The organism is Streptomyces sp. NPDC104381, from assembly GCF_055583745.1.
Genome location: NZ_JBVJNK010000012.1, coordinates 57,398 through 113,341, shown reverse-complemented (window position 1 = coordinate 113,341; position 55,944 = coordinate 57,398). Strand labels below are relative to the sequence as shown.

Annotated in this window: 53 protein-coding genes, 4 tRNA genes, 1 other RNA gene and 1 riboswitch; of the genes, 27 read left to right on the top strand and 31 right to left on the bottom strand. The window is 72.2% G+C overall.

The window, feature by feature from the left end; all coding sequences use genetic code 11:
• The first annotated feature begins 474 nt into the window (after window positions 1-474).
• Window positions 475-567, top strand: a complete 93-nt coding sequence (locus tag ACZ607_RS33295; protein WP_351527697.1) for a putative leader peptide — start codon at window positions 475-477, stop codon at window positions 565-567.
• Between the two features lie 218 nt (window positions 568-785).
• Window positions 786-2,243: a sulfatase family protein gene (locus ACZ607_RS33290; protein ID WP_469741274.1), complete on the top strand. Its 1,458-nt coding sequence runs from the start codon at window positions 786-788 to the stop codon at window positions 2,241-2,243.
• A 56-nt stretch (window positions 2,244-2,299) separates the two neighbouring features.
• On the opposite strand, the gene ACZ607_RS33285 is transcribed toward ACZ607_RS33290, so the two are convergent.
• The 7 genes from ACZ607_RS33285 to purS form a co-directional block, all read right to left on the bottom strand.
• On the bottom strand, window positions 2,300-3,148 hold the full coding sequence (locus tag ACZ607_RS33285) for an META domain-containing protein (protein ID WP_469741272.1): 849 nt from the start codon (window positions 3,146-3,148) through the stop codon (window positions 2,300-2,302).
• Window positions 3,149-3,187: 39 nt separating this feature from the next.
• Entirely contained in the window at window positions 3,188-3,988 is an 801-nt protein-coding gene (locus tag ACZ607_RS33280) for a maleylpyruvate isomerase family mycothiol-dependent enzyme (protein WP_469741270.1), read from the bottom strand.
• 139 nt (window positions 3,989-4,127) lie between these two features.
• Window positions 4,128-5,006, bottom strand: coding sequence for a M23 family metallopeptidase (locus tag ACZ607_RS33275; protein ID WP_469741267.1), 879 nt, complete (start codon window positions 5,004-5,006; stop codon window positions 4,128-4,130).
• Between the two features lie 41 nt (window positions 5,007-5,047).
• Complete coding sequence (locus ACZ607_RS33270) at window positions 5,048-5,575, bottom strand: ArsR/SmtB family transcription factor (RefSeq protein ID WP_469741265.1); 528 nt, start codon at window positions 5,573-5,575, stop codon at window positions 5,048-5,050.
• 104 nt (window positions 5,576-5,679) lie between these two features.
• Window positions 5,680-7,929 (bottom strand): phosphoribosylformylglycinamidine synthase subunit PurL, encoded by a 2,250-nt coding sequence (gene purL, locus ACZ607_RS33265; protein ID WP_469741261.1) that lies wholly within the window; start codon window positions 7,927-7,929, stop codon window positions 5,680-5,682.
• Window positions 7,926-8,606 carry a phosphoribosylformylglycinamidine synthase subunit PurQ gene (gene purQ, locus ACZ607_RS33260; protein ID WP_469741258.1) on the bottom strand — a complete coding sequence of 227 codons (681 nt, stop codon included), beginning with the start codon at window positions 8,604-8,606 and terminating at the stop codon, window positions 7,926-7,928. The genes purL and purQ overlap by 4 nt, the downstream gene beginning before the upstream one ends.
• A complete protein-coding gene (gene purS, locus ACZ607_RS33255; protein WP_099173088.1) occupies window positions 8,603-8,854 on the bottom strand; it encodes a phosphoribosylformylglycinamidine synthase subunit PurS in 252 nt (83 codons plus the stop codon). Before purS ends, purQ begins: the two co-directional genes overlap by 4 nt.
• Before the next feature lie 384 nt (window positions 8,855-9,238).
• On the opposite strand from purS, the gene ACZ607_RS33250 reads away from it, so the two are divergent.
• The 6 genes from ACZ607_RS33250 to ACZ607_RS33225 all read left to right on the top strand — a co-directional run bounded on the left by ACZ607_RS33250 (window position 9,239) and on the right by ACZ607_RS33225 (window position 12,214).
• A complete protein-coding gene (locus tag ACZ607_RS33250; RefSeq protein ID WP_406147249.1) occupies window positions 9,239-9,574 on the top strand; it encodes a histone-like nucleoid-structuring protein Lsr2 in 336 nt (111 codons plus the stop codon).
• A 152-nt stretch (window positions 9,575-9,726) separates the two neighbouring features.
• Window positions 9,727-9,798: transfer RNA gene (locus ACZ607_RS33245), tRNA-Gly, on the top strand.
• A 79-nt stretch (window positions 9,799-9,877) separates the two neighbouring features.
• Window positions 9,878-9,950 (top strand) — tRNA-Gly (locus ACZ607_RS33240).
• Window positions 9,951-10,167: 217 nt separating this feature from the next.
• Entirely contained in the window at window positions 10,168-11,442 is a 1,275-nt protein-coding gene (locus ACZ607_RS33235; RefSeq protein ID WP_469741254.1) for a sensor histidine kinase, read from the top strand.
• A complete protein-coding gene (locus ACZ607_RS33230) occupies window positions 11,439-12,116 on the top strand; it encodes a response regulator (RefSeq protein ID WP_469741252.1) in 678 nt (225 codons plus the stop codon). Before ACZ607_RS33235 ends, ACZ607_RS33230 begins: the two co-directional genes overlap by 4 nt.
• Before the next feature lie 22 nt (window positions 12,117-12,138).
• Window positions 12,139-12,214 (top strand) — tRNA-Gly (locus ACZ607_RS33225).
• A 41-nt stretch (window positions 12,215-12,255) separates the two neighbouring features.
• On the opposite strand, the gene ACZ607_RS33220 is transcribed toward ACZ607_RS33225, so the two are convergent.
• From ACZ607_RS33220 to ffs, 6 genes are all read right to left on the bottom strand, one after another.
• On the bottom strand, window positions 12,256-13,182 hold the full coding sequence (locus ACZ607_RS33220; protein ID WP_469741250.1) for a phosphoribosylaminoimidazolesuccinocarboxamide synthase: 927 nt from the start codon (window positions 13,180-13,182) through the stop codon (window positions 12,256-12,258).
• A 115-nt stretch (window positions 13,183-13,297) separates the two neighbouring features.
• Window positions 13,298-14,761 (bottom strand): N,N-dimethylformamidase beta subunit family domain-containing protein, encoded by a 1,464-nt coding sequence (locus tag ACZ607_RS33215; protein WP_469741248.1) that lies wholly within the window; start codon window positions 14,759-14,761, stop codon window positions 13,298-13,300.
• Between the two features lie 216 nt (window positions 14,762-14,977).
• Complete coding sequence (locus ACZ607_RS33210; RefSeq protein ID WP_469741245.1) at window positions 14,978-16,684, bottom strand: M48 family metalloprotease; 1,707 nt, start codon at window positions 16,682-16,684, stop codon at window positions 14,978-14,980.
• Between the two features lie 322 nt (window positions 16,685-17,006).
• The gene (purD, locus tag ACZ607_RS33205) at window positions 17,007-18,260 is read right to left on the bottom strand and encodes a phosphoribosylamine--glycine ligase (protein WP_469741243.1); all 1,254 of its coding nucleotides are present in this window, start codon (window positions 18,258-18,260) and stop codon (window positions 17,007-17,009) included.
• A gap of 249 nt (window positions 18,261-18,509) precedes the next feature.
• Entirely contained in the window at window positions 18,510-20,762 is a 2,253-nt protein-coding gene (locus ACZ607_RS33200; protein ID WP_469741241.1) for a DNA polymerase III subunit gamma and tau, read from the bottom strand.
• An 80-nt stretch (window positions 20,763-20,842) separates the two neighbouring features.
• Window positions 20,843-20,937: signal recognition particle sRNA small type (ffs, locus tag ACZ607_RS33195), an RNA gene on the bottom strand.
• Between the two features lie 133 nt (window positions 20,938-21,070).
• Between ffs and ACZ607_RS33190 the strand changes: the two genes are divergently transcribed.
• A tRNA-Ser gene (locus ACZ607_RS33190) sits at window positions 21,071-21,158 on the top strand.
• A 120-nt stretch (window positions 21,159-21,278) separates the two neighbouring features.
• Here ACZ607_RS33190 and ACZ607_RS33185 read toward each other — a convergent pair.
• The 8 genes from ACZ607_RS33185 to ACZ607_RS33150 all read right to left on the bottom strand — a co-directional run bounded on the left by ACZ607_RS33185 (window position 21,279) and on the right by ACZ607_RS33150 (window position 26,845).
• Window positions 21,279-21,683, bottom strand: coding sequence for an NUDIX hydrolase (locus tag ACZ607_RS33185; protein ID WP_469741238.1), 405 nt, complete (start codon window positions 21,681-21,683; stop codon window positions 21,279-21,281).
• A gap of 51 nt (window positions 21,684-21,734) precedes the next feature.
• The gene (locus ACZ607_RS33180; protein ID WP_469741236.1) at window positions 21,735-22,649 is read right to left on the bottom strand and encodes an FAD-dependent oxidoreductase; all 915 of its coding nucleotides are present in this window, start codon (window positions 22,647-22,649) and stop codon (window positions 21,735-21,737) included.
• A 4-nt stretch (window positions 22,650-22,653) separates the two neighbouring features.
• On the bottom strand, window positions 22,654-23,223 hold the full coding sequence (locus tag ACZ607_RS33175; protein ID WP_469741233.1) for a cysteine hydrolase family protein: 570 nt from the start codon (window positions 23,221-23,223) through the stop codon (window positions 22,654-22,656).
• 22 nt (window positions 23,224-23,245) lie between these two features.
• The gene (locus tag ACZ607_RS33170) at window positions 23,246-23,761 is read right to left on the bottom strand and encodes a hypothetical protein (protein WP_469741229.1); all 516 of its coding nucleotides are present in this window, start codon (window positions 23,759-23,761) and stop codon (window positions 23,246-23,248) included.
• 213 nt (window positions 23,762-23,974) lie between these two features.
• Complete coding sequence (locus tag ACZ607_RS33165; protein WP_469741227.1) at window positions 23,975-24,769, bottom strand: WbqC family protein; 795 nt, start codon at window positions 24,767-24,769, stop codon at window positions 23,975-23,977.
• Window positions 24,711-25,379: a YdcF family protein gene (locus ACZ607_RS33160; protein ID WP_469741225.1), complete on the bottom strand. Its 669-nt coding sequence runs from the start codon at window positions 25,377-25,379 to the stop codon at window positions 24,711-24,713. Before ACZ607_RS33160 ends, ACZ607_RS33165 begins: the two co-directional genes overlap by 59 nt.
• A gap of 14 nt (window positions 25,380-25,393) precedes the next feature.
• A complete protein-coding gene (locus ACZ607_RS33155) occupies window positions 25,394-26,494 on the bottom strand; it encodes a helix-turn-helix domain-containing protein (protein WP_469741223.1) in 1,101 nt (366 codons plus the stop codon).
• A 3-nt stretch (window positions 26,495-26,497) separates the two neighbouring features.
• Window positions 26,498-26,845 carry a hypothetical protein gene (locus ACZ607_RS33150; RefSeq protein WP_469741221.1) on the bottom strand — a complete coding sequence of 116 codons (348 nt, stop codon included), beginning with the start codon at window positions 26,843-26,845 and terminating at the stop codon, window positions 26,498-26,500.
• A 228-nt stretch (window positions 26,846-27,073) separates the two neighbouring features.
• On the opposite strand from ACZ607_RS33150, the gene ACZ607_RS33145 reads away from it, so the two are divergent.
• From ACZ607_RS33145 to ACZ607_RS33125, 5 genes are all read left to right on the top strand, one after another.
• Complete coding sequence (locus tag ACZ607_RS33145) at window positions 27,074-27,487, top strand: ATP-binding protein (RefSeq protein ID WP_469741219.1); 414 nt, start codon at window positions 27,074-27,076, stop codon at window positions 27,485-27,487.
• A 790-nt stretch (window positions 27,488-28,277) separates the two neighbouring features.
• Window positions 28,278-29,024 (top strand): IPT/TIG domain-containing protein, encoded by a 747-nt coding sequence (locus ACZ607_RS33140; RefSeq protein WP_469741216.1) that lies wholly within the window; start codon window positions 28,278-28,280, stop codon window positions 29,022-29,024.
• A gap of 211 nt (window positions 29,025-29,235) precedes the next feature.
• Window positions 29,236-30,252, top strand: a complete 1,017-nt coding sequence (locus tag ACZ607_RS33135; protein WP_469741213.1) for an IPT/TIG domain-containing protein — start codon at window positions 29,236-29,238, stop codon at window positions 30,250-30,252.
• Between the two features lie 229 nt (window positions 30,253-30,481).
• The gene (locus ACZ607_RS33130) at window positions 30,482-30,994 is read left to right on the top strand and encodes an Ig-like domain-containing protein (protein WP_469741210.1); all 513 of its coding nucleotides are present in this window, start codon (window positions 30,482-30,484) and stop codon (window positions 30,992-30,994) included.
• Between the two features lie 433 nt (window positions 30,995-31,427).
• Complete coding sequence (locus ACZ607_RS33125; protein ID WP_469741207.1) at window positions 31,428-32,204, top strand: SDR family NAD(P)-dependent oxidoreductase; 777 nt, start codon at window positions 31,428-31,430, stop codon at window positions 32,202-32,204.
• A gap of 100 nt (window positions 32,205-32,304) precedes the next feature.
• Here the strand turns inward: ACZ607_RS33125 and ACZ607_RS33120 are convergent, their stop codons facing one another.
• A complete protein-coding gene (locus tag ACZ607_RS33120; protein ID WP_469741205.1) occupies window positions 32,305-32,790 on the bottom strand; it encodes a DUF4234 domain-containing protein in 486 nt (161 codons plus the stop codon).
• 194 nt (window positions 32,791-32,984) lie between these two features.
• On the opposite strand from ACZ607_RS33120, the gene ACZ607_RS33115 reads away from it, so the two are divergent.
• Both ACZ607_RS33115 and ACZ607_RS33110 read left to right on the top strand, forming a co-directional pair.
• Entirely contained in the window at window positions 32,985-33,629 is a 645-nt protein-coding gene (locus tag ACZ607_RS33115; protein ID WP_469741203.1) for a dihydrofolate reductase family protein, read from the top strand.
• A gap of 226 nt (window positions 33,630-33,855) precedes the next feature.
• Window positions 33,856-35,001, top strand: coding sequence for a hypothetical protein (locus ACZ607_RS33110; RefSeq protein ID WP_469741201.1), 1,146 nt, complete (start codon window positions 33,856-33,858; stop codon window positions 34,999-35,001).
• 45 nt (window positions 35,002-35,046) lie between these two features.
• Here ACZ607_RS33110 and ACZ607_RS33105 read toward each other — a convergent pair whose 3' ends face one another.
• The 4 genes from ACZ607_RS33105 to ACZ607_RS33090 all read right to left on the bottom strand — a co-directional run bounded on the left by ACZ607_RS33105 (window position 35,047) and on the right by ACZ607_RS33090 (window position 37,691).
• Entirely contained in the window at window positions 35,047-35,457 is a 411-nt protein-coding gene (locus ACZ607_RS33105; protein ID WP_469741198.1) for a VOC family protein, read from the bottom strand.
• Window positions 35,458-35,467: 10 nt separating this feature from the next.
• A complete protein-coding gene (locus tag ACZ607_RS33100; RefSeq protein WP_469741196.1) occupies window positions 35,468-35,911 on the bottom strand; it encodes a helix-turn-helix transcriptional regulator in 444 nt (147 codons plus the stop codon).
• An 89-nt stretch (window positions 35,912-36,000) separates the two neighbouring features.
• Window positions 36,001-36,615 (bottom strand): glyoxalase, encoded by a 615-nt coding sequence (locus ACZ607_RS33095; RefSeq protein WP_469741194.1) that lies wholly within the window; start codon window positions 36,613-36,615, stop codon window positions 36,001-36,003.
• A 158-nt stretch (window positions 36,616-36,773) separates the two neighbouring features.
• Entirely contained in the window at window positions 36,774-37,691 is a 918-nt protein-coding gene (locus ACZ607_RS33090; protein WP_469741192.1) for an SDR family oxidoreductase, read from the bottom strand.
• A 116-nt stretch (window positions 37,692-37,807) separates the two neighbouring features.
• On the opposite strand from ACZ607_RS33090, the gene ACZ607_RS33085 reads away from it, so the two are divergent.
• Window positions 37,808-38,380: a TetR/AcrR family transcriptional regulator gene (locus ACZ607_RS33085; protein WP_469741190.1), complete on the top strand. Its 573-nt coding sequence runs from the start codon at window positions 37,808-37,810 to the stop codon at window positions 38,378-38,380.
• A gap of 85 nt (window positions 38,381-38,465) precedes the next feature.
• On the opposite strand, the gene ACZ607_RS33080 is transcribed toward ACZ607_RS33085, so the two are convergent.
• Window positions 38,466-39,215, bottom strand: coding sequence for an IclR family transcriptional regulator (locus tag ACZ607_RS33080; RefSeq protein ID WP_469741188.1), 750 nt, complete (start codon window positions 39,213-39,215; stop codon window positions 38,466-38,468).
• Between the two features lie 144 nt (window positions 39,216-39,359).
• Window positions 39,360-42,959: a cobaltochelatase subunit CobN gene (gene cobN / locus ACZ607_RS33075; protein WP_469741186.1), complete on the bottom strand. Its 3,600-nt coding sequence runs from the start codon at window positions 42,957-42,959 to the stop codon at window positions 39,360-39,362.
• Between the two features lie 55 nt (window positions 42,960-43,014).
• Window positions 43,015-43,090: riboswitch (cobalamin riboswitch) on the bottom strand.
• 159 nt (window positions 43,091-43,249) lie between these two features.
• Here cobN and cobG point away from each other — a divergent pair.
• The 4 genes from cobG (at window position 43,250) to ACZ607_RS33055 (ending at window position 47,358) form a co-directional block, all read left to right on the top strand.
• Window positions 43,250-44,548, top strand: a complete 1,299-nt coding sequence (cobG, locus tag ACZ607_RS33070) for a precorrin-3B synthase (protein ID WP_469741184.1) — start codon at window positions 43,250-43,252, stop codon at window positions 44,546-44,548.
• 67 nt (window positions 44,549-44,615) lie between these two features.
• On the top strand, window positions 44,616-45,242 hold the full coding sequence (locus ACZ607_RS33065) for a precorrin-8X methylmutase (protein ID WP_469741181.1): 627 nt from the start codon (window positions 44,616-44,618) through the stop codon (window positions 45,240-45,242).
• Complete coding sequence (locus tag ACZ607_RS33060) at window positions 45,239-46,762, top strand: precorrin-2 C(20)-methyltransferase (protein WP_469741179.1); 1,524 nt, start codon at window positions 45,239-45,241, stop codon at window positions 46,760-46,762. The genes ACZ607_RS33065 and ACZ607_RS33060 overlap by 4 nt, the downstream gene beginning before the upstream one ends.
• Window positions 46,763-46,842: 80 nt before the next feature.
• A complete protein-coding gene (locus ACZ607_RS33055) occupies window positions 46,843-47,358 on the top strand; it encodes a DinB family protein (protein ID WP_469741177.1) in 516 nt (171 codons plus the stop codon).
• 30 nt (window positions 47,359-47,388) lie between these two features.
• Here the strand turns inward: ACZ607_RS33055 and ACZ607_RS33050 are convergent, their stop codons facing one another.
• A complete protein-coding gene (locus tag ACZ607_RS33050; RefSeq protein WP_469741175.1) occupies window positions 47,389-48,138 on the bottom strand; it encodes a cobalt-precorrin-6A reductase in 750 nt (249 codons plus the stop codon).
• A gap of 40 nt (window positions 48,139-48,178) precedes the next feature.
• Here ACZ607_RS33050 and ACZ607_RS33045 point away from each other — a divergent pair, with 40 nt between their 5' ends.
• Entirely contained in the window at window positions 48,179-49,297 is a 1,119-nt protein-coding gene (locus ACZ607_RS33045; protein WP_469741173.1) for a cobalt-precorrin-5B (C(1))-methyltransferase, read from the top strand.
• 31 nt (window positions 49,298-49,328) lie between these two features.
• On the opposite strand, the gene cobM is transcribed toward ACZ607_RS33045, so the two are convergent.
• Window positions 49,329-50,078 (bottom strand): precorrin-4 C(11)-methyltransferase, encoded by a 750-nt coding sequence (gene cobM, locus ACZ607_RS33040; protein ID WP_469741171.1) that lies wholly within the window; start codon window positions 50,076-50,078, stop codon window positions 49,329-49,331.
• The gene (gene cbiE / locus ACZ607_RS33035) at window positions 50,075-51,346 is read right to left on the bottom strand and encodes a precorrin-6y C5,15-methyltransferase (decarboxylating) subunit CbiE (RefSeq protein WP_469741169.1); all 1,272 of its coding nucleotides are present in this window, start codon (window positions 51,344-51,346) and stop codon (window positions 50,075-50,077) included. Before cbiE ends, cobM begins: the two co-directional genes overlap by 4 nt.
• A 185-nt stretch (window positions 51,347-51,531) precedes the next feature.
• On the opposite strand from cbiE, the gene ACZ607_RS33030 reads away from it, so the two are divergent.
• The 5 genes from ACZ607_RS33030 to ACZ607_RS33010 all read left to right on the top strand — a co-directional run bounded on the left by ACZ607_RS33030 (window position 51,532) and on the right by ACZ607_RS33010 (window position 55,915).
• Window positions 51,532-51,957 carry a YciI family protein gene (locus ACZ607_RS33030; RefSeq protein WP_469741166.1) on the top strand — a complete coding sequence of 142 codons (426 nt, stop codon included), beginning with the start codon at window positions 51,532-51,534 and terminating at the stop codon, window positions 51,955-51,957.
• An 11-nt stretch (window positions 51,958-51,968) separates the two neighbouring features.
• On the top strand, window positions 51,969-53,225 hold the full coding sequence (locus tag ACZ607_RS33025) for an RNA polymerase sigma factor (protein WP_469741163.1): 1,257 nt from the start codon (window positions 51,969-51,971) through the stop codon (window positions 53,223-53,225).
• A 65-nt stretch (window positions 53,226-53,290) separates the two neighbouring features.
• Complete coding sequence (locus tag ACZ607_RS33020; RefSeq protein ID WP_469741162.1) at window positions 53,291-53,899, top strand: HhH-GPD-type base excision DNA repair protein; 609 nt, start codon at window positions 53,291-53,293, stop codon at window positions 53,897-53,899.
• Window positions 53,900-53,960: 61 nt separating this feature from the next.
• A complete protein-coding gene (locus ACZ607_RS33015) occupies window positions 53,961-55,481 on the top strand; it encodes a M28 family metallopeptidase (RefSeq protein WP_469741161.1) in 1,521 nt (506 codons plus the stop codon).
• A gap of 137 nt (window positions 55,482-55,618) precedes the next feature.
• The gene (locus ACZ607_RS33010; RefSeq protein WP_365924426.1) at window positions 55,619-55,915 is read left to right on the top strand and encodes a type II toxin-antitoxin system VapB family antitoxin; all 297 of its coding nucleotides are present in this window, start codon (window positions 55,619-55,621) and stop codon (window positions 55,913-55,915) included.
• Window positions 55,916-55,944 lie beyond the last annotated feature (29 nt).

The window sequence follows — 55,944 nt, the reverse complement described above, 5'->3', positions numbered from 1 at the left end:
GATCGACCACCGGTCCGAATTGGGTGACCGCCCCACCCCGGCTGCGGGCAGGGCCGTGAACGGCCTCGCACGGGAGCCGGAGCCGGAGCCGGACGGTCACTCCGGGTGATCGCGACCCTGCCCGGGATCCGTCCCCCGAGGGCCCGGGGAGCGGCTGACGCCCGGGATGGAGGGCGGTTACCGGGCGGTCGGCCGGTCCGGCCGTTCCGCGCCCCGGCCACCCCTGTCGTGGCGTTCGGTGAGTCGCGGGGCCCGGCCGGGCAAGCCCTGGCCGAACGCCCGTTTCGTGGCGAGCCTCACACCGCGCGGTCTCGCTCTGCGGGCCGATGGTCGCCCCACGACGGCCCGCGCTCGTCCGGCACCGGCGGGTCCGGACCACCCGGCCCCCCGCACACCCCGGGACATATGGGACGACCGTCCGCAGTGCGAGACCGCCGTTGACAGGCTCATGGCTCGTTGGCAGGCTCCCTCCCCATGCAGCCCCTCGGTGATCACTCGGTCACGCTCGTGGAGCGCCGCCACGTCGATCTGGGACGCGTCGCGAGCGCCATCTGTCGCTGCGCCTGAGCCTGCCGCGCCCCGGGCCCCTCTCGTGGGGCACCCGCCCCGGAGACGGAGCTTCCGCCCGGACTCCGGCCCTCGCGCACGCTTCTCCGCTCTTCTCCTTCACTGCCCCGCCCTGTCCGGATGCGTCCGGCCACGCACCCTTTCGGCGGGGTTCATCGCGCCCGCCCCCTCGCGCCCCGCCGTCCCCACCGGCGCCCGAGGCCCGCCCTGGAGACCCCATGACCTCTCGCCATACGCATACAAGTTCGAATGAACGGGCCGGCTCGCCGCTGAGCCGACGCGCCTTCACCACCGCCGTGGGCGCGACCGCCGCCGCCGTCGGGATACAGACCGCCGTCCCCGCGACCGCCGCCGCGGGGACGGCCTCCGAGGACGCGCGGGAACGCCCCTTCCGCGCCGCCCGCGGCACACACGCACGGCGCCCCAACATCCTGTTCATCCTCGGCGACGACCTCGGCTGGGCGGACCTCTCCTCGTACGGCGCCCCGCACATCAGGACCCCCCACCTGGACCGGCTCGGGCGGGAGGGCGTGCGCTTCACGGACGCCTACTCCGGGTCCGCGACCTGCTCCCCCACCCGGTTCAGCCTCTACACGGGCCGCTACCCGGGGCGTACGAAGGGCGGGCTCGCCGAACCCATCGCCGACCGGTCCGTCGGGCTGGAGCCCACCCACCCGACGCTGGCGTCCCTGCTGCGCGGAGCGGGCTACTCGACCGCGCTGATCGGCAAGTGGCACTGCGGCTATCTGCCGGACTACAGCCCGACCAGGTCGGGCTGGGACGAGTTCTTCGGCAACTTCGGCGGCGCCCTGGAGTACTACTCGAAGCTGGGTCTGGCCGGCGAGTACGACCTGTACGAGGGCGACGCCGAGTACAAGGACCTGCGCTACTACACCCGGGTCCTGACCGAGCGCGCGAGCGAGTACGTCCAGCGGGACCACGACAAGCCGTGGCTGCTCAATCTGAACTTCACCACCCCGCACTGGCCGTGGATCGCCGACGGCGACACCGAAGCCTCCGCCGAGATCGTGCGCCGGATCAAGGCCGGCGACCGCAGCGCCCTCTGGAACGCCGACGGCGGCTCGGTCGAGAAGTACACGCAGATGGTCGAGGACCTGGACCGCTCGGTCGGCGAGGTCCTGAAGGCGCTGAAGCGGTCGGGCCAGGAGAAGGACACCCTGGTCTTCTTCGCCAGCGACAACGGCGGCGAGCGCTTCTCCTACAACTGGCCGCTGTCCGGCAACAAGAGCTCGCTCCAGGAGGGCGGCATCCGCGTGCCCTCGGTGCTGCGCTGGCCCGCCCGGATCGACGCCCACCAGGTCAGCGATCTCCCGGTGTTCTCGCCCGACTGGACGGCGACCCTGCTGGAGCTCGGCGGGGCGCGGCCGGACCCCGCCCACCCGCTGGACGGCGTCAGCCTCGCGGGCTATCTGCTGCGCGACGAGGTGCCGAAGGAGCGCGACCTGTTCTGGCGGGTGCGCGGGGAGCGGGCGCTGCGGCGCGGCGACTGGAAGTACTACCGGGGCGCGAGCGGTACCGACCAGCTGTTCAACCTGGCCGACGACCAGCGCGAACAGGCCGACCGCGCGGCGGCCGAGCCGGAGCGGCTGGCGGCGCTGCGGGCGTCGTGGGAGAAGACGGACGCCGGTCTGCTCCCGTATCCGAACGCCTCCTGAGGCATCATCCGGAATCCCCACGGGCCGCCCGGCTCCCCACGGGCCGCCCCGGCCGGTCAGTCCTTGGCCGCCGGGGCGGTCGCGTTCAGGCCCTTGCCGCTCTTCGCCTCGATCGACAGCGAGCGGTGATCGATCCCGTACGTCGTGCTCCCGTCCAGTACGGCGAGCAGCGCGCGCTCCAGCTCCATCTCGGGGCCCGCGCACATCTTCCTGGTGGAGGCGAGCGGACCGAAGGTGAGCGTGGAGCCGGAGGCCGTCGCCTTGCCGTGGAAGGAGTTGCAGCCGAGGTTCCCCTCCACCGAGCCGTCCTTGCCGAAGGTGAGACGTGCCTTCTTCTCCGTACCGGCGGGCAGGGAGGCGGCGACATCGCCGGACACGAGCCCGGTGACCGTCCAGGTGGTGCCGGTGAGCGGGGCCGGGGGTTCGGAGGTGAGGGCGATGGAGTCGCCGCTCGCCGAGGTCAGGGTCAGTGTCTTCCTGTCGTCGCCGCTGCCCGCCACCGCGGCCTTGAGCTCGCCGCTGAAGGCGCGGCCCATCTCCTTCTCGAACTGCTGGACATCCTCCTCGCACCCCATCTCGGTGGTCGTGCCCCGCCCGACGGTGACCGTGTCGCCCTCGACGCGGGCCTCGGCGGTGAAGTGGTTGCAGCCGAGATTGCCGGTGGCCTTCCCCTCGGGGCCGATCTCGACGTGGGCGCCGGCCGGTGCGGCGGTCTTCTTCCCGTCGACGGTCAGGGAGGACACGTTCCAGTGGACACCGGTCACCGATGCTCCGGTCCGTACGGTGCCGCTGCCGTCCCCGGAGTCACCGGAGCCCCCGGAACTCGTCTCCGTACCGCAGGAGGCGAGGGCGAAGGTCGCCACGACGGCGAGGGCGCTGACTGTCGTCCTACGTTGTGTACGCATGGCGTTGGGACGGACCGGGAGCCCGATCCGGTTCCACCCTCAGCCCATCAGGGGCAGCAGCGGGGCCAGATCAGCCCGTTCCCCACTGGCGCTGACCTGCGCCGCTTCGAGCGCATCCGCCCAGCTCGTCCGTCCGGTGGCCAGCCGGATCCAGGTGAGCGGGTCCGTCTCCACGACGTTGGGCGGCGTGCCCCGGGTGTGCTTGGGACCGCCGATGCACTGGACGACCGCGAAGGGCGGGACGCGCACCTCGACCGAGCCGCCGGGCGCCCGGTCCGCGAGCGCGTCGGCGAGCAGCCGGGTGCAGGCGGCGAGCGCCTGCCGGTCGTACGGGATGTCGAGACCGGCCGCCCGGTTCAGATCGTCGGTGTGGGCGACCAGTTCGACGGTGCGGGTCACCAGGAAGTCGCCCAGCCGCATCGTGCCCGCCCGGGTCGCCACCAGCCGGTCGGCGGCGTCGGCGGGCACCAGCTCGGTGAACCGGGCGGCCGTCTCCTCGTACAGCGCGTCGAGGTCGGGTCTGGCCGCTGCCAGCTCCCGGGTGTGGTCGGCGATCCCCCGGGCGTTCCCCGCGGTGGAGAACGGCCACTCCAGCAGGGAGATCTCCGGCTTCGGTCCGCCGGGCGGCGCCGGGAGCTCCATGGCCCGGGCGGCGCGCTCCAGGGCCATCGTCAGATGCGCCGCGAGATCCCGCACGCTCCACTCCCCCGGCCCGGGCAGGGCGAGCTGCTCGGGCGTCAACGCGCGGACGGCGGAGTGCACGTGGGCGAACTGCGCCAGGACCGCGGTCCTGGTCCGGGAGACGTCGTAGGCACGGGGGCGCTTCTTGGCCGGTGGCATGGAGCCGAGACTAACCGGCGGGTCCGACAGTCCCCCGGCGGCCGGGACGACGGCTGCCCTGGCCGCGACCGGCCGCGCCCTGCCCCGGCCAGGACCCGCCGCGCCCGGTCGGACGCTTCAGCCGGGACCCGTGGCCCGCTCAGCCGGGACGCACAGACCCCTCGGCCGTGAACGTCTCGCCGTTGGCCGGTACGCCGAGGCCCCGCCAGCGGAACGGGATCCCGCGGGCCCGGTCGAGGTCCGGGTGGTCCATCAGCTGGAAGTGCACATGCGGCTCGGTGGAGTTCCCCGAGTTCCCGCAGCGGCCGATCAGCTGCCCCGCCCGGACCGTTTCGCCGGCGCGCACCTGGAGGGAGCCGCGCCGGATGTGGGCGTACGCCGCGTACGTACCGTCGCCGAGGTCGAGCACGACGCGGTTGCCGAAGACCCGGTGGGCACCCGCCAGCCCACGCAACTCGCCCTCGGCGAGGAGAAGGTAGGCGAGCCCCAGCAGGGAGTTCCTGCTCAGGTGGTCGCGCTGGGTGTCGTCGGCCGTGACGACCTTCGCGTCCGCGACCGCGACCAGGGGCGCACCGAAGGCGGGGAAGGCCTCGGGGCGTCGGCTCAGGGGCCACAGCCAGGCGAAGGCGGGGCGCTCGGCCGCCCCTTCAGTCCCTTCGGCCCCCGCGGCCCCCGCGATCCCTTCCGGCCCTTCCGGCCCTTCCGCCACGATGTCGATGGCATACGTCTGTCCGTAGGTATGGACGCCATGGCTCGGGACCCGGTCGGCCGGGCTGTTGATCGCGGACCACCGCCCCGTCACCGGCGGCAGCACCTCGACGGCGTCCCGCCGCGCGGCCCTGACGTCCCGGCTCGCGAGCCGGCCTCCCGCGATGCCCGCCACCCAGGCGAGCACCAGCGGGAGGAAGACCAGCCACGACGGGAAGGGGTACTCGACGAGGAGCCCGGTGACGACGAGCGCGAAGAAGACCAGGACGAACACCCGGGTGAGCAACGCGGGCAACCTGCGTACGGACATGTGAACTCCCCCTGCTGTCGTGGGCTCTCTCGTCGTGTCTCTCAGGGCCGGGCGGCCGTGAGCACCACCAGGAGCGGCACCACCCGGGCTCCGGGCACCTCGTACCGCCCGCGTCCCGTCGTGTGCAGCCAGCCCGCGCCGGTCAGCAGGCGCAGATGGTGGTAGATCTGGCCGGTCGTGCCCGTCTCGTCCAGCTCGGCCAGCTCCGCCGCCGTACGCCGGCCGGCGAGGATCTCGCGGAGCAGCCGCAGCCGCACCGGGTGGCCGAGCGCCGCCAGGGGTTCGGCGGCCTCCGCCCAGTCGGGGCGGTCCTCCTCCGTGCTCCCCAGGAGCCCCACGGTGAGTGCGCCGTACTGCCACTCGTACCGCTCACCGGCCGGCAGCGTCACCGCGCCCGTGAACAGCACCCCGCCGTCGGCGGCGGGCTCCCCGACCTGGCCGAGCTGTTCCTTCAGCCCGTCCAGCGCCCAGAAGTCCCCGACGCCCAGCTCCGGCGTCGCGCTCTCGGCGGCCGACTCCAGCACGGCGAGGCGCCGCTCCAGTTCGGCGACGCGCTCCTCGAGCTCCATGACATCCACCTTACGTAATTACGTAATATCAATCAACAGGTCGTGCGGGAACGACGGAGCCCCCGTCCGGTCGACCCGGACGGGGGCTTCGGTACAGGCAGAACCTAAGCGAACAGACCCTCCAGGGTCCCCTCGTGCGCCGTGCGCAGCTCGCTCAGCGGAATGCTGAACTCGCCCTGGATCTCGATCTCTTCGCCGTCCACGACACCGATCCGGGTGACGGGCAGACCCCGCGCCCCGCACATGTCGTTGAAGCGGAGCTCCTCGCTGCGCGGAATCGAGACCACCGCGCGGCCCGCCGACTCCGAGAACAGGAAGGTGAACGCGTCCAGGCCCTCCGGGACGACCAGCCGGGCACCCTTCCCGCCGCGCAGGCAGGACTCGGTGACCGCCTGGATCAGACCGCCGTCGGACAGGTCGTGCGCCGCGTCGATCATGCCGTCGCGCGAGGCCGAGACGAGGACCTCGCCGAGCAGCTTCTCGCGGCCCAGGTCGACCTCGGGCGGCATCCCGCCGAGGTGCTGGTGGATGACCTCGGACCAGGCCGAGCCGCCGAACTCCTCGCGGGTGTCGCCCAGGAGGTACAGCAGCTGGCCCTCCTCGGCGAAGGCGACCGGCGTGCGCCGGGTGACATCGTCGATCACACCGAGGACGGCCACGACCGGCGTCGGGTGGATCGCCGTCTCACCGGTCTGGTTGTACAGCGACACGTTGCCGCCGGTGACCGGGGTGCCCAGCGCCAGGCAGCCGTCCGCGAGACCGCGGGTGGCCTCGGCGAACTGCCACATGACGTCCGGGTCCTCGGGCGAACCGAAGTTCAGGCAGTCCGAGATGGCGAGCGGCTTGGCACCGGAGGCGGCGACGTTGCGGTAGGACTCCGCGAGCGCCAGCTGCGCGCCGGTGTACGGGTCGAGCTTGGCGTACCGGCCGTTGCCGTCGGTCGCCATGGCCACGCCCAGGTTCGACTCCTCGTCGATCCGGACCATGCCGGCGTCCTCGGGCATCGCCAGCACGGTGTTGCCCTGCACGAAGCGGTCGTACTGGTCGGTGATCCAGGACTTGGAGGCCTGGTTCGGGGAGCCGACCAGCTTGAGGACCTGCTCACGCAGCTCCGCGCCGTTCGCCGGGCGGGCCAGCTTGCCGGCGTCGTCGGCCTGGAGCGCGTCCTGCCAGGACGGACGGGCGAACGGCCGGTGGTACGTCGGGCCCTCGTGCGCGACGGACCGCGGCGGTACGTCCACGATCTGCTCGCCGTGCCAGAAGATCTCCAGCTGCGAGCCCTCGGTCACCTCACCGATGACGGTGGCGATGACGTCCCACTTCTCGCAGATCTCCATGAAGCGGTCCACGTGCTGCGGCTCGACGATCGCGCACATGCGCTCCTGCGACTCGCTCATGAGGATTTCCTCGGGCGAGAGGGAGGAGTCGCGCAGCGGCACGGTGTCCAGCTCGACGCGCATCCCGCCGGAGCCCGCGGAGGCCAGCTCGCTCGTGGCGCAGGAGAGCCCGGCGCCGCCGAGGTCCTGGATGCCCGCGACGAGCTTCTCCTTGAAGATCTCCAGGGTGCACTCGATGAGGAGCTTCTCCTGGAACGGGTCGCCGACCTGGACGGCGGGCCGCTTGGCGGGCTTGGTGTCGTCGAAGGTCTCCGAGGCCAGCACGGAGACGCCGCCGATGCCGTCGCCGCCGGTGCGGGCGCCGTAGAGGATCACCTTGTTGCCGGGGCCGGAGGCCTGGGCGAGGTGGATGTCCTCGTGCTTCATCACGCCGATGCAGCCGGCGTTGACGAGCGGGTTGCCCTGGTAGCAGGCGTCGAAGACGACCTCGCCGCCGATGTTCGGCAGGCCCAGGCAGTTCCCGTAGCCGCCGATGCCCGCGACGATGCCCGGCAGGACGCGACGGGTGTCGGGGTGGTCGGCCGCACCGAAGCGCAGCGGGTCGACGACCGCGATCGGGCGGGCACCCATGGCCAGGATGTCGCGGACGATGCCGCCGACGCCGGTGGCCGCGCCCTGGTAGGGCTCGATGTACGAGGGGTGGTTGTGCGACTCGACCTTGAAGGTGACCGCGTAACCCTGACCGACGTCGACCACACCGGCGTTCTCGCCGATGCCGACGAGCATGGCGTCGTTCTCCGGGACCTTCTCGCCGAACTGCTTGAGGTGGACCTTGCTGCTCTTGTACGAGCAGTGCTCGGACCACATCACGGAGTACATGGCGAGCTCGGCGCCGGTGGGACGGCGGCCCAGGATCTCGCGGATCCGGGCGTACTCGTCCTCCTTGAGGCCGAGTTCCTTCCAGGGCTGTCCGGCGTCCGGGGTTTCGGCCGCGTGCTTGACCGTGTCGAGGCTCATGCGGTGACCAGCTTCTTGATGATCGAGGTGAAGAAACCCAGGCCGTCGGTGCGACCGGTGCCGATCAGCGGCTCGACGGCGTGCTCCGGGTGCGGCATCAGACCGACGATGTTGCCCGCGGCGTTGGTGATGCCGGCGATGTCGCGCAGCGAGCCGTTCGGGTTGACGTCGGCGTAACGGAACGCGACGCGGCCCTCGGCCTCCAGCTCGTCGAGCGTACGCTCGTCGGCGGTGTACCGGCCGTCCACGTTCTTCAGCGGTACGGAGATCTCCTGGCCCGCCGAGTAGTCCGAGGTCCAGGCGGTCTCCGCGTTCTCCACCCGCAGCTTCTGGTCGCGGCAGATGAAGTGGAGGTGGTTGTTGCGCAGCATCGCGCCGGGCAGCAGGTGTGCCTCGGTCAGGATCTGGAAGCCGTTGCAGATGCCGAGGACCGGCAGACCGGCCTTCGCCTGCTCGATGACGGTCTCCATCACCGGCGAGAAACGCGAGATGGCGCCGGCGCGCAGATAGTCGCCGTAACTGAATCCGCCCGCCAGGATGACCGCGTCGACCTGGTGGAGGTCCTTGTCGCGGTGCCAGAGGGATACGGGCTCCGCGCCCGCGATCCGCACGGCCCGCAGGCTGTCCTGGTCGTCGAGCGTGCCGGGAAAAGTGACGACTCCGATACGGGTGGTCACTTCTCCTCCTCCACCTTGACGGTGAAGTCCTCGATGACGGTGTTGGCGAGGAAGGTCTCGGCGATCTCGTTAATACGGGCGAGGGCGGCATCGTCGACCGGCCCCTCGACCTCGAGCTCGAAACGCTTTCCCTGACGAACGTCCGCGATTCCGTCGAAGCCGAGACGGGGCAGTGCGCGCTGCACAGCCTGTCCCTGCGGGTCGAGGATCTCCGGCTTGAGCATGACGTCGACTACGACGCGTGCCACTGGCACTCCCGGTGGTGTGGTGCGGCTGTGTCTCCGAGGGGTTCCCCAGATCCCCGCGGGTCCACTCAGCGTACCTGGCCAGAAATTCTACGCGGGTAGATATGATGCGGACCGGATCACGGCGAGATATCGGAGGCGACAACCGCCGGGGAAAATCCTGGAAAAAATCTTCACCCGGATTGCACGTGGGTACACCGAGGCAACACGCGGATGTAATTGGCCGGGCTTCACAATGCGCCTCCCACCGCTGTACAAATGAATACCGGGGAAAGCACGATTGACCCGGAACAGTCGACAGCCGTCGATCCGTATCCGCCCAGCCGCCGGAAGGCCGGCATCAGCGCATGTCAGGCGCGACGATGCCGCAGGAAAGGACCGATATCCGTGGCTCAGCGCGTCGTGGTTACGCTCTCGGACGACATCGACGGGGGAGAAGCGGCGGAAACGGTCACCTTCGCCCTGGACGGGAAGTCGTACGAGATCGACCTCAATCCCGCCAATGCAAAGAAACTGCGTAAGTCGCTGGCCCCGTACGTGGCGGCAGGCCGAAAGCAGACAAATACCGGCAAGCGCGGCAAGGCCCCCGTGGCGTACCACCACACGTCACTCGCCCCCGACCCCGCGGCCGTGCGCGCCTGGGCCCGCTCGCACCGGATGGAGGTGCCGGCCCGCGGCCGGATCCCCAAGAAGGTCTACGAGGCGTTCAACGCGGCCAGTTGAGGCCGGCGCCCGGAATGTTCCCTTCCGGTTCGGCGTCCTCCGACCGCCCGAGCGACATCGCGGGGAGCCGACTTGCACAACACCCCTGCAGGTCGGCTAGAGTCTGGAGCACGCCGAAGGGCAAGGCCGAAAAGCCGGGTCCGACGCAGCGTGCGGGTGTAGTTCAGTAGTAGAACATCCCCCTTCCAGGGGGAAGGCGCAGTGTGCAATTCCTGTCACCCGCTCTGCATCGCCTTACCGGATCACTCAGTGGATCAGGTAGAGTGGTGAGCGCTCCACCGGTGAAAGCCGAGTGGCAGCAATGCGGACGTAGCTCAGTTGGTAGAGCGCAACCTTGCCAAGGTTGAGGTCGCCAGTTCGAACCTGGTCGTCCGCTCTTGATTCAAAGGCCCCGGTCGATTTCGACCGGGGCCTTTGGCGTTTCCGGATATCGCCGCATGACGTTTGTCATGCGGCAGTGATGACAGGGCGCACTGCCCGTGATCGCGTTCCGGAGGAAGCCTTGAGTCAGTGCGGCTTCGAGTCACCAGGGGGAGACAACCGTGTGGGTCCGGTCACAGATGCGCAGGTGGCAGGGGCGCGAGGCATTCGCCATGATCGATCTCTACACGCGAGGGGCGCTGCACTTCCTGATCTGGGGCATGGTCCTCTGCGTCACGCTCCTCCCGATGACCCGCCCCGTGCGGCACTCGGGCGCGCCCGCCGCCCTGATCGTCGGCACGGTCCTCGCCGCGCTCGCCCAGGGCGTCTGCGCGACCCGGCTGGTCGGCCGGGCACTCGACGGCTACCTGGCCCGCACGGCCGTCCCACGGTGGCCGACCGCTCTCGCGGCTGCCCTCCTCCTCGCGAACGCGACGGGCCTGCTGGTCCTCGGCGGGTACACGGGCACCGGGACGTTCCCCGAGCTGCGACTGGCCCTGGGCGCGGTGGCGTGGCCGTTCCTGGCGCCGTTCGTCCTGGCCGTACCGGTGTGGGCGTCCAGTATGTGCGTCGTGGCGGTCGCCGCCGGCCTGAGCGGCGGCACCCTGCTCGCCGGGGGCACCTGGACGTTCGCCCTCACCACCCTGGCCGGGACGGGTCTGGGCGGTCTGCTGGTCTCCAGCACCGTACGGCTCTCCGCCTGGACGCTCCGGATCATCCAGAAGCTCCGCGACGCCCAGGACGTGGAGACGCGGCTGGCGGTCGCCGAGGAGCGGCTGAGGTTCGGGCGGGACATGCATGACGTGCTGGGCCGGAACCTCGCGGTGATCGCGCTGAAGAGCGAGCTCGCGGTCGAGCTGGCCCAGCGCGGTAAACCCTCGGCCACGGACCAGATGGTCGAGGTCCAGCGCATCGCGCGCGCCTCCCAGCAGGAGGTCCGGGACGTCGTACGGGGCTACCGGGAGGCCGACCTCCGTACGGAACTGCTGGGCGCCCAGGGAGTCCTGCGGGCGGCAGGCATCGAGTGCGCCGTCCACGGCGACGGCGGGCCGCTCCCCGCCCCGGTGCAGTCGGCGCTCGCCTGGGCGGTGCGCGAGGCGGCCACCAACGTGCTGCGGCACGGTGACCCGCAGCGGTGCGACATCCGCCTGGAGACCGCGCCCGACGGGGTCCGGCTGGTCGTGGAGAACGACGGGGTGGCGCCGGACAAGGCCGTTGCCCCCGGCGGCGGTTCGGGGCTCCACGGGCTCCGGGAACGGCTGGCCGCGGTCGGCGGTTCACTGGAGGCGGGGCCCGCGGACGGCGGACGGTTCACGCTGACCGCGGCCGTGCCACTGCCCTCACCACCGGATACGGCACCCGGCCCGGCCACCTCCCCCGGGACGACGGAACCTGGACCGGAGACCACCTCCCGGAAGTCCGCACCCTCCCCGCTGGAGAAGAGATGACACCCGCACCGGACGCACCGGACGCGCCTGACGCACCTGAGGCGCCTGTGGCGCCTGTGGCGCCGCACCCGGTCCGGGTCCTGCTCGCCGACGACGAGCACCTGATCCGGGGCGCGCTGGCCGCGCTGCTCGCGCTGGAGGACGACATCGTCCTGGTCGCGGAGGCGGCGACCGGCCCTGAGGCGCTCGCCATGGCCCTGGCCCACCGGCCCGATGTCGCCGTCCTGGACCTGGAGATGCCGGGCGCCGACGGTGTGAAGGTCGCCACATCGCTGCGGGCCGCGCTGCCGGAGTGCCGGACCATGATCGTGACGAGCCACGGCCGTCCGGGGAACCTGAAAAGGGCGCTGGAGGCGGGCGTCCGCGCCTTCGTCCCCAAGACGGTCAGCGCCCGGCGGCTGGCCGAGATCATCCGTACCGTCCACGCGGGAAACCGTTACGTGGACCCGGAGTTGGCGGCCGACGCGATCTCCGCCGGGGACTCCCCCCTGACCGCGCGGGAGGCGGAGGTGCTGGAACTGGCCGCGGACGGGGCGCCGGTCGCGGAGATCGCGGAGCGGGCATCGCTGTCACAGGGCACCGTGCGCAACTATCTGTCGGCGGCCGTCTCCAAGCTCGGGGCGGAGAACCGTCATGCGGCAGTGCGTCTCGCACGGCAGCGAGGTTGGGTATAGTGAGCATCGCGCTTCGGCGCTCGCGGACGTAGCTCAGTTGGTAGAGCGCAACCTTGCCAAGGTTGAGGTCGCCAGTTCGAACCTGGTCGTCCGCTCCACACAGGAAGGCCCCGGTCATCGTGACCGGGGCCTTCTGCTGTCACATCTCCTGAGGCGGCCAGCTCAGGCCGGTCAGAAGCTCGTACGCGTCGAGGTACTTGGCCCGGGTCGCGTCGACGATCTCCTGCGGCAGCGGCGGGGGCGGCTGCTCGCCGTGCCGGTCCCAGCCGGAGGCCGCCGAGGTCAGCCAGTCGCGCACGTACTGCTTGTCGTACGACGGCTGTGCCTTGCCGGGCTCCCAGCTCTCGGCCGGCCAGAACCGCGAGGAGTCGGGCGTCAGCACCTCGTCCGCGAGGATCAGCTCCTCGCCGCCGTCCTCGGCCGGCGCGAAGCCGAACTCGAACTTCGTGTCGGCGAGGATGATCCCGCGCTCACGCGCGATGTCCCGGGCCCGGCCGTAGACGTCCAGCGTCGTCCGGCGCAGCAGGGCCGCCGTCTCGGGGCCGACCTCGCGGGCGACCTCCTCGTACGACACGTTCTCGTCGTGATCGCCGACCGCGGCCTTGGTGGCGGGGGTGAAGATCGGCCCCGGGAGCTCGGAGCCGTCGACGAGGCCCTCGGGCAGACCGAGCCCGCAGACCGTCCGGGTCGCGTCGTACTCGGTCAGGCCGGAGCCCGTCAGATAGCCGCGCGCCACGCACTCGACCTGGACCATCCGCAGCGAGCGGCAGATCAGGGTCCGGCCGGCCCAGTCGGCGGGCGCCCCGGCGGGGAGCTCCGCCGACAGCACATGGTTGGGGACGAGATCGGCGAGCTGGTCGAACCACCACAGCGAGAGCTGGGTGAGCACACGGCCCTTGTCCGGGATCTCGGTGGGAAGGACCCAGTCGTACGCGGAGATACGGTCGCTGGCGACCATCACGAGGTCACCCGCCTCGTTCCGGTACAGGTCGCGCACCTTGCCGGTGTGCAGGTGGGTGAGCCCCGGCACCTGCACGGGCTCGGGCTTTTCTACGAAACCGGACACGCTGCCTCCGCGTAGGTTGATCCAGGAGTCGTTCCGATTGTCCCGCATGCGGAGGATCGACGCCGCCAGGGGTCGCCCCGTGGACACGGCCGTGCTCGCGGGCCCGGCCCGTCCCTCAGTCCCGCTTGCAGATCCGGTCGAGCAGATTGGCCGTGGCCCGCTGGATCCGGGCGTCGACATGGCCCGGGCGGTCCAGGGCCGGGGACCAGGCGAAGGTGCCCGAGGCGAAGACGAGCGCGCCCGACGGGGCGCGGTACAGCGAGGTCTCCTGGTGCCGGGTCGCCCCGTCGCCGTCCGCGTACGGGGAATGCGCGAGCAGCATGCGGCTCTCGTGCTCGGGCAGCGCCGTGCGCGGGAAGTAGCGGTCGGCCTCACCGGCGACCAGCCCGTCGATCTCGTCGCCCTCGGCCGCCCCGGTGGCCTCCCAGAGCCAGTGGCTCGCGTTGCGCACGACCAGCGGGTGCGGATCGGGGACCCGGCCCGCGTACTGGATGCCGAGGAGCTGCTGCTCGGGGCGGTCGACCTCTCGCCACAGCGCGGACTTCCCCGGGCCCCGGCGCTTGCGGCAGGTGAGCAGGCGGTCGGGGACGCCGGAAGGGGACGGACCGAGGCCGACCTGCCAGTACATGGTGTTGGCCGAGAGGAAGACGAGCGAGGTGCCGATGTCCCTCGCCCGCTCGGCGGTACGGCGCATCGGCACCGACCAGTACTCGTCGTGCCCCGGGAAGACCAGGCCCCGGTAGCGGCTGGGGTCGACGCGGCCGGCGTGCAGGTCGCGGGCGTCGGCGTACGCGAGGTCGTAGCCGTAGCGCTCGGCCCAGCGGATGAAGTCGTAGGCGTGGCCGACGTGCAGCGGGAGCCCCGCGCCCGCGTAGGGGCGGTCGAAGGAGATGGTGACGGCGGCGTCCTCCTCGCCCAGCAGCCGGCCCTGCTCGTCCCAGGCGTGGTAGAGGCTCGCGCCGGTGCGGCCGTCCTCCGGATAGAGGTTGTACGCCTGCCAGGTGACGTCGGGCAGCAGGAGCAGCAGGTCCGCCGGGTGGTCGTCGCGGACCGTGAAGGGGACGTGCGAGCGGTGGCCGTCGGCGGTGGTCAGCACGGCGACGTACGCGCCGACCGACCAGTAGCTGGGGATCTGCAGCCGCCAGGAGAGCCACCAGTGGTGGCAGGAGACCGTCCGCTCCGCGGCCATCGGGGCCGGCTGGACGATGCCGGAGAGGCGCGGGCTGGTGGTGATCTTGGCGGCGCCGTCGCCCGCGTAATGCCCGATGCGGTAGACGTCGACGGAGAACTGCTGGGGCGGGTCCACGGTGATGTGGAAGTCGATCGCCTCGCCGGGGGCCGCCGCCCCCGGGGACACGAACCCCTTGATCTGCTGGTGCACGTCGTCCGCCGTACGCGTGCCGCCGCCGCTCCCGCCGCGGCCGAGCTCGGGATCGGCGTACCAGGGGACGACCTGGCCGGTGTCGTCGAAGTAGTTCTCACTGCCGCGCAGCCAGGGCAGCGGGCCCTGCCCGAAGGGGTCGCTCACGGCATGCGCGAGGGCACCCGATTCCCATCGCCGGATCTGCTCCGCCCCCATACCGCGCCCCTCCCTCGTCCCCCGACATGTCTGCCGCACCCGTGCAGGCGCCTCCCCCAGCACATCACATAACGCACGCACTCCGTTACCGTTCGTCGCGATTCGGGGCGATGGCGGCGCCGGTTCCCGGCCCTCAGGGGGATATTAGGGGCATTTCGCCACCTAACTGGACGGACGGACGTTCAACTCGCGCGGCCGCCGGCTCCTGGGCACCGCTCAGCCCAGGCGTACGGGTTTGTCGGTGCGCACGCCCACCGACGTGAGCCAGGAGCGCAGCGGCTCCGCGTCCCCCTCCTCGACCAGGCTGAGCACCGGCGCGCCGAGGTCGGACCTGCGCCCGCCGTCGACCAGCAGCGCGGGCCCGTCGAGCCAGTCGAGCCCGGGCGCGGCTCCGGCGGTGTCCACGGCGGCGCAGCAGACCATGGCCACGACGTGGTCGGCGAGCAGCTCCGTGCCCGTACGGGGCGGCTGGAGGGGGAAGAGCGGGAGCGGGACGGGCCCCCAGAGGTCGAGGGGGTCGGTGCCGGCGTCCGACGGGGCGCCTTCGGTACGGGGGCCGGGGGCCGCCTTCTCCTCGTCGCGGGCGACGGCCGCGCCGATCCCGGCCGCGAGGGCCTCGCTGTCGGCGCCGGGGGCGGCGAGGTGGTCGATCACACGCGCCAGCGTGGGCACCGGGGCCCCGCCGGGCGCCGTCGGGGCCGGGCCCCCCACGGTGACGCTGCCGGCCACCCCCATGGCGTCGAGCACCCGGTGCAGTCGGGCCGCCTCCGTACGCCACTTACGGTCCACGACCTCTTCCGGATACTGCTGCCAGTCGACCGGCGACCAGCCGGGTCCCGCCTCCGCCGGGCCGCCGTGGAAGAGCCGGGCGGCGAGCAGCGAGGCCGCCTCGTCGGCGGCGCCGGGCTCCTCGATGAGGTCGCAGGCGGGGCGCTCCCCCAGCCGCGAGGTGAAGCCCTCGGCCAGCCGGTCGCGCCGCGAGAGCTCCGTGAGCGCGGAGACCACACCGGCGTCGAGCCGCGAGGGCCAGCGCCCCATCCGCCAGGCGGGCAACGCGACCCGGGTCAGCAGCCGGTCCCATCCCGCGTAGGCCAGGCCGACCTGCTCCTGGGCGACGATCCGCAGCCCGTAGTCCACCTCCTGGGCGCGGCCCGACGCGGCGGCGGCGACGCAGCGCTCCATCTCGGCGGCGTGACCGCGACAGCCGCGCAGCAGCACCTTGGCGATCCACCCCACGAAGGCCGCGGGGATCCTGCGGACGCGCCCCTGGCCGGGCACGGCGGCATCGGCGACCGCCGCGTCCAGGCCGCGGACGAAGCGGCGGGCGGCGGCTATGTCCGGGTTCGCGGACGGTCCGGTGCCGGCGACGACCGGGGCGAGCACCGCACGCAGCTCGGCGACCCTCATCCACCACAGGAAGGGCGACCCGATCACCAGCACCGGTGCCTCCGGCGTCCGGCGGCCACGCCGGCCCCCCGCCCCGGGGTCCTCGGCGCCCTGCTGGGCGGCGGGGTGCGTACGGTCCTCCAGCCAGCTGTCGCAGTCCGGGGTCAGCGCTATGGCCGACGGCGCCGGGACGTCGAGCCGGTCGGCGAGGTCCCTGACCAGCCGGTAGAGATCGGGGGCCGCGGCCTCGGTGAGCGGCACGGTCGGGCTGACGGCGGGCCTGGCACGCGCGACGGCGAGAGCGACCGCCGCCGCGAGCAGCAGGATCACGACGGCGACGGCCGCCACCGCCCAGCTGACCGTGGACCACACGCCCGGGCCGATGTGGCCCTGGGCGACCGCGACGAGCAGCACGACGGCCGCGGCCGCGGGCAGGATCGCCAGGGCCGTGGCTCTGCTCCGGATGCGCAGCAGGGCCATCGCCCTGGCCCGCGCTGCGTGCGCACCCAGCTCCTCAACCGAACCGGTACCGGACACGGCTGGACGTCACCCCCTCTGCCCCCGCGACGGTGTTGGTCACTCCCCCACTGTGGCACCCGTCACTGACATCGCAATGCCGGTGGGCCAAGTGCCGGAACGCTTGCGCCGCACCCTAGTTGGGGCCTCGGCGGGCGTCATCCGGATGGCCGAGCCGTCACCCGATGGAATGGCTTTGGGCAAAGCTGCTGACGGGTCGCCGCACGGGCGTCCGGTGATACGGCGGCCCCTGCCGGAGGGCTCCTGGACACCCCTGGAGGGCCTTGGACACACCGGTGCCCGGCGCCTCCGTGGAGGGCCGGGCACCGGGGACGAACGGTTCTCAGGCCTCGTCGGCGGCCTTGCGAGCGATGTCCGTACGGTGCTGGGAGCCGTCGAGCCGGATCCGGCCCACGGCGGCGTAGGCACGCTCCCGGGCCTGCGTGAGGTCCTTGCCCGTCGCCGTCACGGAGAGAACGCGCCCTCCGGCGCTCACGACCGCGTCGCCTTCCTGCCGGGTGCCGGCGTGCAGCACGAACGCGTGCGGCGCATCCTTGGCCACCACATCGGCGAGGCCCTCGATCGGGTCTCCCGTGCGGGGTGTCCCCGGGTAGTTGTGCGAGGCGATGACCACGGTGACGGCGGCGTCGTCGTGCCACGTCAGCGGGGGCACGGCGTCCAGCGTGCCGTTGGCCGAACCGAGCAGCAGCCCGGCGAGCGGCGTCTTCAGCCGGGCCAGCACCACCTGGGTCTCCGGGTCGCCGAAGCGGGCGTTGAACTCGATGACCCGGACACCGCGCGAGGTGATCGCGAGGCCGGCGTACAGCAGCCCGGAGAACGGGGTGCCGCGGCGGCGGAGCTCGTCGACGGTCGGCTGGAGGACGGTCCGCATGACCTCGTCGACCAGCTTCGGGTCGGCCCACGGGAGCGGGGAGTACGCACCCATGCCACCGGTGTTCGGGCCCTCGTCGCCGTCCAGGGCGCGCTTGAAGTCCTGGGCCGGCTGGAGGGGCAGCACGGTGGTGCCGTCGGTGATCGCGAAGAGGCTGACCTCGGGGCCGTCGAGGAACTCCTCGATGACCACGCGGTCGCAGGCCAGGGCGTGGGCACGCGCGGCCTCGACGTCGTCGGTGACGACGACGCCCTTGCCGGCCGCGAGACCGTCGTCCTTCACGACGTACGGAGCACCGAAGGCGTCCAGGGCCTCGTCGATCTCGGCGGGCGTGGTGCAGACGTAGCTGCGGGCGGTCGGGACGTTGGCACCGGCCATGACGTCCTTGGCGAACGCCTTGGAGCCTTCGAGCTGGGCGGCCTCGCCGGAGGGGCCGAAGCAGGGGATGCCGGCCGCGCGCACGGCGTCGGCGACACCGGCGACAAGCGGTGCCTCCGGGCCGACGACCACCAACTCGGCACCCAGCTCGGTCGCGAGGCGCGCGACGGCTTCACCGTCGAGCGCGTCGACCGGGTGCAGTTCGGCCACCTCTGCGATTCCGGCGTTGCCGGGGGCGCAGTACAGAGCGGTGACGTCGGGGTCGAGGGAGAGAGAGCGGCACAGGGCGTGTTCGCGGGCGCCGCCGCCGATGACGAGGACCTTCACGGGGTGCAGCCTAACCGCCGGGGGCCGTACGCCTCGACGGCCGCCGGTCCGTGGACAACGGGGTCGGGGGGTGGGGCCTCCGGACCGACGGGGTGGGTCGGGCCGGGTCGGGGCGTACGGGAGCGTGATCGGCCGCGGGGGCATCGCGGCGGGCGCGTGTCCGTCTGCGGGGCATCCCGGCGGGCGCGTGGCCGGCTACGGGACTACGGGACCGCTACTCGTTACCCGCTTCCCGCTACTCGTTACTCGCTACTCGTTGGTGAACTCCTCGACGACCGTGGCGCCCAGCTCGCGGACGATCAGGTCGTGCCCGGAGAGCGCGGAGTCGACCAGATCGGGGTCGTCCGCCTCAGCGGTGTCGTCCTCGGGCGCGACCGATCTCGGCGGCTCGGGGGCGGCACGGTCGTACGACGGCTCGGGCCGACCGGACTGCTGGGCCGGGGGCTGCTGCTGCACGGGCGGCGGGGCCTGCGGGGCGGGAGCCGACGGCCGGGACTCGTACGAAGGAGCCGGCGGCGCGGGCGGGGGCTGGTACGGCGCGGCCGGAGGCCTGCCGCCACCGCCGCCACCGCTCGGCGCGGACTGGCCGCCACCGCCACCGCCGGAGGGGTCGACGACCGCGTCGACCTTCCACTTGGCGTTGAACTGCTCGGCAAGAGCCTGCTTGAGCACCTCTTCGCTGCCGCTGCTGGAGAAGGTGTCGCGGGCACCGGCGTTGAGGAAACCGAGTTGCAGGGTGGAGCCGTCGAAGCCGGTGACCTGGGCGTTCTGGCTGAGCAGGATCCAGGTGAAGCGGCGGCGGTTCTTCACCGCCTCCAGGATGTCCGGCCACATGTTCCGCACCTGGGCGGCACCCTGCACCATGTCCTGCCCACCGGCGGCGGGCGCCTGCGGGGCCTGCGCGGGAGCGGCGGGGGCGGCCACCGGCGCCGCCGGAGCGGGCGCCTGGGGTACGCCGCTCCCGGGCGCGGACGCGGTCGGCCAGCCGCCGGGCCTGCGCGCCGGTTCCGCGCCACCCGCGCCGCTGCCGGCTCCGGCCGCCGCGGGCCAGGCACCGGGACGCTGCCCGGCAGGGGCCGGAGCGGGGGGCTGCTGGGCCACGGGAGCTTCCTGCGGTGCCTCGGGCCGGGGCGGCTGGGCGACCGGCGGGGCCACGGCCTCGGCGGCCATGGGCGCGGCCCGCGGGACGTCGGCGGGGGCACCGCCCGGAGCCTCGCCCCGTACAGCCGCACGAGCCGCGGCAGGACCTCCGCCGGCGCCCGCGGGCATCCCGACCCCGGGCCCATGGGCTTCGGGCCCCGGTACGTACCCCATGGCAGGGCCTGAACCGGCAGCGGCGAAAGCTCCGCCGCGCTCCAGCCGGTCCAGCCGGGCCTGGAACGAACGCTCGTCGTCGAAGGCGGCCGGCAGCAGCACGCGGGCACAGATCAGCTCCACCTGGAGCCGGGGCGAGGTCGCCCCGCGCATCTCGGTGAGCCCCTCGTTGACCAGGTCGGCGGCCCGGCTCAGCTCGGCGGCCCCGAACACCGAGGCCTGCGCCTGCATCCGCTCCACCACATCGGCGGGAGCGTCGATGAGCCCCTTGTCCCCGGCGTCCGGCACGGCGGCCAGGATCACCAGGTCACGCAGCCGCTCCAACAGGTCCGCGACGAAGCGCCGGGGGTCGTTGCCGCCCTCGATCACCCGGTCCACGACCTCGAAGGCCGCGGCCCCGTCACCCGCCGCGAAGGCGTCCACGATGGAGTCCAGCAGGGACCCGTCCGTATATCCGAGGAGCGAGGTCGCCATGGCGTATGTCACACCGTCATCGGCGGCGGAGGCCAGCAGCTGGTCCATGACGGACATCGAGTCACGCACGGATCCCGCACCGGCCCGCACCACGAGCGGCAGCACACCGTCCTCGACGGCGCTGTTCTCCCTGCCGCACACGTCCGCGAGGTAACTGCGCAGCGTCCCGGGCGGCACCAGCCGGAAGGGGTAGTGGTGCGTACGCGACCTGATCGTGCCGATGACCTTCTCGGGCTCGGTCGTCGCGAAGATGAACTTGAGGTGCTCCGGCGGCTCCTCGACCACCTTCAGCAGGGCGTTGAACCCGGCCGGGGTGACCATGTGCGCCTCGTCGATGATGTAGATCTTGTACCGACTGGACGCGGGCCCGAAGAACGCCTTCTCACGCAGGTCACGGGCGTCGTCCACGCCACCGTGGGACGCGGCGTCGATCTCGATGACGTCGATCGAACCCGGCCCGTTGCGCGCGAGGTCCCGGCAGGACTGGCACTCCCCGCAGGGAGTCGGCGTGGGCCCCTGCTCGCAGTTCAGACAGCGGGCCAGGATGCGCGCACTGGTCGTCTTTCCACAGCCACGCGGCCCGCTGAACAGATACGCGTGATTGACCCGGTTGTTCCTCAGGGCCTGCTGCAACGGGTCAGTGACATGCTCCTGACCGATGACCTCGGCGAAGGACTCGGGGCGATAGCGGCGGTACAGCGCAAGGGACGACACACCTACGAGGTTATCGGGGCCGACCGACAACCGGCCCCGCCCCGGACCGGGCGCCCGGCGGGACACCACACCCCGGACACGCAAGGGCCCCCCACGCACCCGCCAGAGCCAACCTACCCTTGCTGCCTTCCGGCCCTGGGGGAGTTCAGTCAGATAGCGCCACGTGAGGGGCTGACGCCCACCTTAACCGATCCCAGCCCCCCGCCGTCCACCCACTCCCCGCCCTCACCCCTCCCGGAGGACGCTCCGGAACGATCTCTGGGGAACGTGTTCGCGAGCACCCTCCAACGTCTTGTATTGTTTGCGGCGGAGGATTCGCCTAGTGGCCTAGGGCGCACGCTTGGAAAGCGTGTTGGGGGCAACCCCTCACGAGTTCGAATCTCGTATCCTCCGCCATTGCTCTCACCGGGCAATACGTTGAAGGGCCCCACCGCTTGCGGTGGGGCCCTTCGACGTTGGCTCAGACCTTGTTGTTCCAGTCTCTGTCCATAGGGGCGATGCCCCACTTGGCCCGGATCACGAGAGCAGAGCCGCATCCAGATAGTCCTGCACTGGCTCGAACAGGCCGTAGGGCACGTAGTGCGGGACTTCGCCGTGCGCGGCCCGGGCCAGATCGGCTACTTCGTCCGCACTCGCGATGCCCGCCTCGCCGCCAGAAGGTCTACACGCGATGTAGTGGATCTCCCGGCCGGTCATAGGGTGAACCCGTTGCCCGAGCACGATCTGCGGAGTCACCAGCAGCCCGGTCTCCTCCCAGGTCTCGCGCGCCGCCGCCTCCCCCGCAGTCTCGTCGGTTTCGATCTTCCCTGCCGGGAACTGCCACGAGAGCGCGCCCTCCGACACGCGCCGTCGCACGAGCAGCACACGGCCGTCCTGCACGACGACGGCGGCTGCGACCGCCGGATTGATCTCAGTGGTCATGGAGATCTCGTCCCGAGCGCGTAGGTCGTCGTGTGACCCACCGCTGTGGTCTCAGCCCTTGGTGGGCACGTCCCTGGCCGCGTAGTAGGCGCGTAGGGCGGCCTCACTGCCCGATCCCAGAGCGGTCATGATCCGTTGGAAGCGGGCGGAGCGAAGGTCGCCGGCCACGATGACGCGGGGGTGCTGGTCGGCCGGGGGACAGTATCCGTCCGGGCCCCGGGTCAGATCGCCGAGCGGAGCGGTCGGGGCGTTGCCGATGCTGAGGTAGGCCGAATCCGCTGTGACCGTCCGCCGCTGGCCGTCCTGGACCACTGCATCCGCCGACACCGGGGTGCCCTCTGCGGCCTTCAACGTCAGGTGCTCGACGGGAACGAGGGTGACCCGGGGATCGTCCCCGATTTCCTCGACCTTGTACGCGTCGGCTGCCGGGTACACCACGAGCAGGCGGGTGTCTGTGGTCGGGTGGGCGCGCAGGAACGTGCCGATCGGGCGGTCGCCGCCCAGGACGAGGAGGGTGCGCCCCTGAACGTCGTCGGCTTCGGCCTCCCAGAGCGGGGGCAGGACGCGGCCGCTGGGGGCGGTGATCCAGGTGACGTCGCGGGGCTGGAGGGGACCGACGCCGGTGGCGACGACAGCGTACGGAGCCGTGAGACGCGCACCGGTGTCGACCGTGACGGTCACCCGGTCGTCATCGGCGCGGAGTTCGGTGACGCGCCTGCCGAGTTCGAGGCGGCACAGCTCGGTGCCCTTCAGGTCCGCCACGATGGCGTCGGCCAGGTCGGTGCCGTTGGTGTGGCCGCCGAGGACGTTGTTCAGGGCCGGGATCCGGTAGAGATTGCGGCACAGCCGGTCGGGCTCGACCAGGATCGTGCGCATGCCCACGCCGGCGGCCATACGGGCGGCGGCACAGCCCGCCGGTCCTCCGCCGATGATGATCAGGTCGGTGTCGAGCGGTGTGTCGGCCATGAGGCTATTCCAGCACCGGGTCGGCCACACGCGTATCGACTTGGCCCATCACATGCTCGACGTACACGAGTTGACCTGATCCGATCAGACGCCGAGCGACAAGCAGACCGGCGTCGTGGACGTCCGGGCCGGCATCGCTGGCACAGGCGTCCGTGACGATCCAGGGTGCGTATCCGTGCTCGAAAGCGTCTGCGGCGGACTTCAGAACGCAGCTCTCGGTGGCGATTCCGCAGAAGACGAGGTCGGTCCAGCCGGCCCGTCGAATCAACTCTGCGGCCTTGGGTGTGAAGAGCGTGTATCCGGTCTTGTCGACGCCTGCGTGCGCGTGGCCCGCCGCCTCGGCGAGCTCGGGAACGATGTCGGTCTCGGGTGGTTCCTGGAGCCGGCGCCATTGGAAGAAGCGCTCGTAGGGGCTGTCGGGATAGTTGAAGTACCGGGTGAAGACGACAGGGCGCCCGGCGGCGGACCATCTCGCGACGAGGTCGGCGACTGCGGGCACGACGTGGCGACTGTGCTGGTTCACAAAGCCGTTCTGCATGTCGATCACGACCAGCGCGGCACTGCTGATGTCCATCGGCTCTCACTCCTGCCCGTTCTCAGCTGGCGCTCTCGCGCAGAGCTTCCTGCGCCGCGCGCAGCCGTTCGGCCAATCCGCTGGTCTTCATGATGGCCTCCCGCATCAGGACGTGTTGCGCGGTCTCCTGAGCACGAGCGGTGGTGAGCCGGGAGGCGGCGGCGCGCAGGAATCGCCAGCCGTACCGCTCCGGCATGGAGGGGTCCTGACCGTCCCCGACCATCTGCTGGATGTGGCGGGTGAAACACCACAGGGCCTGGACGGTCAGCTCGCAAGCGACCAGCTCGTCGGTGGTGAGGCTGCGCTCGCCCGAGTGGGAGGCGTAGGCGACGCCGGACCAGCCGGCGTAGGCGGTGGACACTCCCCGTACACCGAAGGAGACGATGTCCGGGTGGTCGAAGCCGGTGGCGAGAAGCGACTCCTCGACCGCGCAGGCCAGGGGCCCCCGGGCCGGGCCTCCCTCCCCGACGCCGGAGGCCAACCACCCCACCAGTTCCTCAAGGAAGCCGCCGCCCGCCGAGCGCTCGGCACCGCCCATAGGCCCGTCGGACTCCTGATCACTCGCATTCAGCACACGAGCCGCGAGCCCGCGCCCGATCCCCGTGCCGAGGCAACCCGCCTGCGAAGCACTACCACATCAGCCTTCGGTGGCTCCTCCTCCACCGACCAACCGTCGAAGCCTGCCGCGACTCCCACGAGCCGTCCGACCCGCCCACACCTCTAATCCGGACGACGCACGAACAGGCGGCGGTCAAGCGGCGGCCGCCATCAGGCCTTGGTCGAAGGCGAGCCGCCGCATGCGGGCGGCTACCTCCTGCGGACCGAGTGCCGCCAACGCCCATAGCGAGCTGAGACTTCGGCCGGAGGCCCAGATGCTGGTCGTCGGCGGCTGGAACGGCAGGACGGCGATACCTTCGGCGGCGAATGGTACCGGGTCGAGATACGTTATGCCGCCGGTCCCGCACACGTACGCGCAGGCACCAGTGGCGGCAGATAGATCAGCGAGTCGCTGAGAGCGGCCCGGCCGAGCGGGAAGATCGCCGCTGGTCAGGATCCTGCCCTGCCAGTCGAGCAGACCGAGCAGAGCACGGGTGGAGATCTCGGCGACCATGGCGGTCCTGCCTGTGCCGAAGGCCTCCAGTACCGGGGCCAGAGCCTGTGCGAGCACAGGCCAGTAGGGGCTCCCACCGTAGTGCTGCCGCAGCATCCCCGCGGTCTTCCGGCGCGCCCGGTCTGGATCGTCGATCAACACGTCCCGGATGAGAGTCGCCCGTCCGTGGGGGAGGCGTGTGGGGACGGTGAGCCACTGCCGACGATCCGATTCGTCGAGGGCACCGAGCCGGGCTCGATGCTGGTAGTCACGACGGGTGAACTGCACGTCGTCCAGGACGATCCAGTAGTCCGCCGAGAACAGCTTGGCCAGTGTGGTCAGTCTCGGGAACAGGTTGGGCTGATGAATTGCGCACAGCCCGCCCGCCTCGGGCAGGTCAGGAAACGATGAGACGGCTGGTGAAGCCGTCATGGATGAGGGATTCGTACGCTCCATGCACGTCCTCCGGGACCTCCTGCTCGATGGCGAATCCGAGCTTCGGATACTCGATGAGCCGCTGGAGATCGCCGACGAGCATGTCCAGGACGAGCTTCTCGTCGCCGATGGACTTCACGTAGTCGTCGAACTCCAGCGGCTCCGACGCGCAGAGGATCTCGACGTCGGGCCACAGCTTGCGGGCGGTCGCGAACGACCGCCGTTCCATGTAGGGCTTGGACACCAGCATCACCGTCGTCGGGGTGATGCCGGCGGCGGCGAGGACCTCTCGGGAGAGGGTGATGTTCTGCCCGGTGTTGCCAGCCTCCGATTCCAGCAGGATCGCCTCGGCGGGGACGCCGAGGTCCATGGCGTGCTCGCGAAAGTGGACGGCCTCGCCGCGCGGGAAGACCTTGGCGGTGGTGGGGCTGTTGCCGCCGGTGAAGACCAGGGTCGGGAACAGCCCGGCGCGGTACAGCTCGGCGGAGTGGGTGGCGACGCCGAGGTCGTGGCTGCCCAGCCCGATCGCTACGTCGACGGACCGCATCTGGTGGTGCATCTGGTGGTAGTCCCAGATGAGTGCGGCCCGGCGCCACTGGTCCTCGGTGATGGCCTGCTGGTTGTCGCTCACGCGTCTCTCCCTGGTCACCGTCGCCGGGGGCCGGTCGGCCCCTCGTTCATGGCCTTGATGCCCTCGATACTGCGCAATTGGTGCACGAGTCCGTACTGCGCGGCCGTGCGGGTGGCCCGATCGAGGACGAGGAATCCATCATCCCGGGTCGCCGTGTCGGAGAGCAGGATGTGGCCATGGGCGGTGTCCAGCCGTACGCGTTGCATCGGGGAGTCGGCGGCCCCGCTGCTGCGGGCGATGTCGATGAAGTGCAGGGCCTGGGTGAGGTCGCCGGCGCCACGGCGGGCGAGGGCGAGTTTCTGGTGGGCCACCGACCAGTCGTCAGGTTCGGTGAGGTCCTCGAAGTCGCGGGTCGCGGCCTGCATGACACGGGTCGCGTAGTCGTGCCGGCCGTTCTTGCTCAGCGCAGTGCCCACCCACAGACGGGCCCTGGCGCGGTCCCGGCGGGAAAGCCGGTCGTCGACGGCGAGGGCTTCGTAGTGGCGGGCGGCAACCTCCAGCTTGCCGGACATTTCGGTGACCACCGCGAGAGAGAGGTCGAGCTGGGCGACACGGCGCGGGATGTCGAGCTGGGTGAAGACCGCGCGAGCCCCGACGTAGGAGTGCTGGGCGGAGAGTGGGCCGAGCACAGCGCCCTGGTCGCGTTTGAGGTCACCGAGCAGCGCGGTCGAGCGGGCGAAAAGGTACAAACCCTTCTCATCCAGTTCCCGGGCGTTGAACCGCGTCAGCCAGCGGCTGAGCAGGGTGTCGGCGAAGGCGAAGTTCTGACGGGAGAGCGCGACCACGAGGCGGTCCAGGTCCTCGGCCCACGATTCGTACTCCCAGGCTCGGGGGCCGGTGGCGGTGACGCGCCGTCCGGCGTTCTGCACGGTGCTGGCCATCTCGGACAGGAGCGTCTCGAAGCGCAGGTGGGCAGGGGCGTCAGCGCGTGCGAGGGCGGTGTCGAGGATGGCCTGGGTGTCGGGTCTGGGCTCGGTTTCGGCGCGCTTGCTCTCCCACTTCGAGACCGTCGCGACGGCTACGCCGAGGTGCTCGGCAAAAGCCCGCACGCTCAGACGCAGGGCGAGACGCAGAGCCCTGGCCTCCAGGCCGGTCCAGTGGTGCACGGTTGCCACGCCTCACTTCCTTCCACCGTCATCGAAGCAGAGGGCTGGGGGTAGCGGGACGGAAGTGGAACGGAAGTAGAACGACGGGTGATTGGCCAGGAGTTCGGGGACCTCCATGCTCAGGAGCGTCACCACGTGTCGACCCTTTGGATGGTCCCTCTCATGGAACCCCTCACGGAACATCGCCTGGTCAGCGGACCTGTCGTCTACGGCTTTCTGCGGCTGGTGCGGGTCTCCGAAGCTCGGCAGGAGGCGCTGGTCGCCTCGCTCGCCGAGTACTGCCGCAACCACGAGCTGGAGCTGTCCGGCGTCTTCACCGAACGCCGAGGCGGACACCGGCCCCGGCTCGGCGGCCTTCACCGGCCTGCTGGACGTGTTGGCCCTGCCGGATGTCTACGGCGTGCTCGCCCCGGCCGCGTCACACCTCGGCCCGAGGGCGATAGCCGCTGAACGCGGTCGGCGGATCGAGGCTGCCGGCTCCCGGCTGCTTCTGGTCCGCCGGCCATGCCCCGCGTGCCCGCCGGCCGCCTCCACCGCGGCGGCCCGCCGCCACAGCCCGGGAACAACCCGCCTCCTGGAGACCGAGTCATGACAGCAACAACGATCGAATCGGTGCAGCGCTTCTTCGAGGCCCGCCCCGAATCCGTGGGACAGGCAAGGGAATTCGTCTCCACGGCCCTGGCCGGGTGGGACCTTGCGGAACGGATCGATGACATCCGCCTCTGCGTCTCCGAGCTTGCGACGAACGCACTGGTCCACGGCACTGTCGCCGACCACGGATTCCTGGTCCGCCTCGACGCCGAGGACGACGTCGTACGCCTGGAGGTGCACGACAGCCGCCGCCGACGCCCAGAGACTCGCCAGGCCGCCGACACCGACCTGTCCGGACGTGGTCTGGTCCTGGTGGCCGCGCTCGCCGACGGCTGGGGAGTACAGGACCGCACACCGCTCGGAAAGATCGTTTGGTCCTGCTTCAAGATCGCAGGAAGGACGACTGCGTGAGCGTTCTCGTCACTCCGATCGGCCCCGACTTGCGGCTATTGGTCTCGCTCCCCGCCTGGAGCTGGCGGGGCACCGGTAGGGACGGCCAGGTGTCCTCTGCGCGAAACCCGGAAGAGCTGCGCCCGCACCCGTAAGGCGTCCTGGAACCCCACGGCAGCTCGCACCGAACAACCTGGCAGGGAGCATGGCCACCCCCGGTGGGGTGCGGGCTTCGTCCTCGTACAACTGCTCCGAACGGGTGACGCGGTGGCCTGGGGGTTGTGGCATATTCCGGGATCCTGCGTTACTGAACGTATTCCAACCAAGGGGCCCGTACTGCTCGGGAAGCGTGGTGTCGGGGCGGCTTTCCCTCCACACGTGGGGAGGCGCAGGCCCGCCGAGATCACGATGGGCATCCCGAGGGGGTTGGATCGCCAGTCGGTACCGCATGCGCGGTGCCGACTGGTTTGTTCTGTGCCGGCCAGGCGAGACGGGTGGCGTACGCCGGTGGTACGCGGGAGTACACCGTGGCGCGCTCAACCATCCACATGCCTCGCGTGACGTCTTGTCAGGCACCGCTGTCTGTGGCGTACTTGAGGCAGCGAACCGGTGGGCCGCCCATCCCATGACCGGGGAGAACGACAAAGGGCGGCGTCTGCCGGTTCTTTCCTTGTGCACCCACGAAGGAACCCGTCGACCCGACGGCACGGTTCAGCCGCCCCTCCTCCCGCAAGGACCTCCCGCGCAGGCCGCCCCGGAGGTCCCGGTTTCGCTGAATCCTCTGTTCGTCCTGTCAGCGAGGAGTTCCTCCATGCCCATCTCTCCGAACCAGGGATCCACCGGTGGTGGCACCCTGGTGACCATCACCGGCACGAACCTGTCCGGCACCAGCGCCGTCACCTTCGGTGCCAAGCCGGCCACCACCATCACCAACGTCTCCCCGACCCAGGTCACGGCCATATCCCCCTCGGGCACCGGCGCCGTCGGGGTGACCGTGACCACCGCGGGCGGCACGAGCAACCCGCTTCCGTTCTTCTACGTCGGAGCTCCGTTCAAGTCCTCGCTCGGTCCGACCTCCGGTCCCCTGGCGGGTGGCAACACGGTCACGATCAACGGTGTCGGGCTGGCGACGGCCACCAGTGTGTCTTTCGGCGCCAACACCGCCACGCCGACGGTCGTCTCCGACACCCAGCTCACCGTCGCCGTGCCGGCGGGCGCTGTGGCAGGCCCCGTCGGGGTGAGCGTGACCACCGCGGGCGGGACGAACAACGGTCTGTCCTACACCTACGTGGACGCCCCCGCGGTCACCACCGTCACGCCGGCCTCCGGGCCGACGTCCGGCGGTACGGGTGTGACCATCACCGGCACCAACCTCGGCACCACCGAGTCGGTCACCTTCGACGGCAACACGGCGCCGTTCTCCGTGGTGAACTCCACCACGGTCTCGGCGGTGTCCCCGCCCGGGGCCGCCGGTGCGGTCGACGTGGTGGTGAGCAACTCGGCCGGCTCCGACACGGCCGCCGGCGCGTTCACCTACGTCGCGGCTCCCGGCATCTGACCCTCACCCACGCTGCCGCCCGGCCTTCACCGGGCGGCAGCCCGCCTTGGCCGCCGCTTCCTGGACGGTGGCTCCCTCCCGGCCGTCCGGCCATCGATCCCCGGTGGCCGGACGGACTCCCCCGCCGGCGTCCCAGATGCGGCGGTCCCCAGCTCGGACGGGCATCCGCGTCTCCGCCGGGCTTCACCAAGGCTGTCATAGGAGCATCCTCATGCCGCCCACGCTCAGTACCATCAACCCCTCACAAGGGCCCACCACCGGCGGTACCACCGTCACCCTCACCGGCTCCGGGATGACGGGCTCCACCGGCGTACGCTTCGGCAGCACCAATGCCACCTCCTTTACCGTCAACTCGGCCACCCAGATCACGGCTGTGAGCCCGCCACGCGCCGCGGGCGCGGCGGCGGTGATCGTCGTCCATCCGACCGGCAACAGCAATGCGGTGACATTCACTTACGTCGTGGCGCAGGTGCCGGTGGTCACCGGAGTGGCGCCCGGCAGCGGTCCGACGGCGGGCGGCACCAGCGTCGCTCTGACGGGAACCGGGTTCACCGGGGCCACCGCGGTCACCTTCGCGGGGATACCGGCGGCGTCGTTCGTGGTGAACTCGGCTACCCAGATCACCGCCGTGACGCCCGCCGGAAGCGCCGGCGCGGCCGTGGTGACCGTCACGACACCGGAGGGCGTCAGCGCCCCGGGCGCGTTCTTCTTCTACGCCGCGCCTCCCGTGCTCAACAGTGCCGCCCCCGCCCTGGGTCCGACGGCCGGCGGCTCGGTGGTCACTCTGACCGGAAGTGGTCTGCTGAACGCCGGTGCTGTGCTCTTCGGCGCCACCGCCGCCACCTCCTTCGTCGTGGTCTCGGCGACACAGATCACTGCCACCTCCCCGCCGGGAACGGGTAGTTCACCGATTACGGTGACCACCCCGGGCGGCACGAGCAACCCTGTTGCCTTCACCTATGTCGCCACGCCTGCCCTGACGGCGCTGGTGCCCAGTAGTGGTCCGACCTCCGCGGGCACCGTGGTCACCCTCACAGGCGCGAATCTGGCCACCGCCTCGGCCGTCACCTTCGGGGGTACGGCCGTCTCGTTCACCGTTGCGTCGAACACACAGATCACGGCGGTCGCACCCGCGGGTCCCGCGGGCCCGGTCACGGTGACCGTCACCACGGCGGGTGGCACCAGCCCCGGGCTCACCTACAACCGGATCGCCGCGCCGGGTATCTGACACCCGGGTACCTGACACCCGGCACCTGGGACAGGAGCGCCCCCCGCGACTCCCCGTACGGGCCCTCTCCATACGTTCCTCAGCTGCCCGACGGCCGGCTCGGGCTGCTGATCCAACCAGGCTACTTGTGGGCGCCGCCTCCCTGGACGGCCGAAGAGAGCGCCATAGCGTGTGGCCCGCACGGCGCCCGCGCCCTGCGGGCCCGGCGACAGAACAAGGAGCCGAACCGGTGAGTAGCACACAGAACAGAGGGAAGCTGGTCGTCGCCGCCGCCCTGGCCGCCGTGCTGGGGTCGGCCTTGCCCGCCTGGGCCGACGCGTCGAGCACCACCGTGACGGCCACTCCGCAGTCCGCCACGGTGGGCGCTCCGGTGGTACTGACAGCCACGGTCGACTGCCCTGCCGACCCCACCGGCGGGCCCGACGTCGGCGTGGTGTTCTTCGTCGACAACGTCCAGCTGCCGCTCGTGCCCGTGGACGCCAACGGCCTGGCCAGCAGCACCTACGAATTCACCACCGCCGGCTCGCACACCATCATTGCCTCCTACAGCGGAAACGGGGTGGGCGACGGGGTGTGCGAAGCCTCCAACGGCACCACGACCGTCCAGGTCACGTCCGCCCCGACGCCGCCCGGTCCGACCCCCGGCTTCTGTCTCCTCGCCTGTGGCGGGCTGATCAACTTCTCCGTCGGAGACATCACCAACAACATCAACACGTCCCGCGATCGGCAGCACCTGCGCTAGTCCCCGGCGCCGGAACCGGCGAGGCCGAGTCCGCGTTCCGTTCCGTTCCGGTGTCGACGAGGTCTCGTACGGTTGAAGTCCACCTGCCAGTGGGGGCGCGCACCGTTCCGGCATGTGCGGACGGGCGATCGGATGGCTGGCCTCGATTCTTCCGCGGTGATCGCTGCGAGGTGAGGCCGGTTGTTCGCCCTGGTTGTCCCTCGGGGTGTGAGGTGCACATGAACGTCCGCACGGATCACCATCCGCACCTCATCCGTTCGATCGATCAGCCGATCGCCGGCTGCCTGCCTCGACCCGCGACTGCGCCATGGTCCACAGATCGCGACAGGCGCGAGACCTTCTGACGCCACTCCCGCGATTCCTTCGGCATCCTCTTGCCTTCTTGTCCCCCGTCGCGGATAGGTTGGGGCAACTCGGCGGAGGGGGAGGGCACATGGCCGGACTGAGCAGGCTCGACGGCAGGCGTGTCCTGGTGATCGGTGGGGGCGGAGGGGGGATCGGGCGGGCCGTCGTACGGGCCTGTGCGGGTGCCGGGGCGGTGGTCGCGGTGGCCGATCTGGATGCCGAACGGGCGACCGAGGCGGCGGACGAGTTGCGGGCGGCCGGGCACGTCTCCCATGCGCTGAGCGGGGACGTCCGCTCCGGTGAGCAGCTCGACGCCATGATCGTCGGTACGGCCGAGCGGCTCGGCGGGCTGGACACCCTGGTCACCGTGGTCGGCGGGCAGGTGGCGTTCGTCCCCGCGGTCAAGTTGCACGAGATGGCCGACGAGGACTGGGAGACCGTCTACGACGTGAATCTGCGCTACGTGGCCCGCGCGGTACGGCGTGTGCTGCGGCTGTTCCTGGAACAGGGCACCGGCGGGAACATCGTCAGCATCGGCTCCGTCACCGGGTTCATGGCCGCTCCGAAGCAGGCCGCCTACGGCGCTGCCAAGGCCGGCCTGTACAGCCTGGCGCGGACCGTGGCCGCCGAGTACGCGGCCGACGGCATCCGGATGAACGTGGTCGCGGGCGGGGCGATCAGCACCGCCGTCAACGTCGGGCCCTCCGACGAGTGGGTCCCCGAGATCCCGGCAGGCCGCTACGGCACGTCGGAGGAGGTGGCCGCCGCCGCCGTCTACCTGGCCTCGGACGAGGCGCGCTACATCACCGGTCAGCAGATCGTGCTGGACGGCGGAGTCTCGGTCCGCGGCCCGTTCCCCGAATAGCCTCGCCGTTGGCTCCATCGGGCAGGAGGCCGAAGGGCCCCACCGTCTGCGGTGGGGCCCTTCGTGTTCCCCGGTCGGAGCGCCGGGTTCCGGCAGGGGGTCAGGCCGCGAGCGGCACTTCCGTGCCCTCCTGGGCGCCCGGATAGGCGTCCGTGACCAGGTTAAGCTGGCGCTGCATGTACCAGGTGTTCAGGCCGAAGACGAACACCAGCCACATGCTCGCGGCGGGGCTGCACGTCACCGGGCGGCCGGCCGCGCGCTGCGCGGCCGCTATGGCCTTTCCGGTGTTGTGGAAGGAGATCAGCGGCGCGATCAGGGTCCAGCCCAGGAAGATCAGGACCAGTACGCTGCCTCCCGGGCTCAGCGTCTGGCGCCGGTCGAACGCCTGCAGCTCCTTGTGGATCTTGTAGTACCAGACCAGCTGGTAGATCCCGAGGGTGATCAGGGGCAGGCCGAGCCAGACCGCGACGGGCCCCCGGCGCTTCATGGCCAGGGCGGGCAGCCGGGCCGCGCCGTGGGCGATCGCGCCTTCGTCCGGGGTCCCGGCGCTCGGGCTGTACGCCGTGCTGGGCTGAATGTCGGCCATATGAGGTGCTCCAATTGCGGGTTCCGGTCTCAGCCGCAGCAGCATGACATCCGGTGAAGGAGTCGTGAAGATAGTTGAAGGTTTCATGGCGACCCGTCACATCATTGTGATCAGACGGAGTCACGCCCGGCCTCAGCGATGAGTTCGCCCGCCTCCGGGAGTCTCTCCGTTGTCGACAACGCAGGAGGAAGCACGTGGAACAGCTGCTGAAAGTCCAGAACTTCACCGTCTCCAGCGACGGGTTCGCCACCGGTGAGCACCAGAGCATGGAGAGGCCGTTCGGTGACGCCGATCCCGGGGCCCTGATGTCCTGGGCCGGTGCCACGGCGAGCTGGCCCAACCGCACCGACCGCGGCGGGAGCCGTGGCCTCGACGACTACTTCACGCGGGACTTCACCCACAACATCGGCGCGGAGATCATGGGGCGGAACAAGTTCGGTCCCTACCGCGGCCCCTGGGAGAACGAGGAGTGGCGTGGCTGGTGGGGCGAGGAACCCCCCTTCCACACGCCGGTGTTCGTCATGACCCATCATGTGCGCCCCTCGTTCACCCTCTCCGACACCACGTTCCACTTCGTCGGCGGCGAACCCGCCCACGTCCTGGAGCAGGCGCGGGAGGCGGCGCAGGGCAAGGACGTACGGCTCGGGGGCGGGCCCTCCACGGTCCGGCAGTTCCTCGACGCCGGGCTCGTCGACACCCTGCACGTCGCGGTCGCGCCGGTGAAGATCGGAGCCGGCGTACGGCTCTGGGAGTCGCCCGACGAGCTGCTCGACCGGTACCACCAGGACGTCGTGCCCAGCCCCAGCGGAGTGACGCACCACCTCTTCTGGCGCAGGTGAGCACGTAGGTAAGTGAGCGGGTGCTCCGGGGAGAGGTGGCGCCGTTCGGCAACTGCCGTGCGACGGGCGGCAGTCCGGTCGGCCGGCGTCTCGCCTCCCGGAGCGCCATCCGGTGACTGGCAGCTACAACCATCGGTCCCGGCCGTGAGTCTGGTCCCGTAGCGGGCCGGTCGTACGCCTCGTACGGCCCCCGGATGCCTTCTCACCGCAAAGGAAAGCTCACTTGATGCTTGCACGGCACCTCATGCGCACGGCGGCCGTCTCATTGGCGCTGGCCTCCACCCTGCTCACCGCGGGCGGGGCCGGCGCGGCCGAGGTCTCCGGCTGGGAGGTGTCCCTCTCCGGGGACAGCCCCGCCGGATCCCTGATGTCCGTGTCGTCCGTCGGCGACGACCTCGCGTGGGCCGTCGGCCTCAAGGACGGCCACGGCGTGATCATGCGCTGGGACGGCGAGCAGTGGAGCGAGGACACCGCTCCGGGGCTGCCCGACGTCTGGCAGTGGTCGTCGGTCAGTGCCGTGGCCGCCGACGACGTCTGGGCCTACGGGACCCTGGTCAGGGACCAGGTGCTCGTCCACTTCGACGGGGAGCGCTGGAGCCGGGTCACCACCACCGGCCCCTCCGACGACTCCTGGCCCGAGGTACCGATCGATGCCGTCCCGGGGCGGCTCTTCAAGGGCGGGAACGCGCTCTACACGTACTCCGGTGGTACGTGGGAGACCTTCGCGCTGCCCCCGCTCGTCGACATCAGGGACATCGACGCGATCTCGGCGGACGACGCCTACGCCACGGGCATGCAGTACCCGGTGAAGGGCGGCCACCCGGTGACGTACCACTGGGACGGCGACACCTGGACGCTGATGGAGCAGCCGCCCGCGCGCTCCGGTACGGACACCGCCAGGATCGCGGCCGAGTCGCCGGACGACGTCTACGTCGCCGGATGGGCCGACGGACCCGATGCCGACCCGCCGGTGCCGAGCGTCACGCACTGGGACGGCACGGCCTGGGAGGACATCACGGGGGAGCTCTCCGACCTCTACCTCCACTCGATCGCTCCCGACGGACGAGGCGGGCTCTGGGTGACGGGCAACGACCAGGCCGAACCCGCCTATGCCGAGGCGGTCCTCTGGCACTACGACGGCACCACCTGGACCAAGGAGACGGGGGCTCCGGCTCCCGACGGCGACACCCGGTGGCCCTCGTACACCTTCTACGATCTGGCGCCGGCCGGCACATCCGGTGAGTTCTGGGCCGTCGGCGACTACTCCACGCCCATGGACACGCACGGCGACCAGACGGTCAACGGTCTGATCGAGCGGTCCAGGGGCTCGGCGGCCACCGCCCCGGAGTCCACCGGGACCGCCGGCCACTGAGCCGCGCCGGGCGCCCCGGCGGTCATCGCCGCCGGGGCGCGGGGCTCAGCGCAGTTCCTGGATGCGGATCTGGTTGCCCGCCGGGTCGCGGAAGGCGCAGTCGCGGACGCCGTACGGCTGCTCGGTCGGCTCCTGGATGACGTCGGCGTCGCCCGCCTGCAGCTTCTCGAAGGTGGCGTCGAGGTCCTCGGTGGCCAGGAGGATCCAGCCGTACGTGCCCTTGGCCATCATCTCGACGACGGTACGGCGCTCGTCCTCGGTGATGCCCGGATCGGCGGCCGGCGGGGCCAGCAGGATGGAGGTGTCGGGGTGGCCGACGGGCCCGACCGTGATCCAGCGCATCGTGCCGCTTCCGACGTCGCTGCGGACCTCGAAGCCGAGGGTGTCGCGGTAGAAGGCGAGGGACGCGTCCGGGTCGTCGTGCGGGAGGACGCTCGTGCGAATGGTGATGTCCATGCCCGTCACGCTAGCCGCGGCCCGGGGCGCGGGCTTCTCGATTCCTGATCGGTCGCGTCACCTGTTTCGCCACGCACGGGGGCACGCCCGCCGCATCGTCCGCCGCCTGGCGCCGGTAGGTGCTGGGCGGCATGCCGACCAGCTCCGTGAAACGCGTGCTGAACGTGCCCAGCGACGAGCAGCCGACCTCGAAGCAGACCTCCGTGACGCTGAGGTCCCCCCGGCGCAGCAGCGCCATGGCCCGTTCGATGCGCCGGGTCATCAGATAGCCGTACGGGGATTCGCCGTACGCCAGCCGGAACTGGCGGCTGAGGTGGCCGGCCGACATGTTCACGCCCCGGGCGAGCGCCTCGACGTCCAGCGGCTGCGCGTACTCCCGGTCCATCCGGTCACGGACACGGCGCAGCAGGGCCAGATCGCGCAGGTGCTGCGCCTCGGTGGGTCTGCTCGTCACGTGCGTGATCGTGTCACGCCGGGGTGGGGTTGCCCAGCTTCCGGCCGTTCGGGCCGGGAACGGCGGATGCGGAGGGAGCCGGACCCGTCTCAGTGCGAGGGCTTCTCCCACTCGAATCCGTCCGGGTCGGTGAAGGGCCCGATGTCGCCGCCGAGCGCGATCCGGTGCGAGCCGGTGCCGTCCGGCGGGACCCCGGCGTCCTTGGCCAGGGCGCGGCGGCCGTAGAGCGCCAGGGTGACGGGGCTCGACGGGCTGTCGAACTCGACGTACTTGCGGCCGAAGCTCTTTCCCACGGTGAGCCCCTGGTCGACGTAGAACCGCTTGGTCGCGAGTACGTCCTCGGCTCCCAGCAGGAGCACGAAGCGGTCGATCTCGCGGGTGGCGGGGCCCTTGTCCTTCTTCGCCGAGGTGGCGATCTTCCAGAGCGCCCCGTCGGGAGCCTGGACGACGCCGCCGTATCCCCAGAGCGACTTGGAGGCCGGCTTCACCGTCGAGGCGCCGGCGTCGAGGGCGGAGTGGATGAGGGCGTCGACGGTGGACGGCTGGGAGACCGTGAGCGACAGCGTGAAGCCGCGGAAGCCGGTGGTCGGCTCCTGGGACGCCCGTACGCGCAGCTCGGGGCCCAGGCCGAAGGCGGTGGCGTAGAAGTGTTCGGCGGCGGTGGGGTCGGCCACCTCGAGGGTGACGAATGTGATGGAAGCCATGGAACGACGCTATGGCGGGTCCGCGATGCGCGCTTCTCGATTCCTGACCGGTTCCCGGCGAAGGTCCCTGCCGCCGGAGGTCCTGGCCGGGGCGTCCCGGCCGGGGTGCCCGCCGCAGGTCCGGCCCGGGCGGGCGCTCCGGTGCGGGACGGTGTGTCTCAGGCCGCCGCAGGGGCGTCGTCGTAGTAGCCCTTCCCGAGGTCTTCGAGGAGGCCGGGGCCGGTCGGCTGCCAGCCCAGCAGTTCGCCGGTGAGGGCGTGGGAGGCCGGGGCGTCGAGGCCGACGAAGCCGCTCAGCCAGGAGAAGTGCTCCGCCGCGTCCGCCGGGGCGACGGACGCCACCGGGAGGCCGAGCCGGCGGCCGATCTCCTCGGCGATGTCACGGATCGCGACGCCCTCCTCCGCGACCGCGTGCAGCACCGATCCGGCGGGCGCCTTCTCCGCCGCCAGCCGGAACAGCCGCGCGACATCGAGACGGTGGGCCGCCGACCAACGGTTGGCGCCGTCGCCGATGTAGCCCGAGACCCCCTTGGCGCGGGCGATGCCGACCAGGGTCGTCAGAAAGCCGCTGTCCCCCTCGCCATGGCAGATCGGGAGCCGCACCACGGCCGGACGGATGCCGCGCGAGGCCAGCGCGAGGGCCGCCCGCGCGGTGGACGCGCGCACCGAGGCCGGCGAGCCGTCGATCACCGGCATGTCCCGTTCGGTCGCCGCCCGCCCGGCGCCGAGCCCGGCGAAACCCGAGGCGATGACGAGGGGGCGCCCGGTGCCGGCCAGCGCGTCGCCGAAGGTGTCGACGGCACGGCGGTCGGCCTCGGCGGCGCCCCGGAAGTCGCCCGAGAAGGCGATGTCGTGCTTGAAGGCCAGGTGGATCACCCCGTCGGACGCGGCGGCCGCGTCCCGCAGGACGTCGAGGTCGTCGACGGTGCCGCGCACCGCCTCCGCCCCGGCCCCGGTGAGCGCGGCCGCGGAGGCGTCGGAGCGGGCGAGGCCGGTCACCTGGTGGCCGGCGTCGATGAGCTCGGGAACCACGGCGGAGCCGATCCAGCCGGACGCACCTGTCACGAAGAGACGCATGAGGAACTCCCCCAACTGTCGGGTCGATGTCGGTCGACGCGACCCACGACGATGTCAGTTACTGACATCAACCGTAGCACCCGAAGTCAGTCACTGTCATCACGTAGGATCGGCCCATGGGTAGATGGGAGCCGAACGCGCGTGGACGCCTGGCCGAAGCGGCGTTGGAGCTCTACAGCGAGCGCGGCTTCGAGCAGACCACCGTGGCGGAGATCGCCAAGCGGGCCGGGCTCACGGAGCGGACCTACTTCAGGCACTACGCCGACAAACGCGAGGTGCTGTTCGGCGGTTCCGAACTGCAGGACCTGCTGGTCGAGGTGATCGCCGGCGTGCCGGAGTCCACGGCTCCGATCGACGCGCTGGCGGCGGGCCTGGACGCGCTCGCCGAGGTGTTCGACGGCCGCCGGGCGTACGCGCGCAAGCGGCAGGCCGTGATCGCGGCGAACCCGGAGCTCCAGGAGCGCGAGTTGATCAAGCTCGCCTCGCTGTCGGCCACGCTCGCCGACACCCTGCGGCTGCGCGGTGTCCCGGAGCCGGCCGCGAGTCTGACCGCCGAGGTGGGGATCGCCGTCTTCAAGGTCGGATTCGAACGGTGGATCACGGCGCCCGGGAACCCGGCCATGGCGCCGGTGATGCGGGAGCTGCTGGACGGACTGAAGGCCGTGACGGCGGGCGGGGACGGCGCGTAGGACGCCGCCCGTGCCCTCCGGCACCGGCCCGTGCCCTCCGGCACCGGAAGGGCGGCTCCTCAGCTGCCGAACACGAGGTCCCGGGTCACGAGCTGCCGAACATGAGGTCCCGGGTCACGCGGTCCGCCGACGCCAGCAGGTTCGCGCGGACCTGGCTGGTGCGGTACATCCGGTCCGCCCGGAAGGAGACGCCGAGCGACCCCAGCGTGCCGCCCCGGTACACGGGCACCGCGATGCAGACCGTGCCGAGGTCGTACTCCTCCCGGTCCATCATCACCGGTGCCGGGAGGGCTTCGAGCTGCCGGATCAGCTCCTCGCGGTGGGTGATCGTGCGGGGCGTGAGGTCGGGGAGCGTGTGCCGTGAGAGGTATTCGCCACGCGCCTCCTCGTCCATCTCCCGCAGCACGCACTTGCCCAGCGCCGTGGCGTGCCCGGCGTCCTGGAATCCCACCCAGAGGTCGACCCGGGGCGTCTGCGGGCTGTCGACGATCTCGGCGATCCTGATCTCGCCCTCCTCGTAGAAGGTGAGATAGGCGGCGGCCGACAGATCGTCCCGCAGCGCGGCGAGGGCCGGGCGGGCCAGCCCGGCCGGCCCCTGGGCCGCGTGGTTGCCGTGCGGCACCTCCCCCAGGACGAAGACGCCGTCGTCGAGCCTGCGGAGATAACCGTCCCGGGTGAGGGCCCGCAGCACCTCCAGGGCGGTGTCCTGAGGCAGCCCCGCCCCGCGCGCCAGCTCGTTCGCGGGCGCTCCGCCCGCATGCGCCGCCACGGCTTCCATCAGGCGGAACGCGTGCTGCACAGCGGTTATCGGTGTGTGGCCCGCTCGGTCACCCATTCCACAAGCTTGGACCCGCGACCGGGAGGCAGCAAGGCAGGACCGCGGCCCCGGCCGGGGAGCCCACGAGCAGGGCGGTGACCGCGGCCCCGGCGGGCGGGCCGTGACCACCGGCCGGACGCTCCCGCCCGGCCGGTGGCCCGGTCAGTCCTCGCCCTCCAGGTCGCCCTCGGACTCCAGGAACACCTGGCGCAGCGCTTCGAGCACCGCCGGGTCGGGCTTCTCCCACATGCCCCGGGACTCCGCCTCCAGAAGGCGCTCCGCGATGCCGTGGAGGGCCCACGGGTTGGCCTGCTGCAGGAACTCCCGGTTCGTCGGGTCCAGGACGTACGTCTCGGTCAGCTTGTCGTACATCCAGTCCGCGACCACGCCCGTCGTGGCGTCGTAGCCGAAGAGGTAGTCGACGGTCGCGGCCAGCTCGAAGGCGCCCTTGTAGCCGTGGCGGCGCATCGCCTCGATCCACTTCGGGTTGACGACGCGGGCGCGGAAGACCCGGGACGTCTCCTCGACCAGGGTGCGGGTGCGGACCGTCTCGGGGCGGGTCGAGTCGCCGATGTACGCCTCGGGGGCGGTGCCCTTCAGCGCGCGTACGGTCGCGACCATGCCGCCGTGGTACTGGAAGTAGTCGTCCGAGTCCGCGATGTCGTGCTCACGGGTGTCGGTGTTCTTCGCCGCCACCGCGATCCGCTTGTACGCGGTCTCCATCTCGTCCCGGGCGGGGCGTCCGTCCAGCTCACGGCCGTACGCGTAGCCGCCCCACACCGTGTACACCTCGGCGAGGTCGGCGTCCGTACGCCAGTCGCGTGAGTCGATGAGCTGGAGCAGCCCCGCGCCGTACGTCCCCGGGCGGGAGCCGAAGATGCGGGTGGTGGCCCGCCGCTCGTCCCCGTGCTCGGCCAGGTCGGCCTGGGTGTGCGCCCGTACGAAGTTCCGCTCGGCGGGCTCGTCGAGGGAGGCCGCCAGGCGTACGGCGTCGTCGAGCAGGCCGATGGTGTGCGGGAACGCGTCGCGGAAGAAGCCGGAGATGCGCAGCGTGACGTCGATGCGCGGGCGGCCCAGTTCCTCGTACGGGATCGGCTCCAGGCCGGTGACCCGGCGCGAGGCGTCGTCCCAGACGGGGCGCACGCCGAGCAGGGCGAACGCCTCGGCGATGTCGTCGCCCGCGGTGCGCATCGCGCTGGTGCCCCACAGGGACAGGCCGACGGAGGTGGGCCAGTCGCCGTTGTCGGCGCGGTAGCGCTCCAGGAGCGAGTCGGCGAGGGCCTGTCCGGTCTCCCAGGCGAGGCGGGAGGGAACGGCCTTCGGGTCGACGGAGTAGAAGTTGCGGCCGGTCGGCAGGACGTTGACCAGGCCGCGCAGCGGGGAGCCGGACGGGCCTGCCGGGACGAAGCCGCCGTTCAGGGCGTGGACCGCGTGGTCGAGTTCGTCGGTCGTCGCGGCGAGGCGGGGCACGACCTCCCGGGCGGCGAAGTCGAGGATGTCGGCGACGGCCTCCGGGTGTCCCGCGGCCACACCGGCGACGGCCGCCGGATCCCAATCGGCGTCGTCCATGGCCTGGACGAGTGCGCGGGCCTGCTCCTCGACCGCGTCGGCGGCGGTGCGGGTGGCCGCGGACTCGTCGAGGCCGAGCGCCTCGCGCAGGCCGGGCAGCGAGGCCGTACCGCCCCAGATCTGGCGGGCGCGCAGGACGGCGAGCACCAGGTTGACGCGGTCCTGGCCGGCCGGGGCGGCGCCCAGGACGTGCAGGCCGTTGCGGATCTGGACGTCCTTGATCTCACAGAGCCAGCCGTCGAGATGCATGATGAACTCGTCGAAGCCCTCGTCCTCGGGCCGGTCCTCCAGGCCCAGGTCGTGGTCGAGCTTCGCGGCCTGGATGAGGGTCCAGATCTGGGCGCGGACGGCCGGCAGCTTGGCCGGGTCCATCGCGGCGATCTGGGCGTGCTCGTCCAGGAGTTGTTCGAGGCGGGCGATGTCGCCGTAGCTGTCGGCGCGGGCCATCGGCGGCACCAGGTGGTCGACCAGGGTGGCGTGCACCCGGCGCTTGGCCTGGGTGCCCTCGCCCGGGTCGTTGACCAGGAACGGGTAGACCAGCGGCAGATCGCCCAGCGCGGCGTCGGGGCCGCAGGCGGCGGACAGGCCCGCGTTCTTGCCGGGCAGCCACTCCAGGTTGCCGTGCTTGCCGAGGTGGATCATCGCGTCGGCGCCGAAGCCGTTGTCGTCGGCGGAAGCGGCGATCCAGCGGTAGGCGGCCAGGTAGTGGTGCGAGGGCGGCAGATCGGGGTCGTGGTAGATCGCGATCGGGTTCTCGCCGAAGCCGCGCGGCGGCTGGATGAGGATCAGCAGATTGCCGCGGCGCAGGGCCGCCAGCACGATGTCGCCCTCGGGGTTGCGGGACCGGTCGACGAACATCTCGCCGGGCGGCGGGCCCCAGTGCTCCTCGACGGCCTCGCGCAGCTCGGCGGGCAGCGTGGCGTACCAGCGGCGGTAGTCGGCGGCCGGGATCCGGACCGGGTTACGGGCCAGCTGCTCCTCGGTCAGCCACTCCTGGTCGTGGCCGCCGGCCTCGATCAGGGCGTAGATCAGCTCGTCGCCGTCGCCGGAGACCAGGCCGGGGATCTCCTCCTCGGGCCCGAAGTCGTAGCCCTCGGCGCGCAGTCGGCGCAGCAGGGCGACGGCGCTGGCGGGGGTGTCGAGGCCGACCGCGTTGCCGATGCGGGAGTGCTTGGTCGGGTACGCGGACAGGACGAGCGCGATCCGCTTACCGGCGGCCGGGATGTGACGGAGCCTCGCGTGCCGTACGGCGATCCCGGCGACCCGGGCGGCCCGCTCGGGGTCGGCGACGTACGCGGGCAGACCGTCCTCGTCGATCTCCTTGAAGGAGAACGGGACGGTGATCAGGCGGCCGTCGAACTCGGGCACGGCGATCTGGGTGGCGGCGTCGAGCGGGGAGACGCCCTCGTCGTTCTCCTCCCAGGCGGCGCGCGGGCTGGTCAGGCAGAGCGCCTGGAGCACGGGGACGTCGAGGCCGGTGAGGGCGCCCGCGTCCCAGGACTCGTCGTCACCGCCCGCCGAGGCGGTGGCCGGCTTGGTGCCGCCCGCCGCGAGGACCGTGGTCACGATGGCGTCGGCGGCGCGGAGTTCCTCGATGAGCTCGGGCTCCGGGGTGCGCAGCGAGGCGACGTACAGCGGGAGGGGGCGGGCGCCGGCGTCCTCCACGGCGGTGCAGAGGGCCTCGACGAAGGCGGTGTTCCCGCTCATGTGGTGGGCGCGGTAGTAGAGCACCGCGACCGTCGGGCCGGTGACGTCCCGGGCGGTCCGCTCCAGCGGGCCCCACGCGGGGGCCGGGGCGGGCGGCTCGAAGCCGTGGCCGGTGAGCAGCACGGTGTCGGAGAGGAAGCGGGCCAGCTGCTCCAGGTTGCCGGGGCCGCCGTGCGCGAGGTAGGCGTGCGCCTCGGCCGCGATGCCGATCGGCACGGTGGAGGCGGCCATCAGCTGGGCGTCGGGGGCCTGTTCACCGGTGAGCACGACGACGGGGCGGCCGGTGGCCAGCACCTGGTCGAGGCCGTCCTGCCAGGCGCGGACGCCACCGAGGAGGCGTACGACGACGAGGTCCGTGCCGTCCAGCAGCTGCGGCAGGTCGTCGAGGGAGAGTCGGGAAGGGTTGGCGTAGCGGTAGCTGACCGGACCCTGGGAGGCGCGGGCGCTCAGCAGGTCGGTGTCGGACGTCGACAGGAGCAGGATCATGCGGCGTCAGCCCTTCCTCGGGGTGTCCACGCCCCGGGCGGTTGTCGGACGGCTGGAGTTCCTGACTCGCACGGCCTCGGGGGCCGGGCTCACAGTGGCGGGACCGCGCCGGAATCTCACCGGGCTTCCTCCGTGTCGCCGTCTGGCGATGGCGGCCCGAACGGACCGCCGCTAGGCATAGTAGGCGGCAGGTGGGGGGTCCTGACCAGACGGCCCCCGCCCTGACCGGCGGCGGAGCGGTGTCCCGTACGTCACAGTGACCGTAGGGGTCCGCCACGGTCACGGTCGGTATGCTCGCCGCCATGTCCGCCTCCCCCCTGACGACCGCATCCTCGGGCGATGCGTGTGCCCGGAGCAGCGGTGACGCCTGCCCCGGAGCCCTGCGTCTGCACCGGGCGGACGACGGTGCGCTGGCGCGGATCCGGATACCCGGCGGGGTGCTCACGCCCCCTCGGGCGGCGGCGCTGGGGCAGGCCGCCGAGCGCCTCGGTGACGGTGAGTTGCATCTCACGTCCCGGGGGAACGTGCAGCTGCGCGGGCTCGCCCCGGACTGCGGTGCCGAGCTGGCCGGACTGCTCGACGAGGCCGGGCTGCTGCCCTCCGCACCGCACGAGCGCGTACGCAACGTGGTCGCGTCCCCGCTCTCCGGACTCGACGGCCTCGGGGCCGTCGACATCCGCCCCTGGCTGACCGGGCTGGACCACCTGCTCTGCGGGAGTGACCGCGCGACGGCGCTCTCCGGACGTTTTCTGTTCGCGCTCGACGACGGCCGCGGCGACGTGGACGCCCTCGGCGCCGACCTCACCCTCCTCGGCCACGACGACGGCGCCCTGCTGCGCGTCGGGGACGGTGACGCCGTCCTCCGCGTCCCCTCCTCCGACGCCCCCCGCGCCGCGCTGACCGCCGCCGAGGCGTTCCTCGACTCCGCCCGGGACAGCGGCGCCTGGCGGGTGAAGGACCTGCCGGCCGCCGCGGCGGCCGCGCTGCCCGCCGAGGCCGTACGCCGGCTGCGGCACGCGGGCGTCGACGCGGTCCCGGACCGTCGCCCCCGCCCCGCCGACGCCCTGCCCCCGGCCGTCGGCCGCGTCCCGGGCTGCCGCGGCGAGGCCGCGCTGTCCGTCGGCGTACCGCTGGGACGGCTGGACCCGGCGCAGTGGCGGCTGCTGTCGAGCGCCGGGGAACTGCGCCTCACCCCGTGGCGCGGAGCCGTCGTCACCGGGGTCCGGGCCGACCGCGCGGGCGGCCTGCTCGACGACCTCTCCGGGGCCGGCCTGATCACCGGACCCGGTTCGCCGTGGGCCGGTGTGGGCGCCTGCATCGGGCGGCCCGGCTGCGCGAAGTCGCTGGCCGACGTACGGGCCGACGCGGGGGCCGCCGTCGGACCCGCCGGACGGCTCCCTGTGTACTGGTCGGGGTGCGAACGCCGCTGCGGCCGTCCCCACGGGGAGTGGATCGATGTCGTCGCCACCCCCGGCGGACACCGGATCTCGCACGTACGAGGGGACCGGGCCACCGGGGCGGTCACCGTCCGGGACGACCCGGCCGCGCTCGCCGCCGCCGTGGCGGCGGCACGGGGCACGTGCACCTGACCACCACGCACCACCACCCACCACCACCCCACTGTTCGACCTGTTCGATGAAGAAAGCGACAGCACTGTGCACCAGTACGAGAAGGACGGACCGGCGATCTACCGCCAGTCCTTCGCCACCATCCGCGCGGAGGCGGATCTGGCAGGGCTGCCCGCCGACGTGAGCCAGGTCGCCGTCCGCATGATCCACGCCTGCGGCATGGTCGACCTCGTACGCGATCTCGCCTTCTCTCCGAACGCGGTGGCCGACGCCCGTGCGGCGCTGCGCTCCGGCGCACCGATCCTGTGCGACGTGGCCATGGTCGCCAGCGGGGTCACCCGCAAGCGGCTCCCGGCGGACAACGACGTGATCTGCACCCTCTCCGACCCCGCCGTCCCCGGCCTGGCGGCGAAGCTCGGCACCACGCGCAGCGCCGCCGCCCTGGAGCTGTGGCGGGACCGGATGGAGGGCGCGGTCGTCGCCGTCGGCAACGCGCCCACCGCGCTCTTCCGGCTGCTGGAGATGATCGAGGAGGGCGCCCCGCGCCCCGCCGCCGTCATCGGCGTGCCCGTCGGCTTCATCGGGGCCGCCGAGTCCAAGGAAGCCCTGGCCGTCCACCCCTCGGGGCTCGAACACCTCGTCGTACGCGGCAGGCGGGGTGGCAGCGCCATCGCCGCCGCCGCCCTCAACGCGATCGCCAGCGAGGAGGAGTGACCGTGCCCGAGCAGCAGCAGACCGGCGGCACGGGACGGCTGTACGGCGTCGGGCTCGGCCCGGGCGACCCGGCCCTGATGACCGTGAGGGCCGTGCAGATCATCGGCGAGGCCGATGTCGTCGCGTACCACTCCGCCCGGCACGGACGCTCCATCGCCCGCTCGATCGCGGCGCAGCACATCCGCGCCGACCACATCGAGGAGCCGCTGGTCTACCCCGTCACCACGGAGACCACGGACCATCCGGGCGGCTACCGGGGCGCGTTGGACGAGTTCTACGCCGAGGCCGCCGCCCGTCTCGCGGCGCACCTGGACGCCGGGCGCACCGTCGCCGTGCTCGCCGAGGGCGACCCGCTCTTCTACGGCTCGTACCAGCACATGCACAAGCGCCTCGCGGACCGGTACGACACCGAGGTCATCCCCGGTGTCACCTCGGTCAGCGCCGCGGCCGCACGGCTGGGCACCCCGCTCGTCGAGGCCGAGGAGGTGCTGACGATCCTGCCGGGGACCCTGCCGGAGGAGGAGCTGACGGCACGTCTGGCGGCCACGGACTCGGCCGTGGTGATGAAGCTGGGGCGGACGTTCCCCGCCGTGCGCCGCGCTTTCGAGGCGTCCGGCCGGCTGCCCGAGGCGCGGTACGTCGAACGCGCCACCATGGCCGGGGAGCGGACCGGCGACCTGGCGGACACCGACCCGGACTCCGTGCCGTACTTCGCGGTCGCCGTGCTGCCCAGCCGGATCGACGCGCCCCGGCCCTCCCCCGACGCGGGCCCGGGCGAGGTCGTCGTGGTCGGCACCGGACCGGCCGGGCCGCTGTGGCTGACGCCCGAGACGCGCGGGGCGCTGGCCGCCGCCGACGACCTCGTCGGCTACACGACGTATCTGGACAGGGTTCCGGTGCGGCCGGGCCAGCAGCGCCACGGCTCCGACAACAAGGTCGAGTCGGAGCGGGCCGAGTTCGCCCTGGACCTGGCCCGGCGCGGCCGCCGCGTGGCCGTGGTGTCCGGGGGCGACCCGGGGGTCTTCGCGATGGCGACGGCGGTCCTGGAGGTGGCCTCGCAGGACGCGTACACGGACATCGCCGTGCGGGTGCTCCCCGGGGTGACGGCGGCCAACGCGGCAGCCGCCAGGGCCGGAGCGCCGCTGGGCCACGACTACGCCACGATCTCCCTCTCCGACCGGCTCAAGCCGTGGGAGGTCATCGCGGAGCGGCTGCGCGCGGCGGCCACGGCCGACCTCGTCCTGGCGCTGTACAACCCCGGTTCCCGCAGCCGGACCTGGCAGGTCGGCAAGGCCCGCGACCTGCTGCTGGAGCACCGCTCCCCGGACACCCCGGTGGTGCTCGGCCGCGATGTCGGGGGGCCCTCGGAGAGCGTACGGACCGTGCGGCTGGCCGATCTGGACCCGGACGAGGTGGACATGCGGACGATCCTCATCGTCGGTTCCTCGCAGACGCGTTGGGTGCGGCGGGGCGACGGGCAGCAGATCGTCTGGACCCCGCGCCGCTACCCGGAGGCCTGACCGGGAAGCCGTTCCGGCGACGGGCCGGTGCCGGGTGACGGCCCGGCCCGTTGTCGGACCCTCGTGCCACGATGACGGTCATGAGTGATCCCGTACGCCACATGCCTCCCCTGGACGCCGACGAGCGGACCTCCCTGGAGAGCTGGCTCGACTTCTACCGCGTCACGCTCGCCCAGAAGTGCGACGGCCTGACGGAGGACCAGCTCCGCGAGCCGTCCGCCGCCCCGTCGCAGCTCACGCTGCTGGGGCTCGTCCAGCACGCGGCCGAGGTGGAGCGGAACTGGTTCCGCCGGGTCCTCGCCCAGGAGGACGCCCCGCCGATCCACGACGCCGGGGCCGACCCGGAGGGCAGGGACGGCGGGTTCGACCTGGCCGAGGACGCGACGTACGCGCGGGCGCGTACCGTGTGGCAGTCGGAGATCGGCCGGGCCAGGGAGAACTGCGCGGCCCGCGCGCTCGACGACACCGTGCCGTTCGGCGGCGGCGGCCGGGTCACCCTGCGCTGGATCTACACGCACATGATCGGCGAGTACGCCCGCCACTGCGGCCACGCCGACCTCATCCGGGAACGCGTCGACGGCCGTACGGGCGTCTGAGCGGCCGGGCCAGGGGACCGGTCACGGCGGTCACGTGCCCGTGAGACCCCGCAGGAGGGCGAGCGCCTCCTCCGGAGTCCCTGCCACCGGCACGCCCGGGGGCACCGGCGGCCGCCCGACCACCACCACCGGGATGCCGGCCTCGCGGGCGGCGGCGAGCTTGGGGGCCGTCGCGTCGCCGCCGCTGTCCTTCGTGACGAGGACATCGATGCGGTGGCGCCGGATCAGCTCCCGCTCGCCCTCCAGGGAGAACGGCCCCCGGTCCAGCAGCACCTCCATCCGCGCGGGATGCGGGGCGTCGGGGGCGTCCACCGAACGCATCAGGAACCACAGCGAGTCCAGCCCGGCGAACGCCGCGAGACCCATGCGCCCCGTGGTGAGGAAGACGCGCGACCCGAGCTCCGGCAGCAGCTCCGCCGCGCCCGCGAGGGAGTCGGCCATGTGCCACCGGTCGCCCTCGACCGGCACCCAGCCGGGCCGCCTGAGGGCCAGCAGGGGAACATGGACAGCGGCGGCGGCCGAGGCCGCGTGGAAACTGATCGTTCCGGCGAAGGGATGGGTGGCGTCGATGACCGCATCCACATGGTGTGCGCGGAGCCACTCGGCCATGCCCTCGGGCCCGCCGAACCCGCCCACGCGCACCTCGCCGGGCGGCAGCCTCGGGTGTGCGACGCGTCCCGCGAGTGAGCTGGTCACCCGGATCCCGTCCTCCGCCACCAGGCGTTCGGCGAGCCGGCGGGCCTCCGTCGTGCCGCCGAGGACGAGCAGGTGCAAGGGCATGGGATCGGTCCGTCCATGAGCAGTGAGGCGCACGCCATTCATGAGCAGTGAGGCGCAGGGCGGACGCACCGCCCAACTCAAGCACACCGGTCTCCGGCCGGGATGGACGACCGGGGCCTGTGCGACGGCGGCGACCACGGCCGCGTACACAGCGCTCCTGACCGGCGAGTTCCCCGACCCGGTGACCATCACCCTGCCCAGGGGCCAGACCCCCGCCTTCGCCCTCGCGATGGAGGAGCTCTCCGAGGGGCAGGCCACCGCGGGCGTGGTCAAGGACGCGGGCGACGACCCCGACGTCACGCACGGAGCGCTGGTGCGGTCCACCGTACGGCTGCTGCCGGCGGGGTCCGGAGTGGTGTTCCGGGCCGGTCCGGGCGTGGGGACGGTGACCCTCCCGGGGCTGCCGCTCGATGTCGGCGAGCCCGCGATCAACCCCGTCCCCCGTCAGATGATGCGGGACCACATCGCGCGGGTGGCGGCGGAGCACGGCGGTACCGGCGACGTCGAGATCACGGTCTCCGTGGACGACGGCGAGGAGATCGCACGTTTCACGTGGAACATTCGCCTGGGCATCCTGGGCGGAATCTCGATCCTGGGCACGACGGGCATCGTGGTGCCCTACTCCTGCTCGGCCTGGATCGACTCGATCCGCCGGGGGGTGGACGTGGCACTCGCGGCCGGGCACCGGCATGTCGCGGGGTGCACGGGCTCGACCTCGGAGAAGACGGTGGTCGCCGAGTACGGGCTGCCGGAGATCGCCCTGCTGGACATGGGCGACTTCGCGGGCGCGGTACTGAAGTACGTACGCCGGCATCCGGTGGAGCGGCTGACCGTCTGCGGCGGGTTCGCCAAGCTGTCCAAGCTGGCGGCGGGCCATCTGGACCTGCACTCGGGCCGCTCCCAGGTCGACAAGCCGTTCCTGGCGCGGCTGGCGCGGCAGGGCGGTGCGAGCGAGGCGCTGGCGGCGGAGATCGAGGTCGCCAACACCGGCCTCGCGGCGCTCCAGTTGTGCACGGCGGCGGGGGTGCCGCTGGGCGACCTGGTCGCGGTGGCCGCCCGGGACCAGGCCCTGTCGGTGCTGCGAGGGGCTCCGGTGGCGGTCGACGTGATCTGCATCGACCGGGCGGGGGCCGTCGTGGGGCGCAGCGAAGCGCGATGAGGCGTCCCGAGGAGGGCGCCCCGCCGCTCGGTCAGCAGGAGTGGCGGTCCCGGGCCGGGGAGTACAGATGGCTGTCGCGGAACTGCTCCGCGCCCAGCGTCCGGCCGACCATGATCACGGCGGTCCGGATCACCCCGGCCTCCTTCACCTGCTCCGCGATGGAGCCGAGCGTGGCGCGCAGGATGATCTCGTCGGGGCGCGAGGCCATGGCGACCACGGCCGTCGGGCAGTCCGCGCCGTAGTGCGGCAGCAGCTCCTCGACGACCCGGTCCACGTACCGCGCCGCGAGGTGCAGCACGATCAGCGCGCCGCTGCGGCCCAGCGTGGCCAGGTCCTCGCCCTCGGGCATCGCGGTGGCCCGCTGGGCGATCCGGGTGAGGATCACGGTCTGGCCGACCGTGGGCACGGTCAGCTCCCGCTTCAGCGCCGCGGCGGCGGCGGCGAACGCCGGAACGCCGGGCACCACCTCGTACGGCACATCCGCCTCGTCGAGCCGCCGCATCTGCTCGTTGACGGCGCTGAAGACCGACGGGTCGCCCGAGTGCAGCCGGGCCACGTCGTGGCCGTCCTCGTGCGCCCGCACCAGCTCGGCGGTGATCTGGTCGATGTCGAGCAGGGCCGTGTCCACGAGCCGGGCGTCCGCCGGGCATGCGGCGAGCAGTTCGCGCGGGACGAGGCTGCCCGCGTACAGGCAGACCGGGCTGGCGGCGAGGACACGGGCGCCGCGCACCGTGATCAGGTCGGCGGCGCCGGGGCCCGCGCCGATGAAGTACACGGTCATCTGTCGTCTCCTGGAGCGTGCGGGGTCTTCTGTACGGACCACTGGGTGACGGGCATGGCCTGACGCCAGCCGGTGAACCCGCCGACGGGCGTGGCATGGGCGACCGCGAGCCGGACCAGTTCACCGCCGAGCCGGCGGTACCACTCGGCGAGCAGCGCCTCCGACTCCATGGTCACGGTGTTGGCGACCAGCCGGCCGCCCGGGGGAAGCGCGTCCCAGCAGGCGTCGAGCAGCCCCGGCGCGGTCAGCCCGCCGCCGATGAACACGGCGTCGGGTACCGGGAGTCCGGCCAGGGCGTCGGGGGCACGGCCGGTGACGACGCGCAGCCCGGGGACACCGAGCCGGTCGGCGTTACGGGCGATGCGGCCCGCCCGTACCGGATCGCGTTCCACGGTGACGGCGCGGCAGGAGGGGTGGGTCCGCATCCACTCCGCCGCGATCGACCCGGAGCCGCCGCCGACGTCCCACAGGAGCTCGCCGGGCGCGGGAGCGAGCACGCCGAGCGTGGCGGCCCGGACATGGCGCTTGGTGAGCTGGCCGTCGTGCTCGTACGCCTCGTCGGGGAGCCCGGGCACCGCGCCGAGGCGCAGGGCGTCCGGGGTGCTCCGGCAGTCCACCGCGATGACGTTGAGCGGGTCACCGGGCGGGTGCTCCCAGGTGTCGGCGCTGCCGTCGAGGCAGTCCTCGGCCGCCGAGCCGAGCTGTTCGAGCACCCGCATCCGGCTGGGTCCGAAGCCGTGCTCCCGCAGCAGGGCGGCCACGGCGGCGGGTGTGGTGGCGTCGGCGGAGAGCACCAGCAGCCGCCGCCCGTCGTGCAGCGCGGCGGCCAGCCGGGCCGGTGGACGGCCGACGAGGGTGACCGTCCCGGTGTCCTCCACCGGCCAGCCGAGCCGGGCGCAGGCGTACGACACGGAGGACGGGTGCGGCAGCACCGTGAGCGCCCCGGCGCCCAGCTCCTCGGTGAGGGCCCGGCCGATGCCGTAGAACATGGGGTCGCCGCTGGCCAGTACGGCTGTCCTGCTCCCGGCGTGCGCGGCGAGCAGTCCACGCACGGCGGGCCGCAGGGGCGAGGGCCAGGGAACCCGCAGTCCCCCGCAGTCCGGCGGGAGCAGGCTCAGCTGGCGCTCACCGCCGATCAGGACCTCCGCCTCCAGGAGCACCGCGCGGGCGCTCTCCGGCAGGCCCGCCCAGCCGTCGGCGCCGATGCCCACGACGCTCACGGCGGACACGGACGCCGGGACTGCGGGCGGGGGTGACACGGGTGACACAGCCGGTACCTCGGGGTCGGTGGGACGGACGCAGCCGAACTCTACGGGGGCCGCTTCCGCACCCGTGCGGCGGAGTGATTCCGGAAAATCTTCCCGCGTGGTGTCGAGAACCGGTCGCCGGCTTCGACGTCCCCTGTGAGAGTCGCCCGCACCGGGCGGCGAACCGAGAACCGAGGAGCGACACCATGAAGTACCTCGTGATGGTTCTGGCCTCGCAGGCCGACTACGACGCCATGAGCGGCAAGACCTCCCCCGGAAGCCCCACCTGGAACGAGAAGGACGTGCGGGCGATGTTCGCCTTCATGGAGGGGGTCAACAACGATCTGGCCGAGTCGGGCGAGATGGTCGACGCCCAGGGCCTGGCCGATCCCGCCAGGACGCGCGCGGTCCTGCCGGGCGCGGACGGCCGGCCGGTCGTCACGGACGGCCCGTACGGGGAGACCAAGGAGCAGCTCGCCGGGTTCTGGGTGCTCGACTGCGAGAGCCTGGAGAGGGTCACCGAGATCGCCGCACGCATCGGTGAGTGTCCGCAGCCCGAGGGCGCGCCCGTCTACCCGGTGCTGGTCCGGCCGATGGACGCCCTGAGCGACGGGCAGGGGGTCTCCTGCTGAGAGGAGCCGTGTTGAACACCGGGCCGACCGGGATCGAAGACCTGCTGCGCCACCACGCGCCGCAGGTCCTCGGCGCGCTGGTACGCCGCTACGGCCACTTCGACACGGCGGAGGACGCCGTGCAGGAGGCGCTGCTCGCCGCGTACCGGCAGTGGCCCGCCGACGGGCCGCCGGGGAATCCGCGCGGCTGGCTCATCAGAACCGCGTCCAGGCGGCTGACGGACCAGCTGCGCCACGAATCCGCGCGGCGGCGGCGCGAGGAGCGGGCCGCCGCGCTCACGCCCCGCGACGCGTTCACGGCCCCGCCGCCCGGGGAGAGCCGGGCGCCGTCCGCCGACGACACGCTCACCCTGCTCTTCCTCTGCTGCCACCCCGAGCTGTCCCCCGCCGCCCAGATCGCGTTGACCCTGCGCGCGGTCGGCGGTCTGACGACGGCCGAGATCGCCCGGGCCCATCTGGTGCCCGAGGCGACGATGGCGCAGAGGATCAGCCGGGCCAAGCAGAAGGTGCGGGGTGTGCCGTTCCGGCAGCCGGGGCCCGCCGACCGCGACCTCCGGCTCGCGGCGGTGCTCCAGGTGCTCTACCTGATCTTCAACGAGGGCTACACCGCCTCGTCCGGCCGTGATCTGCACCGCGCCGACCTGGCCCGCGAGGCGATCCGGCTGACCCGTGCCGTGCGGGCGCTGCTGCCCCGGGACGGACGGGTGACGGGACTGCTGGCGCTGATGCTGCTCACCGAGGCCCGCAGCGCCGCCCGTACCGGACCGCAGGGCGAGCTGGTCCCCCTCGACGAGCAGGACCGCTCCCTCTGGGACAGGGCCGCCGTGGAGGAGGGGACCGCCCTCGTGGAGGAGTCCCTCTCCGAGGGGCCCGCCGGGGCGTACCAGCTCCAGGCGGCGATCGCGGCGCTCCACGACGAGGCGCCCCGCGCCGAGGACACCGACTGGCCGCAGATCCTCGCCCTGTACGACCTCCTGGTGCACCGCACCCCCGAGCCGATGGCGGAGCTGAGCCGCGCGGTGGCGCTCGCCATGGTCCAGGGGCCCCGGGCCGGTCTCGCGGCCGTGGCGGCCGTGGAGGACCGGCTGGCGGGCCACCACCGGCTCGACGCCGTACGGGCCCATCTTCTGGAGAAGGCCGGGGACCGCGAGGCGGCCCGTGCCGCCTACCGGCGGGCGGCGGGCCAGACGCTCAGCACGCCCGAGGCCCGCTATCTGCGGCTGCGGGCGGCCCGGCTGCCGCCGCCGGCCGACGGGAGCACCGGGTAGCGGAGGGCGCGTGCACGGCCCTCACCGAGTCGCCGAACCCGCGCACTCTCGCGATCATCGAGTACATGACCACGAGCGACAACGGCAAGGCCCGCACCGTGCGGATCGCCCAGGAACCCGAGGCGGACGAGCTGCTGGGCCGCAGTCCGCTGGCCGCCCTCGTCGGCATGCTGCTGGACCAGCAGGTGCCGATGGAGTGGGCGTTCACCGGCCCGTACACGCTGGCCCGGCGCATGGGGTCGGACGATCTGGACGCCCGGAAGATCGCCGCGTACGACCCGGCCGCCTTCATCGAGCTGTTCACCACGAAACCGGCCCTGCACCGCTATCCGGGCTCCATGGCCAAGCGGGTGCAGCAGCTCTGCCAGTACCTGGTCGACGAGTACGACGGGCGGGCCGAGGCGGTCTGGGCGGACGCCGCCACCGGGACCGAGCTGCTGAAACGGCTCAACGCGCTGCCCGGCTTCGGCACCCAGAAGGCCCAGATCTTCCTCGCGCTGCTGGGCAAGCAGTTCGACGTACGTCCGACGGGCTGGCGGGAGGCCGCCGGGGCGTACGGCGACGAGGGCTCGCACCGCTCGGTGGCCGACATCACCGGCCCCGAGTCGCTCGCCGAGGTGCGGGCGTTCAAGCAGCGGGCGAAGGCGGCGGCCAGGGCGGGCCGGTCCGTCTGACGGCGCCCCTCCACCCCGGAACGGCTCCATGACGTCCACCTCCCCCACCGGAAGGACTCCCGTGCGCGCACCACGTCGCAGAGCAACGGCGGTGGCGGCCGCCGCCGCCCTGGCCACCCCGCTCCTCCTCGCCGCCGGCCCCACCGACGACGCCGACGACCTCGCGCGGCGGCTGGTCGAACGCGCGTCGGCCGAGGGCGCGTACCGGCACCTGGAGCGGTTCCAGGCCATCGCCGACGACGCGGACGGCCATCGCGCGGCCGGCTCGGCCGGGTACGACGCCTCCGCCGCCTACGTCCACCGGCTGCTCCGGGAGGCCGGTTACCGGGTCGGCTACCAGGCGTTCGACTTCGTCTACACGGAGACGCTCGCCGAGAAGCTCTCCGTGGTCTCCCCCACGGCCCGCGACATCACGATCAGGGCCATGACCTACACCGCCTCCACCGAGGAGGGCGGCATCACGGCGGCCCTCGCCGCCGTGCCCACCGACGACACCACCGGCTGCGAGGCGTCCGACTACACGTCGGACGGCTTCACCGGAAAGATCGCCCTGATCGAACGGGGCGGCTGCTCCTTCGCCGAGAAGCAGGCGGCGGCCGCGAAGGCGGGCGCGGCCGGCGCGGTGATCTACAACAACACCGAGGGAGCCCTCTCCGGCACCCTCGGCGACGCCGCGTCCGGGAAGATCCCCACGGGCGGCCTCACCCGGGCCGAGGGGGAGAAGCTCGTCGCGGAGGTGGCGAAGGGCGAGGTGAAGGTCTCCCTGGAGATCCGCGAGTTCCGCGAGGAGCGGGTCACCCGCAACGTCGTCGCCGAGACGCCCGGCGGGAACGCCGCGAGGACCGTCATGCTCGGCGCCCACCTCGACTCGGTCACCGACGGCCCCGGCATCAACGACAACGCGTCCGGCTCCGCGGGCCTCCTCGAAGTCGCCCTGGAGCTGGCCCGCTCGCACCGGACGCCCGCCAACAAGGTGCGGTTCGCCTGGTGGTCGGCGGAGGAGAACGGCCTGCTGGGCTCGGAGGCGTACGTCGCGAAGCTCTCCGAGGCGCAGCGCGGACGGATCGCGCTCTACCTCAACTTCGACATGATCGCCTCGCCCAACGGCGCGCAGTTCGTCTTCGACGGCGACGACTCCGACAAGGTGGGCGCCGGCCCCGGCCCCGAGGGGTCCGACCGGCTGGAGCGGGACATCAACGCGTTCCTGGACAGCGAGGGCAAGCCGCACACCGGTACGGACTTCAGCGGGCGTTCCGACTACGGGCCGTTCATCGAGGCCGGCATCCCGGCCGGCGGCACGGACACGGGTGCCGAGGGCATCAAGACGGCCGCACAGGCCGAGACGTACGGCGGAACCGCGGGCGTCGCGTACGACCCCTGTTACCACGCGGCCTGCGACGACCTGGACAACATCGACATGGGTCACTTCGAGACCAACATCGACGTGATCGCCCACGCCGTGGGCACCTACGCCCACGATCCGGTCCCCCTCACCCGCCCCGTCCCCTCCGCGTCCGCCACCGGCGAGGCGCGCGGCGGCGGGGGCTCCCGCACGGGACATGGCCACGGCGTCACCGAGTAGCCGGGGCACGCTCACAAGCGCGCCTCACAAACATCACAGACGGTGCGCCGGTCTGGGGTATTTCGTACCGATTCAACCGGCATCGCAGTCGCGTTCCCTGGCTGCGCCCGGAGGCCCTCGCCCGGTAGGCTTTCCGTGTGATCTTCAAGCGCATCGGAAATGGGCGGCCATATCCCGACCACGGCCGGGAAACTACCCGACAGTGGGCGGATGTCGCGCCGCGTCCGGTCCGCCTGGACCAGCTGGTGACCACCAAGGGCCAGCTGGACCTCGAGACCCTGCTCGCCGAGGACTCCACGTTCTACGGCGACCTGTTCGCCCACGTCGTGAAGTGGCAGGGCGACCTCTACCTCGAGGACGGGCTGCACCGCGCCGTACGAGCCGCCCTGCAGCAGCGCCAGGTGCTGCACGCACGCGTGCTCGAAATGGGCTGACCCCGCCACTCCCACCCATGGAGCATTTC

What these genes read in the sequence shown, in the direction of transcription:
- ACZ607_RS33295 (WP_351527697.1), top strand. Translation starts at nt 475, where the DNA reads ATGCAGCCCCTCGGTGATCACTCGGTCACGCTCGTGGAGCGCCGCCAC.
- ACZ607_RS33290 (WP_469741274.1), top strand. Translation starts at nt 786, where the DNA reads ATGACCTCTCGCCATACGCATACAAGTTCGAATGAACGGGCCGGCTCG.
- ACZ607_RS33285 (WP_469741272.1), bottom strand. Translation starts at nt 3,148, where the DNA reads ATGCGTACACAACGTAGGACGACAGTCAGCGCCCTCGCCGTCGTGGCG.
- ACZ607_RS33280 (WP_469741270.1), bottom strand. Translation starts at nt 3,988, where the DNA reads ATGCCACCGGCCAAGAAGCGCCCCCGTGCCTACGACGTCTCCCGGACC.
- ACZ607_RS33275 (WP_469741267.1), bottom strand. Translation starts at nt 5,006, where the DNA reads ATGTCCGTACGCAGGTTGCCCGCGTTGCTCACCCGGGTGTTCGTCCTG.
- ACZ607_RS33270 (WP_469741265.1), bottom strand. Translation starts at nt 5,575, where the DNA reads ATGGAGCTCGAGGAGCGCGTCGCCGAACTGGAGCGGCGCCTCGCCGTG.
- purL (WP_469741261.1), bottom strand. Translation starts at nt 7,929, where the DNA reads ATGAGCCTCGACACGGTCAAGCACGCGGCCGAAACCCCGGACGCCGGA.
- ACZ607_RS33235 (WP_469741254.1), top strand. Translation starts at nt 10,168, where the DNA reads ATGATCGATCTCTACACGCGAGGGGCGCTGCACTTCCTGATCTGGGGC.
- ACZ607_RS33230 (WP_469741252.1), top strand. Translation starts at nt 11,439, where the DNA reads ATGACACCCGCACCGGACGCACCGGACGCGCCTGACGCACCTGAGGCG.
- ACZ607_RS33215 (WP_469741248.1), bottom strand. Translation starts at nt 14,761, where the DNA reads ATGGGGGCGGAGCAGATCCGGCGATGGGAATCGGGTGCCCTCGCGCAT.
- ACZ607_RS33185 (WP_469741238.1), bottom strand. Translation starts at nt 21,683, where the DNA reads ATGACCACTGAGATCAATCCGGCGGTCGCAGCCGCCGTCGTCGTGCAG.
- ACZ607_RS33180 (WP_469741236.1), bottom strand. Translation starts at nt 22,649, where the DNA reads ATGGCCGACACACCGCTCGACACCGACCTGATCATCATCGGCGGAGGA.
- ACZ607_RS33175 (WP_469741233.1), bottom strand. Translation starts at nt 23,223, where the DNA reads ATGGACATCAGCAGTGCCGCGCTGGTCGTGATCGACATGCAGAACGGC.
- ACZ607_RS33170 (WP_469741229.1), bottom strand. Translation starts at nt 23,761, where the DNA reads ATGGGCGGTGCCGAGCGCTCGGCGGGCGGCGGCTTCCTTGAGGAACTG.
- ACZ607_RS33165 (WP_469741227.1), bottom strand. Translation starts at nt 24,769, where the DNA reads ATGGAGCGTACGAATCCCTCATCCATGACGGCTTCACCAGCCGTCTCA.
- ACZ607_RS33145 (WP_469741219.1), top strand. Translation starts at nt 27,074, where the DNA reads ATGACAGCAACAACGATCGAATCGGTGCAGCGCTTCTTCGAGGCCCGC.
- ACZ607_RS33140 (WP_469741216.1), top strand. Translation starts at nt 28,278, where the DNA reads ATGCCCATCTCTCCGAACCAGGGATCCACCGGTGGTGGCACCCTGGTG.
- ACZ607_RS33135 (WP_469741213.1), top strand. Translation starts at nt 29,236, where the DNA reads ATGCCGCCCACGCTCAGTACCATCAACCCCTCACAAGGGCCCACCACC.
- ACZ607_RS33125 (WP_469741207.1), top strand. Translation starts at nt 31,428, where the DNA reads ATGGCCGGACTGAGCAGGCTCGACGGCAGGCGTGTCCTGGTGATCGGT.
- ACZ607_RS33120 (WP_469741205.1), bottom strand. Translation starts at nt 32,790, where the DNA reads ATGGCCGACATTCAGCCCAGCACGGCGTACAGCCCGAGCGCCGGGACC.
- ACZ607_RS33110 (WP_469741201.1), top strand. Translation starts at nt 33,856, where the DNA reads ATGCTTGCACGGCACCTCATGCGCACGGCGGCCGTCTCATTGGCGCTG.
- ACZ607_RS33105 (WP_469741198.1), bottom strand. Translation starts at nt 35,457, where the DNA reads ATGGACATCACCATTCGCACGAGCGTCCTCCCGCACGACGACCCGGAC.
- ACZ607_RS33095 (WP_469741194.1), bottom strand. Translation starts at nt 36,615, where the DNA reads ATGGCTTCCATCACATTCGTCACCCTCGAGGTGGCCGACCCCACCGCC.
- ACZ607_RS33090 (WP_469741192.1), bottom strand. Translation starts at nt 37,691, where the DNA reads ATGCGTCTCTTCGTGACAGGTGCGTCCGGCTGGATCGGCTCCGCCGTG.
- ACZ607_RS33085 (WP_469741190.1), top strand. Translation starts at nt 37,808, where the DNA reads ATGGGTAGATGGGAGCCGAACGCGCGTGGACGCCTGGCCGAAGCGGCG.
- ACZ607_RS33080 (WP_469741188.1), bottom strand. Translation starts at nt 39,215, where the DNA reads ATGGGTGACCGAGCGGGCCACACACCGATAACCGCTGTGCAGCACGCG.
- cobN (WP_469741186.1), bottom strand. Translation starts at nt 42,959, where the DNA reads ATGATCCTGCTCCTGTCGACGTCCGACACCGACCTGCTGAGCGCCCGC.
- cobG (WP_469741184.1), top strand. Translation starts at nt 43,250, where the DNA reads ATGCTCGCCGCCATGTCCGCCTCCCCCCTGACGACCGCATCCTCGGGC.
- ACZ607_RS33055 (WP_469741177.1), top strand. Translation starts at nt 46,843, where the DNA reads ATGAGTGATCCCGTACGCCACATGCCTCCCCTGGACGCCGACGAGCGG.
- ACZ607_RS33050 (WP_469741175.1), bottom strand. Translation starts at nt 48,138, where the DNA reads ATGCCCTTGCACCTGCTCGTCCTCGGCGGCACGACGGAGGCCCGCCGG.
- ACZ607_RS33045 (WP_469741173.1), top strand. Translation starts at nt 48,179, where the DNA reads ATGAGCAGTGAGGCGCAGGGCGGACGCACCGCCCAACTCAAGCACACC.
- cobM (WP_469741171.1), bottom strand. Translation starts at nt 50,078, where the DNA reads ATGACCGTGTACTTCATCGGCGCGGGCCCCGGCGCCGCCGACCTGATC.
- ACZ607_RS33030 (WP_469741166.1), top strand. Translation starts at nt 51,532, where the DNA reads ATGAAGTACCTCGTGATGGTTCTGGCCTCGCAGGCCGACTACGACGCC.
- ACZ607_RS33020 (WP_469741162.1), top strand. Translation starts at nt 53,291, where the DNA reads ATGACCACGAGCGACAACGGCAAGGCCCGCACCGTGCGGATCGCCCAG.